A 57,671-nucleotide genomic window follows, 5' to 3' on the forward strand; every position below is an offset into this window, starting at 1 on the left:
TAGGCCTGCGAGTCAGGGAAATTGTCAAAAGTTTTAACGCATTATTGAGGTAAAACTCAGGCAATACGGCGGGTATCGACAATCGCTTCACAGCGGCGAATTGCCACAGGGATAGATTTCGAGGTTGGCGTATGAGTCTGATCGCCAAAGCTCGACAGCGGAACCAGTGGGTTGGTTTCCGGATAATAAGCCGCCAGATTACCGCGTGGAATATCGTAGCTAACCAGCTTGAAACCAGAAACTTTACGTTCGATACCGTCGCTCCACAGCGTTTCTATCTCAACCAAATCGCCGTCTTTCATGCCGAGATCGGCCAGGTCCTGAGGATGGATAAATAACACCTCACGCTGACCATAAACACCGCGATATCGGTCATCAAGGCCGTAAATAGTGGTGTTGTACTGGTCATGTGAGCGCAGCGTTTGCAGAGTAAACGGTGCGTCGTCATTTTCCATCGGGATCACCCGTTCAGGCAATGGGGCCGCGCTGAAATTAGCTTTTCTGCTCGGCGTATTAAAGCTCAGGTCCGCCGCCGCATTGCCAAGATAAAAACCGCCTTTAATATCGCAGCGTTTATTGAAATCGTTAAAGCCAGGGATGGTGGCCTCGATATGATTGCGGATCAGATTGTAATCATCCGCCAGCGCCATAAAGTCCAGGTAACGTTTGCCGAGAACGGCGTCAGCGATACCGCAGACAATAGCAGTTTCAGAACGCTGTTCTTTCGACAGAGGAATGCCTACACCCTCCGAGGCGTGCACCATGCTGAAAGAATCCTCAACGGTAATAAACTGTGAGCCGGTGGCTTGCATATCCAGCTCGGTGCGACCCAGAGTAGGCAATATCAGCGCTTCATGCCCCGGCGTCAAATGACTGCGATTAAGCTTGGTGCTGATTTGTACAGTCAGATCGCAGTTACTCAGAGCTTGCTCGGTACGTGGAGTATCCGGCGCGGCGGCGGCCAGATTACCACCCAGTGCAATCAGTACTTTAACCTCACCGCGCAGCATGGCTTCCAACGCTTCTACGGTGTTATGACCCGGTTCGCGCGGAGGCGTAAATTTGAAATGATGCTCCAGGCTATCGAGTAGCGGCTTTGGCGCTTTCTCATCGATACCCATGGTGCGATTGCCTTGCACGTTGCTGTGGCCACGTACCGGACACAACCCCGCGCCCGGCTTACCCAGTTGCCCAAACAGCAGTTGCAGGTTGGTAATTTCGCGCACGGTTGGCACCGAATGCTTATGCTGCGTAATGCCCATGGCCCAGGTGCAAATAACCCGTTCGGCGTTCATATAAATGGCGGCCGCTTCGCGAATTTCGAACTCACTCAGGCCAGACTGCTGGGTGATTTGTTCCCAGCTGGTCTGATCGACAATCTCCAGATACTCATCCATGCCGTGGCAGTTGGCATCAATAAATTCTTGATCAAACAGGGAAGGCTCGCCGGAAGCAATTCGTTGACGATGAGTCTGCAATAGCACTTTGACCATACCGCGCACTGCGGCCATATCGCCGCCCAGATTCGGCTGGTAATAGGCCGAGCTGATACGACCGGCTTTCGGTGTGACGACTTCCAGCGGTTTTTGCGGATCGGCAAAACGTTCCAGACCGCGCTCACGCAGGGTGTTGAAGCTCACCACTTTTGCGCCGCGATCGGCAGCGTGGCGCAGGCTGTGCAGCATGCGAGGATGGTTAGTGCCTGGATTCTGGCCAAAAACGAAAATGGCGTCGGCCTTTTCGAAATCGTCAAGACGAATGGTGCCTTTACCGATACCGATGCTTTGCTTCAAGCCAACGCCGCTGGCCTCGTGGCACATATTTGAGCAATCGGGAAAATTATTCGTGCCAAACATGCGGCCAAAGACCTGATAAAGATATGAAGCTTCATTACTTGCACGGCCAGAAGTGTAAAAATCGGCCTGATTTGGGCTTTCGAGTCCGTTTAAATGGCTGGCAATCAGTGAGAATGCTGCGTCCCAGGTAATGGGTTCGTAGTGGTCGGTGGTGCGGTTATAACGCATTGGATGCGTCAGGCGGCCTTGATACTCGAGGAAATAGTCGCTTTGCTCGCGCAGGGTAGCAACGCTGTGCCGGGCAAAAAACTCGGGTTCAACGGCTTTGCGAGTGGCTTCCCAACTCACGGCTTTGGCACCGTTTTCGCAGAAACTGAAGGTGCTGTGATTATCGTCACCCCACGCACAGCCAGGGCAGTCGAAGCCGCGACCTTTATTGACACGCAGCAGGTTGCGCAGGTTGCCAAGAACTTTTTTACTGTCGAAAACGTAACGCGTGGTAGCTTCCAATGAACCCCAGCCACCAGCCGCGCCGGTATAAGGTTTAATCTCGGATTTGAATTTCATATTAGGTCTTCGCAGGTGAGTGTCTGACAATCCCATCCAGCACTAAACTTGAGATTGTTAATTTTATGTCACAATTTTATGAGCGATTTGAGAACTCGTCTAATCGAATGTTGTGATAGTGGGATAGAGCGCATCAATGATGGGCTTATTTTTAATGGGGGATTCTGAAATTGTAAGCAAATGGTTTCATTGTGAAACTTTCAGCAAAGGTCTTATTGTTTAGCTTCTCAATTATTTGATGCAACCTATGCCGCGAAAGGTACAATTCGACCTTGCCCGGCTGCCCCAATGATTCGGGTTTGGCTGACATTATAAGTGCGTTTGAGGATGATTAAGTGAAGCGTTTAGTATTGAGTATTTTGTCCGGAGTAATCTGTGTCTCTGCCAGTAATGCGTGGGCTGTTGCACCGATAGATTTTCAGGTAGTGCCACCCAGCATTGATGCTGCTTCTTTTGTTCTTATGGATTATGCTACCGGCGATGTACTGGCTTCCGGAAATCCTGACGAACGCCGCAACCCTGCGAGCCTGACTAAATTGATGACAGGATATGTCATCGACCGTGCTCTGGATCAGCACAAAATCACCATGGATGACGTGGTTACCGTTCCTCAGGAAGCCTGGGTTGCCGGTAATAAAGTCCTCGCGGGTTCTTCACTGATGTTCCTCAAACCTGGCGATCGCGTCACTGTTCGCAACCTGATTCAGGGCATTATCATCGATTCTGGTAACGATGCCTGCGTAGCGATGGCCGACTATGTTGCCGGAAGTCAGGATGCTTTCGTGGGTATCATGAACCAGTACGTGCAAAAACTCGGTTTGACCAACTCGCATTTCGAAACCGTTCACGGTCTTGATGCTCCGGGTCAGTTCACCACGTCATACGATCTAGCCAAGCTCTCGCGCGCCATTATCGGCGGGGAACCTGAGGAATATCATATGTATGACGAAAAATCCCTGACCTATGACAATATCACTCAACAGAACCGTAATGGTCTGCTGTGGGACAAAAGCCTCAACGTCGATGGTTTGAAAACCGGCCATACCGAAACTGCAGGTTTCAACATTATTGCCTCTGCGACCGAAGGCAACCGTCGTTTAATCGCGGTAGTCATGGGTGGCAAAAGCTCGAAAGGGCGTGAAGAGCAGGCGCGCAAACTGCTGACCTGGGGCTTCCGCGAATTCACCAGCATGCAGGTATTTAAAGCCGGTCAGAGCGTGTCCACCGAGAAGGTCTGGTTTGGTGATAAACCACAGATTAAAGTCGGCAGCCTTAGTGATGTTTATCTCAATATCCCTCAGGCAGACAGCGAGAAGGTTAAAGCGCAGTACGTGCTGAACAATCAACAGATTGATGCACCGCTGACCAAGGGGCAAGACGTAGGGACCATTAATATTGTCGATAACGGCAAAATCGTTAAGACAGTGCCATTGGTTGCATTGGAAGATTTGCCAAAAGGCGGCATTGTTAGCCGCGCTATCGACTATATCAAGTTGAAAATCTAACTGATCAAAATGATAAATAACCTGTACTGAAGTGCAGGTTATTTATCTCCCTGTTGATTATCTGGCAATTTTTCTTTTTTACAGCCAAGAACCTGTAATGAGGCTACCAGGAACGGCAGCGCGGGCTTTTTCCACTCATCATTGTTCTCTATTCTAGTATTCACCTCTGCCAGAATTTGTCGGTATGATAACGGAGGGCAAACGCCATTGCCGTTATTTGAAGCTGATTGTGTCGCCGCAGCCATAAATCCAATACACAGTTCTCTTTGCGCATCGGCAGCTTTGGTTCCTACATACTCAGCGCCATTAAAACATTGGCGATAAATATCTCCAATCGTTGGTGTTACGGTTGCGACTTGCTCTCCCTGAGCGGGAACGATGGTTCTGTCTAACGCATCGTCCGCTTGTGCAACCTGAAGAGAGCTAAATGAAATGAGCAATGTGCCTAATATAATATGCTTAATGTTAGTAGTCATATTCCACCACTCTCAAAAGGGGAACTTGAAAGTTAACTCTATAACGTAGTTAAGTAAAGATCGTCCTTACTGTTCAGCGATAAACTTTTCTCATTTTTCATACCTGATATACTTTCATCAATAATTCTTATGGGCCTGACGGTTTTATGGACATAAAGCAACTTCAATATCTATGTAATTTAGAAAGAGAAAAGCATTTTGGACGTGCTGCCGAAGCCAGTTTTGTCAGCCAGCCCACCTTGTCGATGCGATTAAAGAATCTTGAGAAAGAATTAGATCTTAATTTAATCAACCGCGGCAATAATTTCGAAGGTTTTACTGCCGAGGGCGTCAGAGTATTGAGCTGGGCGCGCGAGATTGTTTCTGTCTATGAAGGATTGAAGCTGGAAGTGGCTTCGCTAAAGCAGGGGCTGAGCGGGACCTTGCGCATTGGTGTGATGCCTCAGTGCAGCATTTCCCTTGCTGCGCTGCTTAAAGGTATTGGCCAGCAACATTCCGGGCTTGAATACCGCGTTTCTGAGGTCAGTGCCGACCAGCTGATTGAGGCGTTGAGCAGCCACTCAGTAGATATCGGCATTGGTTTTTTTGAGTTTTCGACGCTCAATGAATTGAAATTTCAGCTTTTCCCATTGCAAGACGGCGGCGTGGATCTGATTTATCATCCTGAACACTTCCCGCAGCTTGAAACGTTTAGCCAGCTGAGTGCGCAGCAGGTCGCCGAGCTGCCGTTGTGTCTTTCGGAACCGAGCCGCTATTTTCGGCGCTATCTCGACAATTTCTTCCGCACTAACGGTCTTGAACTGCATCCAATCCTTGAGAGCAGCTCGATTTTCCAACTGATGCAGGGCGTATTTGTTGGGCTGGGCTGTGCGCTGGTGCCTCGTGGACATTTGATTGATGACATGACCCCGGCGCTAAAACGTTGCGCTCTTGATATAGCCCCGATGAGCCGCCACGCCGCGCTGGTGGTGGCAGAAGCCGGAAGGGCGACGCCGTTGGCCCAGCATTTCTTTGGTGCCGCCAGTCAGTGGCTGGCAACGCAAAGTGTCGATTTCACAGGTCGTTGAATTTGAGCCTCATGATGCGGTCGATTCCTATTGCGCAAGCCCGGCATTCGCGACAAGCTGAATTCGATTAAGTTAAATGTTTCTCAATAAACGCAAAATGGATGGAGCAAAAGATGAAAGCATTTCGTACCAGCATACTCGCCCTGGCAGCAGGTGGACTTCTTATTGCAGGGGGCGCGCAGGCGGCTAGTAATCTTCTTGGGCAGCTGTCTGACGCCGCGACTCAGCAACTCAGCGGTAACAGTGGCAGCAGCACAAGCGGCAGCGGTTATTCGATGGGGCAACTTACTTCACTGCTAAACGGTAGCAGCAGTAATTTGACCTCCAAGAGCAGCACCAATGCGGCTGGCGTACTGCAATATTGCGTACAGAATAATGTCCTGTCAGCAACCAGTGCGACATCAGTCAAAGACAAGCTGGTAAGCAAACTCGGTATCCAGGATAGTTCGACGACACAGAAAGCAGATTATCAGGACGGTATTAACGGTATTTTGCACACCGGCACGGGTCAAAACGTGGATTTAAATAGTTTAGGTGGCGGAACTGCCGGGTTATCGCAAATCAAAGAGAAGGTGAAAACCAAAGCCTGCAACGTGGTGCTTAAACAGGCGAAATCTTTCCTGTAATTTCAATTAGTCGATGTTAAAAGGGCGTACAGTGTGCGCCCTAAATTGTTTGCATTAACCTTCCGGATAAACCTTTTCTTTACTCTCGCACAAATCCTCAATAATGCAGGACCCGCAGCGCGGCTTGCGCGCGACGCAGGTATAGCGGCCGTGCAAGATAAACCAGTGATGACAGTCGAGTTTAAATTCAGTGGGAACCACTTTCAGCAGTCGATCTTCTACTTTCTCGACCGTTTCGCCGGGAGCAAAACGCGTGCGGTTACAGACGCGGAAAATGTGGGTATCGACGGCAATCGTCGGCCAGCCAAATGCCGTGTTCAAAACCACGTTTGCAGTTTTGCGCCCAACGCCAGGCAGCGCTTCAAGCGCCGCGCGGTCTTCGGGAACGATCCCTTGGTGCTGGTCGAGCAGAATACGGCAGGTTTTAATCACATTCTCGGCTTTGGAATTAAACAGGCCGATAGTCTTGATATATTCCTTAACACCGTCGACGCCGAGGTCCCAAAGGGTCTGCGGCGTATTGGCCACCGGATACAGTTTAGCGGTGGCCTTGTTGACACTGACGTCAGTGGCCTGAGCGGATAACAGCACCGCAATCAACAGTTCGAAGGGCGTGGTATAAACCAGCTCGGTTGTCGGATGGGGATTGTTTTCGCGCAAACGTTCAAGAATGCTGATGCGTTTTTCTTTGTTCATCAAGCCTTCTCGGTATTGCCTTGCGGAAGCTGATGCGCAGCACGCGCTTCGGCACGGGCTTTCATGCGCTGGTCGATCAGGTATTTTCCTGCCAATAGCATTCCCAGACCGATAAACGCCCCCGGTGGCAGCATCGCCAGCAAGAAGGGGTTATCGAGATGGATAACCTGAACGCGCAGCACTTTGGCCCACGGGCCAAGCAACAGGTCAGCACCGTTGAACAGCACGCCAGAGCCGAGAATTTCACGCATCGAACCGAGAACAAACATGGCTCCGGTGGCACCAAGGCCGGTCATCATGCCGTCAAGTGCGGCCAAATGTATCGGACTATTGGCCGCCACCGCTTCGGCACGGCCCACCACAATGCAGTTGGTGACAATAAGCGGAATGAAAATCCCCAGCGCTTCGTACAGGGCAAAAGCGTAAGCGTTGATCAGCATCTGCACGGTACTGACTACCGAGGCGATAATCAGCACGTAAATCGGGATGCGGATCTCGTTGGGTACCCAGCGACGGAACGCCGAGATCATCGCGTTGGTGCAGGTCAGCACCATGGTGGTTGCCAGACCCAGACCCAGGGCGTTGGTTGCCGTCGAGGTGACCGCCAGCAAAGGGCAGAGGCCGAGTAATTGAACCAGGGCGGAGTTGTTTTTCCACAGCCCGTTAACGATTAATGTTTTTGCTTCACTCATCACGTGCTCCACAAGGGGTGAGGTGGGAAAGCTGCGCAGGCACAGTTTCGATAAACAGTGCGGTGCGTTTTACAGAGCGGACCACGGCCCGAGGTGTAATAGTCGCACCGGTGAATTGGTCAAACATGCCGCCATCTTTTTTAACCGCCCAGCGAGTATCGTTGGCACCGTTAATGGTTTGATTGGCGAAGCTTTTGATCCAGTCGGAAATTCGCACTTCGATTTTGTCACCGAGGCCCGGCGTTTCATGCTGTTCCAGTACGCGCGTACCGTATACCTTGCCATGAAAATCGGCGGCAACCAATAGCTGAATCGCCCCTGAGTAGCCGTCTGGCGCGGTGGTTTCAACCACTGCCGCCACCGGCTGGCCATTTTTTCGCGCCAGATACATGCGATGCGGTGTCTCGGTGCCCAGCGATTCATTGGTGACGTTGTAACACTCTTGCTGCATGTTGTTGTCATACACGCTAGCGGGAATAACCTGATCAAACAGCGACTTTTGCGAAAGCATTGCCTGATGGGCAATCGTCGGCTTGGTCAACAGATTCACCAAGGCAGTCATACCGGTCATGAGCACGCCAAAAAAAGCCAGCGTCAGTCCATAGCGGCGCATTGTTGCAAACATACTCATTCCTTAACGATGTCCGTAAACGCGTGGCTGGGTGTAATGGTCAATCAATGGGACCGTGATATTCGCCAGCAGTACGGCAAAAGCCACGCCATCAGGATAACCACCGTAAGCGCGGATCAGCCAAACCAGCAGGCCAATAAGTGCGCCAAAGATAAGGCGGCCTTTCGGCGTAGTGGACGCGGTAACCGGGTCAGTGGCAATAAAGAACGCGCCAAGCATTGTTGCACCGGAGAACAGGCCAATCAGCGGTGGCGAGTAACTTCCCGGCGCGAGCCACCATGCCAGCGTGCCGCAGAAGGTCATCATGACCAGCATGCTCACCGGGATGTGCCAGCTGATAATACGACGCCACATCAGATAAAGGCCCCCGACCAGGAAGCTGAGATTAACCCACTGCCAGCCCAAACCTGCAAGCACACCGCTGAACATCGGCCCGTCGAGTACTTGTCTGGCGGTATGACCCGCGCGTAAACCCGTTTTAAAGCCGTCAAGCGGGGTGGCTTGAGTGATGCCGTCCACATTTTGTTGCAGCTGGTAGGCGGTCATATTTTGCGAATCGTGACCGCCAAAAATGGTCATCAGTGTATCGGTAAAGCCGATGTGATGCGCCTGCAAGGCATCCGGCGGAAGCCAGGTAGTCATCTGCACCGGAAAAGAAATCAGCAGCACGACATAACCCACCATGGCTGGGTTGAAAGGGTTCTGACCCAGACCGCCATAAAGCTGTTTGGCAATGATAATGGCAAAAATCATACCGATGACTATCATCCACCACGGAGCCAGCGGTGGCAGGCTGACGCCCAACAGGACTGCCGTGAGCAGGGCAGTATTATCGCCGAGACGTTTGGCAACCGGCATTTTTCGCAGCTGTAACACCGCACCTTCGGCGAGCAAGGCAATGATTATCGCCAAAGCAATCTGCACCAATGTGCCATAACCAAAATACCAGACTTGGGCTGCTATCCCTGGAATACAGGCCAACACAACCATCAGCATAATCGAGCTGGTGCTCTGCCGATTGTGGGTAAAAGGAGAACTCGCGATTCTAAAAGCCATTTATTCCTCGTTCGACATTTCGCTCGACAACGTGTGAGCTTGAGCGGCTTTACGGGCCTTAACGCGGGCAATCGCTGCTGCAACCGCAGCTTTACGTGGATCGCCTTCTGATTGTGATACTTCTTTTTCTTTCGCAGCCTGCGGTGACAGTGTCACTGATTGCGGGTCTTTAACCTCTGGCTCGGGGCTTGCAACGCGGGCTGCTGCTGGCTTGGCAGGAGTTTCACCTTCATCCACAGTTTCGGCCTTAACTTCACCTTCACCCGCGGCTTTCCTGGCTTTTGCGCGGGCAATGGCGGCAGCGACGGCGGCTTTGCGTTTATCTTCAGGCGCTTCCGGTGCAGCTTCTTCGCTGACGACAGGCGTTGCAGTTTTAACGTCTGGCTTGGCATGAGTTTCACCTTCACCCGCAGTTTCGGCCTTAACTTCACCGGCAGCCGCGGCTTTCTTGGCTTTTGCGCGGGCAATGGCGGCAGCGACGGCGGCTTTTCTGCTGTCGCCCTCAATTGGCATGTCGGCTAAGGTGCTAATCGGCTCATTTGATACCGGTACGGCTTCAACATCAGCCACCACGGCAGCTTTTTTAGCTTTGGCGCGCGCAATTGCCGCGGCCAGAGCCGCCTGACGCGGATCGACTGCCGCTTCGGCCTCTTGCGGCTGTTCAGCCTTGGCTGCTGCACTAACGCGAGGATTAAGCGCAGCGGTCTCTTCGTCGCTGAGTTTAACCGCAGATTTACTGTGTTTCTCTTCACGCGCCAGCTTTTCACGTTCCATACGCAACTGTTTAGCTTCGAAACGAGCTTTGGCTTCCGTAGCGCGGGTCGCCTCAAGATCTATCGCGCGGATCTCGGCTTTTTCCTGACGATAATATTGCACCAGCGGAATATTGCTTGGGCAAACATAGGCGCAGGCACCACATTCGATACAGTCGAACAGGTTATGATTACGGGCCTTTTCGTGTTCCTGACCACGACTAAACCAGTATAACTGCTGCGGTAACAGACCCGCCGGGCAAGCGTCGGCACACAGGCTGCAGCGAATGCAGGCTTCTTCCGGCTCGGGTTCGCCCATCTCACTGACCGAAGGTGCCAGCAGGCAGTTGCTGATTTTTACGACAGGGACATCTAGAGACGGCAGGGTAAAGCCCATCAGCGGGCCGCCCATGATCACCATCTTTTGCTGATTCTGCGGCTGAAACTCGCCTTCACGCATCAGGTACGCAACAGGCGTGCCTAATCTTGCCCACACGTTACCTGGCTTTTTAACGGCTTCGCCGGTTAACGTCACCACGCGTTCGATCAGTGGTTCGGCATCGATAATCGCGCGCTTGATGGCAAATATTGTGCCGACGTTTTGCATCAGCACGCCAATAGCCGAAGAGTGTTTACCTTTTGGCACTTCGCGACCGGTGAGGATGCGAGTTAGCTGCTTGGCACCGCCGGAAGGATACTTGGTCGGCACAACGCGCAGCTCAATTTTCACGCCCGGATGATTTTCGTTTTTAATGGCTTTTTTCAGCGCGGCGATGGCTTGCGGTTTGTTGTCTTCAATGCCGATCATGACCTGCTCAGGATGCAGCATGTGGCAGAGAATACGCGTGCCTTGCAAAATTTCAGCCGCGTGCTCTTGCATCAGGCGGTCATCGGCGGTGATGTACGGCTCACACTCGGCGGCGTTGAGGATAAGAATCTTGGTGTGATCCAGGCTACCTTGAATTTTGCTGGCAGTCGGGAAACCTGCACCACCCAAACCGGCAATACCAGCCTGATGAATCAGCTGGTTAAGAGCATCGGCGTCAAGCTGGGTATAATCTTCAACCCACTGGCGTTCACACCAGCGGTCTTCACCGTCGGCGTCAATAATCACACACAGCTCTTTCAAGCCTGAAGGGTGCGCGGTGATGTGCGGCTCTATGGCGCTTATCACGCCCGAAGTCGGCGCGTGCACGGGCACAGTGCGGCCGCGCCCGGTGGTCAGCGGCTGACCTTTAGCAACCCGATCACCGGATTTAACGCACAGCTCGCCTTCAGGGCCAAGATGCTGCTGTAAAGGAATAATAAAGCGCTCAGGAAGCGGCATCCGGCGCAGAGGCACCAGGCTCGACTGAGTCTTCATTTCAGGAGGATGAATGCCTCCGTCGAAGTCCCAAATCTTCTCTTTCTTGAGCGTAGCAAACAGATTGAACATGTTACTCCGCATGAATAATTTGCACAGGAATGGTGTTCATGTCCCATTTCCAGTTCGCGGTGGTGGTTTTAATCGGCAGCATTTCAATGCAGTCGGTTGGGCAGGGCGCGACGCACAGGTCACAGCCGGTACACAGGTCAGTAACCACGGTATGCACCGCGCGCGTTGCGCCAACGATGGCATCGACCGGACAGGCCTGAATACATTTGGTACAACCGATACAGTTGCTCTCATCGATGTAGGCAATGCGACGCACCGGCACGACTTCAACTTCTTCGCCCATCGGCTGCGGCTCGACGTTGAGCAGCGTGGCAAGCTTGAGCATCACTGCTTCACCGCCGGGTACGCATTTGTTGATCTTGTCGCCGTTGGCCACCGCCTCGGCATAAGGTTTACAGCCGGGATAGCCACACTGGGCGCACTGGCTTTGCGGCAGGATATCGTCAATCTGATCAATAACTGGATTCCCCTCGACCGCAAAACGGCGCGAGGCGTAGCCCAGCAGTAAACCGAACACCAGCGCCATCGCGCTGAGTGCAGCAATAGCAACCCACAATTCAAACATTAGAATTTCACCAGCCCGGTAAAGCCCATAAAGGCCAGAGACATCAGACCGGCGGTTACCAACGCAATGGAGGAACCACGGAACGGTGCGGGCACATTGGCGACAACCAGGCGTTCACGAATGGCGGCAAACAACACCATGACCAGTGAAAAGCCGAGCGAGGCCGAAAAGCCATAAAGCGCGGACTGCATAAAGTTCAGCTGTTGGTTAATGTTCAGCAGCGCTACGCCCAATACGGCACAGTTGGTGGTGATAAGCGGCAAAAAGATGCCAAGCAGGCGATAAAGTGACGGGCTGGTTTTACGCACTACCATTTCGGTGAACTGCACCACCACGGCTATCACCAATATAAATGCCATGGTACGCAGATACACCAGACCCAGCGGCATCAGGACAAAGGTGTTCACAATCCACGAGCAAATATTGGACAGCGTAATGACGAAGGTAGTGGCTAACCCCATGCCAATAGCAGATTCCAGTTTTTTGGATACGCCCATAAAGGGGCAAAGCCCAAGAAACTTGACCAAAACAAAATTGTTTACCAGTACGGTACCGATAAACAGTAAGAGGTATGAAGTCATGATGTTGGTGCCTAACTATTGTGTAAAAGTCTCTTTAACTCGGCGAGAACGCTTAAAATAAGGCACCAAAAGTGCCGTTGCCAACAGATGCGATAAAAGATTGCGTACCGCTAAATTGTCGGTAACTGGTGAAAAAGCAAAGGCTTTAACCGCCAGCAACACTGTCACTAATAACCAGACAATATAAAGTTTGGGCAGCATGTTAACTCGACGACAAAATTGCCACAGCACGACCAGGGTAAAAACGCCCATCGCCAAAGTGGTGGCTACCGAAAAATACCACTGCAAGGTGAATGCCTGAGAATTGGTGATGAGGTAATGACGCGATTCCGGTTCAAAAATAGCCATGGAAAACAGCATCAACGTTAGAAATACACTCACCAAATTGACGATCAGGTACGCCAACGGGGCCAGTAGCCAGCCGCCAATTCGCTGATAGCCAGAAGTTACAGACATAAAAAACCTTATTTTAATCAAGTTGATGACAATCCATAAACGCTCAAGCGGGCATAGACCCCGTGATCGTAAACAGATTTAGACATTCAAGGCGCGATAGCTTAACGCGTGAAAGGATTCGTCGCTATCGTGATCATGTGATTGCGGTGCAACAGCGTAAAAAATATCACTTTTTGTAAAAAAATCAGCAAAGGTGCTGGTTAGTTAGTCAATTAGCGGGCAGAAGGTTGTTTAGGCAGAAGATTGTTATGAGCAAAGGGCTTGCTGAATGGAAAACGCGTGAGGATAAATCTCTGGTTGGCATTTCCCCCACTTTTTTTAGCGGGGGAAACGTGTGATAAAAGCAACGATACAGATCAAACAGTTAGCTCGCGCACAGCTTGTAATAAACTTCATTCCAGCGCAGCTGATTTTTGAAGTCAGCAAGCGTGGTCTGGTTATCTATTACCACTAGCTCAATGTTGTGCAGCTCAGCGTAAAGGCGCAGGTAATCGATGTTCAGGGCCTGAGAGAACACGGTGTGGTGCGCGCCGCCGCCGAGGATCCAGGCTTCTGCAGCCGTAGCCAGTGAAGGCTGAGTTTTCCAGATGGCGCGGGCGACCGGCAGTTTCGGCAAGGGTTTCGGCTGCTCGATAGTATCAACAAGATTTACCATCATGCGGAAGCGATCGCCCATATCGATAACCGTAACGTTGACCGCCGGGCCAGCAGGGGTTGAAAAAATCAGCCGCGCCGGGTCGGCCTTGCCGCCTATGCCGAGGAATTGCGCATCGAGAATCGGCTTCTGATCGTTGGCGATACTCGGGCAGACTTCCAGCATGTGAGAGCCAACCACCAGATCGTTGCCTTGCTCAAAGTTATAGGTGTAGTCCTCCATAAAAGAGGTGCCGCCATGAAGTCCGCTGGCCATGACTTTTAAAATGCGCAGCAGTGCCGAGGTTTTCCAGTCGCCTTCACCGCCAAACCCATAGCCTTTTTGCATCAAACGTTGCACTGCCAGACCCGGCAACTGCTTGATGCCATAAAGATTTTCAAAGTTTGTGGTAAAGGCTTTGAAACCGCCTTGCTCCAGGAAGCGGGTCATACCGAGCTCAATGCGCGCGGCGTCGATCAGGTTCTCACGTTTATCGCCGTGCATTTTTACCGCATCGGTCAGTTGATAGCTGGACTCGTATTCTTCTATTAATGTATCGACATCGCCACGGCTGACTTCGTCTATCACACTTGCCAGATCGCCCACGCCAAAGGCGCTGACGGTGTAGCCGAATTTCATTTGTGCCGCGACTTTATCCCCTTCGGTGACCGCTACCTGGCGCATATTATCGCCGAAGCGCGCCACTTTTAGCTGCTGGCTTTCATTTTTGGCCGCCGCCACGCGCATCCACTGGGCAATGCGGCGATGACTTTCTTTATCTTCCCAATGACCGGTAACCACCGAGTGCTGCTGGCGCATGCGAGCGCCGATAAAGCCGAATTCACGGCCACCGTGCGCGGTCTGATTGAGATTCATAAAGTCCATGTCCATGGTATCCCAGGGAATGGTGGCGTTGAACTGGGTATGAAACTGCATCAGCGGTTTATGCAGAATACTCAGTCCGGCAATCCACATTTTGGCCGGTGAGAAGGTGTGTAGCCAAGTAATAATGCCAATACAGTCCTTGTGATAGTTAGCTTCGCGGCACACGGTGGTTATTTCATCGGGCGTGGTGGCCAGCGGTTTCAACACCAGTCTGACCGGCAGTCCGGCAGAATTATTCAGTCCGTTGACGACGTTTTCTGCGTTTTCTTTCACCTGACGCAGCGTTTGCTCGCCATAAAGATGCTGACTGCCGATAACAAACCAGACTTCTAGCGGTTTAAATACGTCCATTTCTCTACTCCTGCACGATTAGCGATAAGCGGCTGGCCAGATGAGACCAGCGCGAAATTCAAGAAACCTCAGCGATGCCAAATAAAGGTTCTGATGCCTGGCACCACTGCTGGTAGCGTTCATAAAGTCGCTGGAACTGTTCGGCGCGCTGCGGGTCCGGCAACAGGGTTTTTTCAATATGGCAGGCCATCGATTGCTGGGCTTGTGGAATGGTGGCAAATTCACCGGCGGCGCAGGCAGCAAAAATTGCCGCGCCCAGCGCACAGCACTGATCCGAGGCAACAATCTGCAGCGGGCGGTTCATCACGTCGGCACAGACCTGCATGATGACCGGCGATTTACGCGCGATACCGCCGAGGGTCAGCACATTTTCGACCGGAATATCTTGCTGCTCAAAACATTCCATAATTGCACGAGCACCAAAGGCGGTAGCCGCGATAAATCCGCCAAACAGCTCCGGCGCACGGGTACCAAGATTGATGTCTGTAATCACGCCTTTCAGTCGCTGGTTGGCAAATGGCGTGCGGCGACCGTTAAACCAGTCAAGCACCAGCGGGAGGCTGTCGATATTGGGTTCCTTGGCCCAGGCGGCGGTAAGGTCTGATAGCAGCGATTTTTTCATCGCGCCGAGTTGCGGTTTTAGCTCGGGATGATTCAGGCTGAGTTGCTCCAATGGCCAGCTCAACAGTTGGCTAAACCAGGCATACATATCGCCAAAAGCCGACTGACCGGCCTCCATGCCCACCATTTCGGGCACTACGCTGCCGTCAACCTGACCGCAAATTCCGGCGATCGCGCGGTCACCGACGCGTTCTTTGTCTGCAATCAGAATGTCGCAGGTCGAGGTACCAATCACCTTAACCAGCGTATACGGCTGGGCTCCAGCGCCGACCGCGCCCATATGACAGTCGAACGCACCGCCAGAAATCACCACTTTGCTGGATAATCCTAGCCGCTCGGCCCATTCCTGACTCAGCAGGCCTACCGGTTTCTCGGCGGTTTGCGTGTCGCGAAACAGCGGGTAAGGCAGATTTTCAACCAGGCACGGGTCCAGTGCCGCGAAGAAATCACGCGGAGGGAAGCCGCCCCAGGAAGGGTGCCAGAGCATTTTATGACCGGTGCTGCAACGCCCGCGCGCGATGGCGTCTGGTGCGGTAGTGCCGGAAAGCAAGGCGGGCACCCAGTCACACAGCTCAACCCATGAAGCCGCCGCGGCTCGCACCGCGCTGTCTTCCCGCGTGACGTGGAGGATCTTGGCCCAGAACCATTCCGAAGAATAAACGCCGCCAATATATTTGCTGTAATCAGGAAAATCCCCACTGCGACACAGGCGGTTAATTTCTTCGGCTTCGTTAATGGCGGTGTGGTCTTTCCATAGAACAAACATCGCGTTGGGGTTGTCGGCAAATTCGGGGCGCAACGCCAGCACCTGACCCTGACTATCAATCGGTGCCGGGGTAGAACCCGTCGAGTCGACACCGATACCGATTATTCTGGCACTCTGTTCTGGCCCTAATCTGTGCACCAAATTTTGGATTGCACTTTCCATTGCTTCTATATAGTCGAGTGGGTGATGGCGAAAGCGATTTTTAGCCGCGTTACAGTACTGGCCCTGTTGCCAGCGCGGGTAATAAACCACATCAGTATCAATCTCTTTGCCGCTATGGCAGTCCACGGCCAGCACTCGGACCGAGTCGCTACCAAAATCCAGACCAAGAGCAATCGCGCCTTGCGCCATGGTTTTCTCCCCTGAAGTTAACTGAATGAGCCAGCGATGCGGCGTGGCTTACTTTTACTGTTGGTAACTCTTGCTGTTGATAACTCAACCATAGGAGCAGTGGCGTTAATTCTGTGAGGAGGCATTTGCTGGAAGTATGTACTTTTCTGCTTCCTGGCGCGGATGTGTGAAGCCGGTCATAAAGTTAAGGGTTGGTTAAATTTGCTGAATATATGCACGAATTGGCTGCAATTTTAAACTGTGATAGCGCTCTACATATTCGGAAACTATTCCAGCTAAAACTTACCTCGTCTTATCTCAATCCATTAATGCATTGCCCATAAAGCTGGGTTTGTTAATGGATTTTTTTGGAAAACCCCTACTGATAACGTTTTTATGCCTTTGGCGAATATTCCCGGTCACGGTGAATTTAGCCGGGTAACAACAATAAAAAGTCGGAGAGCATCATGCATATATTCACTAAGGCGCTAACGGCGGTGGCACTGGCAGCCGTTATGTCACATTCGGCTATGGCGGACACTGAAAAACTGGGGTTCCTGGTCAAGCAGCCGGAAGAACCGTGGTTCCAGACTGAATGGAGATTTGCCGACAAGGCTGGCAAAGATCATGACTTCCAGGTGATCAAGATTGCCGTGCCCGATGGGGAAAAAACCTTGAATGCTATCGATAGTCTGGCGGCCAACGGGGCCAAGGGTTTTGTTATCTGTACGCCAGATCCGCGTTTGGGGCCGGCTATCATGGCGAAAGCCAAAAGCTATGGCCTGAAGGTTATTGCCGTTGACGACCAATTTGTGAACTCCAAGGGTAAACCGATGGAAGAGGTGCCGCTGGTGATGATGGCAGCCAGCAAAATCGGTGAACGTCAGGGGCAGGAACTTTATAAAGAGATGCAAAAACGCGGTTGGAAAGTGGCAGATACCGGCGTGATGGCAATTACTGCCGATGAGCTGGACACTGCCCGTCGCCGCACCACTGGCGCAATGGACGCGCTGAAAGCCGCAGGTTTCCCGGCAGCGCAGATTTATCAGGTGCCGACGAAATCCAATGATATTCCTGGGGCACTCGATGCCGGTAACTCGCTGCTGGTGCAGCATCCCGGCGTTAAAAACTGGCTGATCCTCGGTATGAACGATAACACTGTGCTCGGTGGTGTCCGCGCCACTGAAGGCCAGGGCTTCAAAGCGCCAAACGTCATTGGTATCGGCATTAACGGTGTTGACGCGGTAAACGAATTGTCGAAAAAAGAGCAGACCGGTTTCTACGGTTCGTTGCTGCCAAGCCCGGACGTACACGGCTATAAAAGTATTCAGATGCTCAATGACTGGGTGACCAAAGGCGTTGAGCCGCCGAAGTTTACCGAAGTCACCGACGTGGTGCTGATCACTCGTGACAATTTCAAAGTCGAACTGGATAAAAAAGGGTTGGGGGGTAAATAAGCCCGCCGCTGAACGCCACGCGTTTTTTAATGCATGATTTTGGATAAAGGTACCGCTATGTCTTCGTTAGCTCTTACATCGTCAGCCGTGATCGAGCCTTCGCTGGAGGCGTTCGATCCCAGCCAGCCGTATTTAACTTTTCAGGAGATTGGTAAAACCTTCCCTGGGGTCAAGGCGCTGGATGGTATTAGTTTTGACTGCTATGCCGGTCAAATTCACGCCCTGATGGGGGAAAATGGTGCAGGGAAATCGACCCTGCTCAAAATCCTCAGCGGTAACTACAAACCAACTCAAGGGCAGATTCTGGTGAAAGGTCAGCCGGTGGTGTTCAGTCAAACCACTGATGCGCTGGACGCCGGGATCGCCATTATTTATCAGGAACTGCATTTGGTGCCTGAGATGACGGTGGCCGAAAATATCTATCTGGGCCAGTTGCCCAGCAAGCGTGGCTGGGTCGATCGCAAGCTTTTGCACTATGAAGCCAAACTGCAGCTGGAGCATTTGGGGTTGGATATCGACCCCGACACGCCGCTGAAATATCTGTCGATTGGGCAATGGCAAATGGTGGAAATCGCCAAAGCGCTGGCGCGCAACGCCAAGGTGATCGCCTTTGATGAACCGACCAGTTCGCTGTCGGCCCGTGAAATTGAACAGCTATTTCGGGTGATCCGCGAGCTGCGTGCCGAAGGTCGGGTCATCATTTACGTGTCTCACCGCATGGAGGAAATTTTTGCCCTCAGCGATGCGATCACGGTGTTTAAAGATGGCCGCTATGTGCGCACATTTAATGAGATGCAGCAGGTTGATCACGACATTCTGGTGCAGGCGATGGTGGGGCGTAATCTCGGTGATGTCTACGGTTATCAACCCAGGCCGCTGGGTGACGTGCGCCTGCGGCTGGATGCGGTGCAAGCACCGGGGGTGAAAACGCCTATCAGTCTCACGGTGCGGCAGGGCGAAATCGTCGGCCTGTTCGGGCTGGTAGGAGCCGGGCGCAGTGAGCTGATGAAAGGGCTGTTTGGCGGCACCAAAATTACCGGCGGGCAAGTGTGGCTTGACGGTGAACAGGTAAAAATTACCTCACCTATCGACGCGATAAGCGCGGGGATCATGCTGTGCCCGGAAGACCGTAAAGCCGACGGCATCATTCCAGTGCATTCGGTGCGCGACAACATCAACATCAGCGCCCGTCGCAAGAGTATCAAAGCCGGTTGCTTGATTAATAATCGCTGGGAGGCGCAAAACGCAAGTCATCAGATCAAGGCGTTAAATATTAAAACCCCCGGGCCAGAACAATTAATCATGAATCTGTCGGGGGGCAATCAGCAAAAGGCCATTTTGGGGCGCTGGCTGTCAGAAGAGATGAAAGTCATTTTGCTCGATGAGCCAACCCGTGGAATTGACGTTGGGGCCAAGCATGAAATTTATAATGTGATTTATGCCCTTGCGCATCGGGGGATTGCGGTGCTGTTCGCTTCCAGCGACTTGCCCGAGGTGCTGGGTCTGGCCGACAGGATCCTGGTGATGCGCGAAGGGGAGATAACCGGCGAGATGACACACGAGCAGGCAACAGAAGAAAAAACATTGGCAATGGCGATGCTGCGTACCCCGAAAGTAAGTTGAAAATAACCCCGTATGCCGCCGGTGGGCGGACCAGAGCAGGAGTTTAACGATGTCCAGTATGACCACTAATTCAAGCAAACCCGACCAGCCCAATGTTGCCGCACGCGGTGGGCAAAGTCTGATGCGTATTTGGGACAGCTACGGCATGCTGGTGGTGTTCGCCGCGCTGTTTATCGCCTGTTCTATTTTTGTGCCTAACTTTAGCTCTTTCATTAATATGAAGGGTTTGCTGTTAGCGATTTCCATGTCAGGCATGGTGGCCTGTGGGATGCTGTTTTGCCTGGCCTCCGGCGATTTCGATCTGTCAGTCGCTTCGGTAATTGCCTGTGCCGGTGTTACCACCGCGGTGGTTATCAACATGACCGAAAGCCTGTGGATTGGCGTCGGTGCCGGGCTGTTGCTGGGCGCGCTTTCGGGGCTGGTCAACGGGTTTGTGATCGCTCGTCTGAAAATCAATGCCTTAATCACTACCCTTGCAACCATGCAAATCGTTCGCGGCCTGGCTTACATCATTTCTGATGGTAAAGCGGTGGGCATCGATGACGAGCGCTTCTTTGCGCTGGGCTACGCCAACTGGTTTGGTCTGCCTGCGCCTATCTGGATAACCATCGGCTGTCTGATTGCCTTTGGCCTGTTGCTCAATAAAACCACTTTTGGCCGCAATACGCTGGCAATCGGCGGTAATGAAGAAGCGGCAAGGCTTGCAGGCGTGCCGGTGGTGCGAACCAAAATTATTATTTTTGTACTCTCGGGGCTGGTGTCGGCGGCGGCAGGAATTATTCTCGCTTCCCGTATGACCAGCGGCCAGCCGATGACTTCACTCGGCTATGAGCTCATCGTTATCTCGGCCTGTGTACTGGGCGGTGTTTCACTGAAAGGCGGCATAGGCAAGATTTCCTACGTGGTTGCCGGAGTGCTGATTCTGGGCACCGTGGAGAATGCCATGAACCTGCTGAACATTTCCCCGTTCTCGCAGTACGTAGTGCGTGGGTTAATCCTGCTGGCAGCGGTGATTTTCGATCGCTACAAACAGAAGGCCAAGCGGGCGGTGTAAACGATTCCAACTTTTTAAACGGGCCTCTCACAGCAAAAATTGCCAGAAAAGTGTATTTCCTTCACATTTCTTTAACACAATTCGGCAAGATTTCCATGGCCCGATAGAATGGTAAGACCAGCGTGATGAATTCAGGAGGCCCGATGTATCACCGCATGATTCAGGATCAGCAGTCTAATCCGTTACTTCCCGGATATAGCTTCAATGCCTATCTGGTTGCAGGAATGACCCCCATTTTAGCCGATGGGCCGCTAGACTTTTCAATCGACAGGCCCGGCGGCATGAAGGGCTTTATCCTGAATCTTACTGTCAAAGGGCAGGGCAAAGTTTTCGACGGCGACGATACCTTTTACTGTAATCCCGGCGATCTGCTGCTGTTCCCACCTAAAGCACGCCATCTTTATGCCCGCTCGAGCAACAGTGACTGCTGGTATCACCGCTGGGTCTATTTCCGCCCGCGGGCTTACTGGGCTGATTGGCTGGAATGGCATAGCAAAACGCGTGAAGTAGGCCGTTTGTCGTTACCTAACAATACCTTGCTACTCGAGTTTGACCGTATGTTTGCGAATATCGAACAAACGCAAAAATCGGGACGCCGCTTTGGTGAAGAGCTGGGAATGAACCTGCTGGAAAGACTGCTGTTGCGTGCAATGGAGGAAGATCCGCAGAGCCCGCAAAAAATCATGGATCCGCGAGTCATTGAAGCCTGCCAGTTTATTACCGGCAATCTGGCGGGTGAACTGCGCATTGATGAGGTTGCACGCCACGTTTGTCTGTCTCCGTCTCGCCTTGCGCACCTGTTCCGTGAGCAGGTTGGGATAAATATTTTGCGCTGGCGAGAAGACCAGCGAGTGATCCGCGCCAAGCTTTTGCTGCAAACCACTCAGGAGTCGATTGCGACTATTGGCCGTGTTGTTGGCTATGACGATCAATTGTATTTCTCTAGAGTATTTCGCAAACGTGTCGGGGTAAGTCCAAGCGATTTTCGTCGCCGCAGTCTTGAAATTAACTATCCTGCCAAGCCTTATCGCTCGCATCCCTGGCCGGAAAATGAGGTGACTCCCGCCTACAGCTTCTAATTGCAGCATTGTTCGTCAATCTACTCAAAACCCCGGCAACAGACTCAATCAGTAGCCGGGGATTTTGTGTCGCAGCCTGTAACGCCAGCAGGTGCAACGAGTAAAAAAGCCAGGCTCATCAAGTCATTTTACATCAGTCGTTTATGCTATTTAAGTGCATGATGAGTCTCTTTTTGAGCTAAACTCTTTGCACGTCTTTTTGCAGAGCTTAGGAAAAAATATGACAACCTCCTTACGCGTTGGGCTTATCGGTTATGGTTTCGCCAGCAAGACTTTCCATTCGCCGCTGATTTCCGGGACTTCAGGTCTTGAATTGGCCGTCATATCTAGCAGCGATGCTGCAAAAGTTCAGGCTGACTGGCCATCGGTTAAGGTCGTCGATTCTCCCGAGCAAGTGTTCAACGATCCAACTATTGATCTCGTGGTTATTCCAACGCCTAACACTACGCATTTTCCTCTGGCACAGCAGGCCCTCGAGGCCGGAAAGCACGTCGTTGTCGACAAGCCTTTCACGGTGACTTTGGGTGAAGCACGCTCGCTAAACATCCTTGCAGAAGAACAAGGCAAGCTATTATCGGTGTTTCATAACCGCCGCTGGGACGCCGACTTCCTGACTCTGAAAGCCTTGATCAAAGAAGGTTCGCTGGGCGAAATCGTTTATTTCGAATCCCATTACGATCGTTATCGCCCAGAAGTACAAACTCGCTGGCGTGAATCGGCGGAGTTGGGGAGCGGTATTTGGTATGACCTGGGTTCACACTTGCTGGATCAGGCGCTTGATTTGTTCGGTATGCCCGAGGCGATTCAGTCTGATCAGGCCTTGGTACGTCCTGGAGCCAGGGCGGTAGACTATTTCAATACTGTCTTAACTTATCCGCGTCTGCGCGTAGTGCTGCACAGCACGGTTTATGCCGCTGCGGAAACTGCGCGTTATATCTTGCAGGGTGAAAAGGGCAGCTATGTAAAATACGGGCTTGATCCGCAGGAAGATCGTCTCAAGGCAGGTGAACGCCTGCCACAGCCAGATTGGGGTTACGACATGCGTGATGGGGTCGTCACACTCAGTCATGATGGCGTGCTGGCTGAAAAAAGCCTGCTGACGATCCCGGGTAACTATCCCGCCTATTACGCCGGGGTTCGCGATGCGATTAATGGATTAGGGCCGAATCCGGTGACCGCCGAGCATGCAATCCGCGTTATGGAGCTTATTGAACTGGGAATTGAGTCTGCACAGCAGCAAAAAACGCTGCCGGTTGCCAAAAAATAACGCCCCGTTTTGCAATAAAAAAGGCCAGACAATTTCTGGCCTTTGACGTTTTTAAACCTGAATTACCCTTGAACCTTTACGCGAATACGCTGTTTGTCGGCGTCGCTAATGAAAGCCATCTCAAGGCCGTTTTCCTGTGCCTGACGAATTTCAGCCGGCGTCAAACCTGCTGCCGGAGCGGCGACGTTGTACTCGTGGGCAATCTCGATGCCCTGAACCGCCGGGTCATCGGTATTGATCGATGCCAGCACGCCGTGGCGCAAGAAGGTTGCCAGCGGGTGTTTATCCAACGCAGAAACGGTGCTGGTCTGAATATTTGAGGTCAGGCACGACTCGATACCAATCTGATGCCTGGCCAGGAAATCCATCAGCTCAGGGTCTTCAGCGGCTTTCACGCCGTGACCGATACGTTCGGCTCCCAGCTCACGAATGGCCTGCCAAATGCTTTCCGGACCTGCGGCTTCTCCCGCGTGTACAGTAATGCGCCAGCCCGCGTCACGTCCGCGATTGAAATGATCGAGGAACAGACTCCCCGGGAAGCCAAGCTCGTCGCCGGCCAAGTCCAGCGCCGTGATGCCTTCTTTATGTGCCAGCAGGCCATCAAGTTCTTGCAGACACGCATCCTCACCGAAGGTACGGCTAAGAATGCCGATGAGGTTTACATCAATATCGTGATCGCGACAGCCGCGACGCACGCCATCAATCACCGCCTCTACCACGCCGGCGATGGGCAGCTTATGGTTCATTGCCATGTAATAAGGCGAAAATCGCAGCTCGGCGTAATGAATACCGGCTCTGGCGGCATCGGCGACGTTTTCTTGCGCAATGCGATGACAGGCGTCCAAAGAGCCCAGCACGGCGACGCCCCAGTCAAGTTTCTGCAGGAAACTCACTAAATCAGGCTCGGTTTTGGTTACCTGAACGTGTGGGCGCAAGGCTTCCAGCTCGTTGGCAGGCAGAGTGATATTAAATTGACGACCTAAGTCCAGGATGGTTTGGGCGCGAATGTTGCCGTCGAGATGGCGGTGAATATCAGTAAGAGGAAGTCGAGAGTCAATCATTGGCAGCACCTGTTTTTATTATCAATAAAGTGCAAAGTATTATAGCGTCTTCGGCCCGCGTTGGCACTGAGTGTTGGTTTAACTGCTGATTAAGTAAACCAGATGGTCAAATAAAAAGGGCGCAAAGTCTGCACTTTACGCCCTTGGGCCAACTTACAACTTATGAATTATTAATCATTGCGCAGGCTGGGCAGGGACTACTGGAGGCATTGGCGCATCCGGTTGTGCCTGTGTTTCTGGCTGTGCAGGTGCATTTTCAGCCGGGATCTGCGGTCCACCGAACACGCCAAACAAGCCGGCAAACTGTTGCAGTGTCATTTTCTGGCCATTAAGATCAACCTGATTGTCAGCGTAATGGAAGCTGCTGGTAATCGCGTTGTCTTGCAGGGTGGTGATTTTGAACATCTGGCCCATAGCTGCCAGTCCCTGAACCTGCTGTTTAGCCAGCTTCTCGGCGTCATCGCCGCTGTAACCTTCAACCTTGGCGGTTTGAGTGGTCATTTCAGTGGCCATATCCAAAGGAATGGTCAACTTGGCGTCAACATTGTTGACTAGCCGGGAAATCAACTGGTCTTCAGTCTGCGCTTGCCCGTTGCCTGCCGCCGGGTCTTTCAGGTCAAGCTTAAGCGTGAAGGTGCTCTCGCCTTTGCTGTTTTTCCAGCTCAGCGGATCAATTGTGATGCTCGGACTGCCTTTAAGCAAAATCGGCAGATTAGAAACCAACAGTGCTACGGCCTGCTGCTGGTAAATCTCCGGACTCAGCTTGTCTGCCTGTTGCATCAGTTGCATCGCTTGCTGATTGTAGGTGTCTGAGAACTGCTTCAGCGCCTGCTCGTTAAGCTTATCAAGCTTGACGGTCAGTTTGCCGGAGCCACAATCCGCGCCCTGAATTTTCAAGGCATCGACGCTGTAATCCAGCTGACCTTTCAGGTTTTGCTGCTCTTCGTTAAAGTTGCTGTGAACTTTCATGCCGACAAGTTGCGCTGCGTCTTTACCATCAATATTGACGTTAATGTTATCGGTACTCAGATCACCATCACCGATATAAAGCTGCGACTGTCCGAGATGCGTTTCGCTTTTCACATTAATACCGGAAATAGCCACTTTCTCCAGCTGGCCCAGCTGATTAGGCGAGGTAAACGCCAGATTGCCGATTTTAGTGTCAATATTGACTTTTTTCATCTCGTTGGCGACGTCGAGATTAATGGTGCCGCCAGCAAACTCCAGCTTGCTGTTATTTTTCTCGTAACTCAATGGCAGTACGTTAATCACCGAAGCCGTATCTCCGCTATACCCTACGCGGGTATCGGCGCTAACCGGTGATTTGCCCTGAGTCAGATCGAAGAGATTTTTTACCGTTGGCGTATTTTCCAATTCGGAATGCACTGACGCGGCGCTCGGGATCAGATTGAACTTTTTAAGCTGCGCAAGGGGGAATGGACCATGATCGATTGTCTCAATCAGGGAAATTTCTTCACCCGGTTTCAGTAAATTTTCTGTGGAGTTGCCGGTAGGCTGTACCACAAAGCGCACGTGGCTGCTGAATAACCCGCGCTGATAGTCCTGATAAACAACTTTCGCTCCGCTATTCGGGTAGTGCGCTTGTATCTGCGCATTTGCCGCGTCAATAGCTGCGCCCATGTTGTCTTCAAGCTGTTTCCCGGTGTACCAGGAGGCGCCTGTCCAGGCTGCACCCAGTACCACAATGACGCTTACAGCGACTAAAGATTTTTTCATAGTTCTGTTCATCCTTTTAACAACTATCTTTAAGACAGCTTAACTACAGATACCTAAAGCTATCAAACTTAACGGGTTAGTGCTTCCATTGTGGTGGAAAAAACGGCCAATAGGCAAACATTTAGGAAAATTGGCCGTTTTTAAACATCATTTTGTCGGTTTGTTTACTAATGTTGGCTGAATTGCCGCCGCAGATTACGCCAGCTGGTTATACACCCGAGCAATCCGCCCGTTGCCGCTGACTTCAACCGGTGATTCGCTGGCTGCGATATAACAGGATTCTCCCGGATGCAAAACCACCTGCTGCTGTGCTTTTTCAAGCACCGTCTGGCCTTCAACACAGAAAATAATTGCCGCGCTGTCCTGCGCCAACGTTTGTGGTGCAGATCCCAGGTCGTGCAACGAGAAGGCAAAATCTTCGACGGGAATAGGGAAGCTCAGTTCTCCGCCGCGCTGTTGCCCGGTTGTCAGCAAAGAAGCATGAGGTTTGGCTTCAAACTTGAGATTGGCAAACAGCTCGGGAATATCAATGTATTTCGGGGTCAGCCCTGCACGCAAAACGTTATCTGAGTTAGCCATGACTTCAAGGGCAACGCCTTTGAGATAGGCATGGGGCGTTTCAGCGTAAAGAAACATGGCTTCGCCCGACTTAAGCTCGATGACGTTTAGCAATAGAGGTGAGAACAGCCCGCTGTCATCGGGATAATGCTGCGCAATACTGCTGATTGTGGCCCAAGGCTCACCGTGCTGGGTGTGCAAGGCATTTTTAAGAATATCCAGCGCCAGCGATTTTTCCTCTCCCTTAAGACCAAGCAGGGCGGCAAACAGGTTTTTCAGATGTTCAAAGTCTGGATTAATCAGAAAATGTGCGATATCAGGATGCGCGCCTGAAACCGGCTGTAACAGTGATTGAATCTCGCCCAGCTCGCGAAAACCGTTCATCGCCGCAAAGGGCGTCAAGGCAAAAACCAGTTCTGGCTTGTGGTTGGCGTCTTTATAGTTTCGTTCGGCGGCATCGAGCGGGATCCCGGCCTGATTTTCCTTTTCGAAACCAATAACCGCATTGCTTTTACTTGGATGTACCTGAATCGAAAGCGGCTGATCGGCACACAGCACTTTGAACAGAAACGGCAGCTCACCAAAACGATTGGCGACATTTTCACCCAGATTTGCCGTTAAATCCTGACTGATCAGTTCACGCAGCGAAACGGTATTCCCGCTTTCATCTTCAACAGAAGAACTGCTTTTCGGATGAGCCCCCATCCACAATTCAGCCATGGGTTGATGCTGTGGATTTTCGATTCCGTACAGGTTAGTTAGCGCGTCAACGCTACCCCAGGCATAATTTTGTACATTGTTATGCATCTTTTTCATTGATTAATCCTGAAATGACAGAAAATTTGCTGATAAGTAGACACCGAGTCTCATGTGTTTAGCAACGGGTAATGAATAAAAAGTGCGGTGGGAGACAAATCCAGAAATTCCTACAACAACTCTTTAACCTTATGGTTATAATTGCCTATCCGTCGGCACAGGCATTGGGAGCGTCGTCGGTACCCTGCAACTTATAATTTTATTTAAGAAACCGCGTAAGGAGACAGTAATGGCAGCTCATCGCATTGAAAAAGACTCAATGGGGCCGATAGAAGTACCGGCTGATAAGCTTTGGGGAGCACAGACCGAGCGTTCACTAGAGCATTTTCGTATTTCCAATGAAAAAATGCCCACCGCGCTCATTCATGCCCTCGCTCAGACCAAACGTGCAGCCGCTCGCGTAAATATGGATTTAGGCCTGCTCCCGGCCGACCGTGGTAACGCTATCATTGCCGCCGCAGATGAAGTATTGGCCGACAAGCACACCACCGAATTCCCGCTTTCTATCTGGCAGACCGGTTCCGGTACCCAGACCAACATGAACATGAACGAAGTGCTGGCAAACCGCGGCAGTGAAATCCTCGGCGGCGAGCGTGGCGAAGGTCGTTTGATTCACCCTAACGATGACGTTAACAAGAGCCAGAGCTCCAACGATGTATTCCCTACGGCAATGCACGTTGCAGCGGTGGTTTCTGTTCGCGAACACCTGATCCCTGAATTGAAAGTGTTGCACAAGACGCTGACCTCAAAGGCTGAAGCGTTTAAAGACATCGTCAAGATTGGCCGCACCCATTTGCAGGATGCAACTCCGCTGACTCTGGGACAGGAAATTTCAGGCTGGGCGGCGATGCTGGCTCACAGTCTGGTCCACATTGAAGCGAGCCTGCCTCACATTGCCGAACTGGCATTGGGCGGCACGGCTGTGGGCACCGGCCTGAATACTCATCCGGAATATGCGGTTCGCGTAGCTAAAGAAATTGCCGCGCTGACTGGTCAGCCATTCGTTACTGCGCCAAACAAATTTGAATCTCTGGCTACCTGTGATGCTCTGGTTCATGGGCATGGAGCCTTGAAAGGTCTGGCTGCGTCACTGATGAAAATTGCCAACGACGTGCGCTGGTTGTCTTCTGGCCCACGCAGCGGCATCGGCGAACTTTCTATTCCCGAAAATGAACCGGGCAGCTCGATCATGCCTGGTAAAGTTAACCCAACGCAGTGTGAAGCGATGACGATGCTTTGTGCTCAGGTAATGGGTAATGACGTTGCCGTGAATATCGGCGGTGCATCGGGTAACTTCGAGCTGAACGTGTTCCGTCCGCTGGTTATCCATAACTATCTGCAATCTATTCGCCTGTTGGCCGATGGTATGCAAGGTTTCAACGAGCATTGTGCGGTAGGTATTGAGCCAAATCGTGATCGAATTACACAGTTGCTTAATGATTCCCTGATGCTGGTGACAGCGTTGAACACCCATATTGGCTACGATAAAGCAGCCGAAATTGCTAAAAAAGCCCACAAAGAGGGCCTGACGTTGAAAGCTTCGGCGCTGAAACTGGGTTACCTGACCGAAACTCAGTTCGATGAGTGGGTTCGTCCGGAAGACATGGTTGGCAGCATGAAAAAATAAGTCGTTAATTTTCCATTTTAGAGGAAAAGACTGACTTCAAACTCTGTTCGTTCGCGGGCAGAGTTTTTTTATGCCTTGATTTTGTCTTGCTCGATCAGCTTAATAATTTGACCAGAGCTTGTACTTCGATAATGTAACTGATACGGTGTTGTTTATGACAATGAATACGAAAATGGCCAGCGCCATTCAGATCCTGTGCTTTATCGCTTACGTCGATGAACAAAGTACCCATTCTGAAGCGATTGCTAAAAGTCTGAAAACTAATCCTGTGGTGGTGCGCAAGCTCCTGAAACTCATGGAGCAGCAAGGTCTGGTCTATCTTCGTCAGGGCAGAAACGGCGGGGTAGAGCTGGCTCACGATGTTGAAAATATTACTTTAGCGCAGGTTTATCAGGCTTTAGAAACGGAGCAGGGGCTTTTCTCCCTGCGCGAACAGAATAATGAAAGATGCCCGGTTGCTCGTAGCATGAAGGGGTCGCTGGACCCCATTTTTGATGCTGCAAATAGCGCGGTTATTGCTTCACTAGGCCAAACAACGCTCGCCGATTTGCTTAACAAGGTGCGTTGATTTTTTTTAGATAAAAATGTAACCGACTCAGTTATATTTATAAGGTGTTTTATGACAACCCCAGCCATTGCCTTACCCGCTAGCGGAACACGACAATTGTTGATCCTGCTTTGTGTCTCTGTTCCCTCATTTATGATAAGCCTTGACTCCAATATCATCGCGGTATCGCTTTCCTCTATCGCCTCGAGCTTACATGCCGAATTCGCCGATATTGAGTGGGTGGTTAGCGCCTATACGTTAACTTTTGCGGCGTTACTTATGCCCGCGGGAGCCCTGGCAGACCGATTTGGCAGAAAGCGCATATTAATGATTGGGTTGGCGATATTCACACTGGCCTCTTTGCTGTGCGGATTATCTCACCAGGTACTGCTGCTAAATATCTGTCGTGGGTTTCAAGGCATTGGCGGGGCATTGCAGCTCAGCGCTGCGTTGGCCACGCTTTCGCATACCTTTCGCGGAGCTCAACGAGCTAAGGCATTTGCGTTTTGGGGATCGGTAATCGGTATTGCTATCACTTTAGGGCCCGTGGTTGGCGGATTCATTACCCAGCATTTTGGCTGGCAATGGGCATTTTATATTAATGTGCCAGTGGGGCTGGGAATGATCATGCTGACAGCACGGGTCGCTGAAGAGTCGCGTAATCCTCATGCGGGTCGCCTCGATAAATGGGGATTCATCACTTTTAGCAGCAGCCTGCTTATGCTCACTCTGGCGCTGATATCTGGAAATCACCTTGGCTGGAGCAGTTTTACTATCGTTACAGAATTATCGTCGGCACTCATGTTATTTGTCCTGTTCATTGTTATCGAACTGAACCTCGAACATCCGATGCTTGATTTACGTCTTTTAAACAATAGAACCTATATTGGCGCTAGCATTGCAGGGCTGGCCTATGCTTGCACACTGCTGACTATGCTGGCGTACCTGCCTTTGTATTTTCAAACCGCACTGGGTCTGGACCCGCAATCGGCTGGATTACTGATGTTACCGGTGGCGCTCCCGCTTTTTATCGTCCCTCGAGGGGTCGTCATGTTGCTGGCGCCGCGCTACAGCGGACGCGCGCTGTTGACCGTGGGGTTACTGATCGTGAGCCTCGGATTGTGTTACCTGGCAATCACCGCGACGCGGATAAATTATCTATCGATGCTGGCGGGTTTGCTTTTGATAGGCTGTGGAGCGGGGATACTCAACGGTGAAACGGCTAAATCGGCGATGAGCGTGGTGCCTCCTGAGCGGGCCGGAATGGCGTCGGGTGCCTCGGCAACGATTCGTTTCAGTGGTATGGTGATTGGTTTCGCGGCGCTTGGCGTGATTCTCTATAGCCAGATTTATCATTCTCTCATCAATGATTTACCAGCTTTGAACCTCGACAGCGTGCGTGGAATAGCGAGAAATGTTGCCGCGGGAAATCTGTCTTCGTTCAATCATGACAACTCTTTGCATCGTGTTGCCGTCGCCAGTTTTGCTGCCGGTTATCAACAACTGTTTATTTGGGCTGCTGCCATCAGTGCGATTTGTGCCGTAATAACTTGGCAATTAGTTAGTGCCGAAGATACCGCGCCTTATCCGCGATTGGATAACTAACCGGCACACCCTTATAGTTACAACATACAAGGAAACCAATTAAACTTAGAGGTGCGCACCTAAACAACTCAGATGTCTTTATTATTCTTCAGGAAACTACAAACCAGGCAAGGCAAAGAGTAGTTATTACTCATTGCTCCACATAACCAATACGCTATTTTAATTTATAATACTAAATTACTATAATAGTTAACGGTTAATGTTTGCCTTGCAGTGAGCGGCACAATGAATTTATATGAAAAACAAATGGCAGAAATAAATAATGTTCTGAGTGAATTAATTGGAAGTTTGGAAAGGCTGTCTTTACTGATGTGCGAAGATAAAAAGGAATCAGTACAGCCCTGTGCCAAAAAGCCAGCAACTCTTCAAATATTATCTCATAGAGAGTGTGAAGTTATTTATTGGTCGAGCATAGGGAAAACTTACCAGGAAACTGCCATTATTCTGGGCAATAATTACCCACAGTGAAATTTCATATGGGTAATGTGGTTAGGAACTTAAAAGTATCTAACTCTAGACAGGCAATACGGCGTGCTTTTGAGTTACAAGTCATTTGCAGCTTTGACTAAGCTGATTGACATACCAAACTGACAACTTTATTCCATTATCCCCTCGTCGAAATCTCCTTCGTAACCTATTCTTTTGCTTGATAATAACTTGCCTGGAAGATAACGATGAAGATTGCGTTTTTCGCAAAAGTCCCGAAAGTCATCGAGATGATTGACACCTGCTCTTATATACATAATTGATAATCTATTTTCAATTGTTCTGGGAGAAAGATGTAATACATTACCGATGTCCTTGCTGCTCATACCTTGAAGCTTAAAAAATATAATTTCACACTCTTTCTCGGTAAAAAAATCATCAGGCTTACTTAGCAGCAATGAGCCTGGCAACTTTCCTCTGATGAAATCATTAGGACTGAATACTTCGAGGAATCTTGCGGATACTGCCATGCCTACACACTCATTATCTTCATTATAAAATGGCGTCTTTTTGGTAATGTAAGGATAGTCGACAGATTCAGGATGCACTTCAAGTAAAGTGAATTTTTCCTGAGTGTTTATAACGTGATGGACCTGTTGCTGCCATAATTTCGCGATGTCATCATTCTCTAAGAGGGCAGCAGGAATTTCATTGTCGAGCCGACCTATTATCGAGTCAGGTGATTTTAATCCGGCTAACTTTGCCATGGCCATGTTGGCATAAATATATCGAGTGCTTTTATCGCGAATCCAGAACGGGGTTGGTAACTGATTGAGAGTATGCGTTAACATTTTTGGGAGAATTATAGAATTTGTATCCATACGGAATATCCTCAGTAAGATAATGAGCTATCAAAGAATAGCTTACTCTATTTTAGAGTAATATGGCGAGAGGTGAATCAAACTTTGTTTTTATTAAAGTGTATTTAAAAAGATAAGTAACCCATTGCTGTTTTAGAGATGAAAAAACCGCAGAGAAATATTTCCCACTAAAACTAGAGTATTTGACACCCATAAGTTAAGCGATTAGCACCCTTAAGTCAGCGCATTTATTGGTTGGGGTTATTTCTTGGTGTGATATAATAAAAGCTAATTATATATTTATTATCAATGGGAGGCGGTTAGGATATAAGTAATTAGTTTGTGTTAAATTCCGTTAAAATTTCATGCTTTAAATTGTTGTTTGATGAACTTGCCTGTGACTAATCGATGTGCGGCTACAGGAAAAGCTTGCCATTACTTAGGCAAGTTTTCTCCTGCGATTTAATGCGGGATAAATTACACCGGCTGATCGGTATACAAATGCAGGCGTTTAATCAACAAATTAAGCTGCTGAGATTCTGGTTTGTACTTATGTTTGACTGTACTGGCATCGTAATTACCGAGCTCGCCCAATTTTGGAATTTGTAAAAGGGGTTCTCGCGGGCACAAGGTAATAAATGGTGACGGGCAGGGATGCTGCACTTGCTTTTGGCTATTGCGATACCAAACGCGCGCAATGGGTTGTACCTTTACCGGGCGTTTAATTTTCAGTATCGCGTGCGCAGGAAGTTTTTTCACATCCATGATTTCGCGATTTACGTTATCAATCCACTGTTCACGGCTGAAAGGAGGGACCGCGCGACCGGCAACGAGGCTTTTCTCGAGCTTTTGCAGTAACTCTTCTCGAGTCAGGTTCTTAATAATGTGTTTGTTGGCCCAGCCAAAGCGCACGGAGTCAGGCTGTAAAAGATAATTGATTGAGCGATATGCGTTGAGGGTGATAAGACCTCGCAGCTGGCTGTGCACAAAATCAAAACGCTGCTCAGAGGGCAGGCCCGACTCAACGGTAACAATATGTTCAAGCTCGCTTTTGAGCTTGTTAACCTCTTGAATAAGCAACTGAGCTGCCTGATATTCCGCTTGATCGACGGCATAACAAAGCGCACCTGGAAGCCTGACCGCGGCCTTACTGCTGGCATTTAGCCCGTTGTGATGGATAAAAAGTTTCTGAAAATGTTCCATTGCCAGCTGGTGGGCGGTTTCTCCCTGCTGTGGAGTCACTTCGATGATAGACGCAGGATTGTGCTCGGTGCCTTTTTCGATTTCTGGCAAGCAGAACACTTTTGCTTCAATGAGTTCCAGCTGGTCTAGAAAGCGGGTTAAGTCCGCCGTCGAAAGCTCCAATTCTCTGAAACATTCGCCCATCCGCAATTTTAGATCGTAATGTACCATCATTCCTCCATTTAGTTACAACATACAATATAACTCATTAACCTTGACAGTGCACACATCAGCTGCGGAAGTTTTTAAATTTCAGCAGTGCTTAATGGAATTTAAAATCTCTCATCAGGCCGCAAGGGTAAAATCGTGCACGCATAACGTCCATTTTAATCTGCATGATGCCATGTGATTCTGGTTTATTTGCCAAGAATAGAAGGGTGAAAATAAATTTCCAAAGGTGTCATAAATCAATAAGTGTGTTGTCTTAGATAACTGCTCAACATATTGATTCTTTTATAACATCCTGAACAGGATATTTGAAAAATAATAACTTATAAATAAGGCAATACATATCATGAGAGATAAAAAACACCCGTCCATATTGGCGCAGTATGTTAATGCGCCTAAAAGCTATATTTATTTTTTAGTGTTAATAATTGCGGCTTTTATCATTCTAATGAGCAATTCACCTCGTGATGTTTATCCTCTTGTCACTGCCGCCAGCGCCTATATCTTTTGCTGCGCGATGATGTATTTACTCACGGCGAAGGCTATGTTTGCCATTACTGTTAGCAGTATGCTGGTTATCGTGTTGCAGTTTGTTAATCAGCTCAAGGTACATTTTTATAAAGATAAGCTACTCCTTTCCGACATCTATTTGATGTCAGATTTATCAAATGCGGGCACGCTGATTCATTATCCATCTGCCGGGCTTGCTATCGTCGGATTGATTATATTCGTTGTCTTAACGCTAATTATCGGATGGCGTGCAATACCCCGGCGACCAGGTTTTATTCCTTTGATCATTGCTCTGGGAGTGATGGTGGCCAATGGTGTACTGCTAACTCAATGTATTAATCGCTATCAGCACGCGTGGGCTGGTAGTTTACCGGGAGGGACAGGTGTTTTATCTAACCTGGTGATGTCAGGTAGCAAGGCACGCTACGATTCGCCGTCTTTTTCTGATAGCGCAGAATATTTTACCTTCAGCGCTACTGCTCTTGGCAAGATGACTCAGGTATCCGCGGGAGTGCATCCTGATATTGTTTTGCTACTGCAAGAGTCAACGGTTGATCCGACACTTTACAAGCTGCCTGATCCAACGTTGCTGCCACGTTTCTCGATGTTTGAACAAGGAGACGCGGTGAAAGCGCATACGCTAATGCGAGTTCAAACCTTTGGCGGAGGAACCTGGTTATCGGAGTTTTCGGCACTGACTGGATTGCGCAGCGATGATTTTGGCGCAATGAAAAATGCGGTGTTTTACTCGGTCATAGACCACGTTAATGACAGCCTGTTTAAACAAATGAAAGCCAATGGTTATTATACCGTAATCATCACACCGTTTAATAAGTCAGCTTATAATGCGGGCCATGCCTATAGGATGATGGGGGCCGATAAAATTATCCAGCCTCAGGAGTTAGGTTATCCCGGAAGCCTGCAGGATAACCTTTGGCATATTACTACTGCCGATATGCTGGGTTATGTCAAAGAAGTCTTGGCCACGTACACTGACAAACCGTTATTTATCTACGCGTTGACCATGTATGAGCATGGGCCTTACGACAGCCACCATAACGATGACTATCAGTTAGGCGCGGTAGTGAAAAATGCAGAATCTGCCGGTAAGTTCAGCCATTACTTGGAGAAAATCAAAACATCTGAAACGGCGCTTGAAGATTTTTTCCAGTTTGTCGCCCTGCGCCAAAGACCCACGATGTTTATGCATTTTGGTGACCATCAGCCAAATATCAGCTGGGAGAACGGCTATGCGTCCTCCTCGGCGGATGCCATGCACCTAACGCAGTTCAGTCTGCGTGACAACATGAGCACGCCTTCGGTTTCAGACCTTGGTCCGGTGACGGATATTGCCTTTCTGGGAGGGATGTTACTCGAACATGCGCAGCTGAAAGTGTCCCCATTTTATCAGGCCAATATCGATATGCGCCATCTGTGCCATGGCGCTCTGAGTGAATGTGCGGACAAATCGCTTTATAACAGCTACAGACATTACGTCTATGACGTCCTAAAGGCAGCTTCTCAACCTTGAGGAGTTTTCAATATTAAAGAGGGCTTAACGGCCTTTCTTTTTACGCCCAGCCTGGGCAAAGCGTTTACGAGAGGAAGCGTTATTGTCTGTTTTTTCAGGTTTTTTTACGCCTGAAATCATAGGCTTTTTAACTGCAGAAGTTTTGGCAGGCGCTTTTTTCGCTGGTTTTGCATCTTCCGAACTTGAGTTTTCAATCAGTTTAAATAACTCGATCAGCTCATCATCGGTCAGATCACGCCATTCACCCAGCGGCAATCCTTTCAGATTGACGTTCATAATACGTGTGCGTTCAAGTTTGGTAACTTCAAAGCCAAAATGCTTGGTCATACGACGGATCTGGCGATTTAGCCCTTGCACCAGCGTAATGCGGAACACAAACGGTGCTTCTTTCTTCACTTTGCATTTTTTAGTCACTGTGCCAAGCATCGGAACACCGGCCCCCATACCGTGAATAAACTCATCGGTGATAGGCTTATTTACAGTCACTAAGTATTCTTTTTCGTGATTATTTCCGGCGCGAAGAATTTTATTAACCAGATCGCCGTGATTAGTGAGGAAAATAAGTCCTTGAGAGTCTTTATCCAGGCGGCCAATGGGAAAAACACGCTTGCTATGGTTGACGAAATCGCTGATGTTGTCTTTTTCGCCTTCTTCCATCGTGGTAATAATGCCTACCGGCTTATTTAGCGCGATAAGCACCAAATCTTCTTCGTCACGCGGCTCAATAAGCTGACCATTAACTTTGACCACATCACCGGCAAATACCTGATCGCCAACGGCGGCGCGCTTACCGTTAATAAAAACGTTGCCCTGTTCAACATAACGGTCGGCATCACGGCGAGAGCAGATACCGCTCTCGCTAATGTATTTGTTCAGACGAATGGAGGATGGAGTCAGCATGATCTTTTCCGCAAAAGGCGGAACTATACCTCAACACAGTTCCATTGCGAAGCCTAAGAGCAACGAATCTTGCCGGTAAATCTCACCGCGATTTAATTGCGTACAACGCGCGATTCAGCCAGACGCATGAGTCGATAACCAATCCCAATCGCTATAGCCAGCATCACACAAATGTAAGCGGTGATCCCACCCCAGGCAAACTTGTTCCAGAAAAAGCCGCCTAGTGTCCCGGCAACGCTGGAACCGGCATAATAGCTAAATAAATAGAGTGAAGAAGCCTGTCCTTTAGCGCGTCTTGCGCGTTTGCCGATCCAGCCGCTGGCGACCGAGTGGGCAGCAAAGAAGCCACCGGTCACCATCGCCATACCGATAAACACCAGCCAAACCGGCGAAAGCGCAGTGATCAAAATCCCAACCAGCATCAGCAGCAGTGAGCCAATCAGCACCGGTCCACGTCCATAAACCGCGGTGAGGGCACCGGCCTTCGGAGAGCTATAAGTTCCCATCAAGTAGGCTATCGACAAAATACCGACAATCGCCTGACTAAGATGGTAAGGAGCACCGAGCAGACGATAACCAATGTAGTTAAACATGGTCACAAAGCTCCCCATAATCAGGAAACCTTCGGCAAACAGCAGCGGCAAACCGCTGTCACGCCAGTGAAGTTTGAAATTAATCAATAGCTTGCGTGGACTCAAGGAGCTGGCGCGAAAATGGGCAGAAGCGGGCAGGATTTTCCAGAACATCGCCGCAGAAAGCAGCGCAAAAACGCCAATCACCGCTACCGCAGTACGCCATGACACAAAATCGGTTAACACACCGGTTAATAGACGCCCACTCATGCCGCCAATCGAGTTGCCGCTGATATACAGCCCCATCGAGAACGCCACGACACTTGGGTGAATTTCTTCGCTGAGATAGGTCATCGCCACGGCTGCAACGCCGCTCAAAGACAGGCCCACCAAGGCACGCATCACCAGAATTGCGTGCCAACTGGTCATCACCGAGCAAATCAGGGTGCAAATAGCCGCCAGCATCAGGCCAACTACCATCACGTTTTTACGCCCCACGGCATCGGAAATGGGTCCGGTAAACAGCAATCCAATGGCTAACAGACCGGTCGCTGCCGAAAGTGACAAACTGCTTGCCGCCGGAGAAACGCCGAAATCTTGCGACAGCACCGGCATGATCGGTTGAACGCAATAAAGCAGGGCGAAAGTCGCCAGACCGGCAGAAAACAGCGCCAGCGTGACGCGAATAAACTGCGGCGTGCCGCGCTTGATATAGATACCTTTAACCTGCGGTGAGACTTGCGATGTGGAAGCGTGCAGTTCGTCATCGTTTACCGATTGGCCTGCCGAGTGGGAAGCTGGCTGCCGACGCGTGGTATTCACGTGAAATCCTTAATTAAATTAATATGACAAATACGGGAATGTTTAAAAATTTTACTCAGGTTTACAGACTTTTTCTAATATATTAATTCCTATGGTTTGATACTTTAAACATATCAATGGAGGTTTAATGCTCAATGTAGAGCTAAGACATTTGCGCTATTTTATTGCCGTTGCCGAAGAGCTGCATTTTGGCCGTGCTGCGGAGAGGCTCAATATTTCACAGCCCCCTTTAAGCCAACAAATTCAGTCGCTTGAAGCTCAAATTGGCGCAGTTTTATTGTATCGGAACAACCGTACTGTGCGCCTGACTCAGGCGGGGGAAATGTTTCTTAAAGAAGCCAAAAGTATTATCGGCAAAGTTGAGGATATTTCACAGCAAGCCGCGCGAATTCATCGGGGAGAAGAGGGCAAATTGACCATCGGTTTAACCTCGTCAGCCCCTTTTCTTAAAAAAGTTTCTCGCGTATTACGGCGTTTTCGCACCGCGCATCCTCTGGTAAATATCCGTATTGAAGAACTAAACAGCCAGCAGCAGATGAACCCTTTGGTTGAGGGAAAGCTTGATTTAGGGGTTATGCGTAATGGCGTGTTGCCAGATGCTTTACAGCATCATCTATTGCGATCCGAACCGCTGATTGCCGTGGTCCCCTCTAATCATCCACTTACCCACTTGCCTGCCGGCGAGCTTACTTACCGTCATCTGGCCGATCAGCCCTTCGTATTTTTTTCCAAAGATGTCGGCACCTCGCTTTATGACGATATTCTTAATCGTCTGGCCGAGGCTGGAATTACACCGTTTATTACCCAGGAAGTCGGAGAGGCATTGACCATCATCGGGCTTATCTCGGCAGGCCTGGGGGTTTCCATTTTACCGTCTTCCTATCAGCGGATTCAGGTAGACGGCGTGAAGTACCTTTCATTTAAAGATCAGCAGGTCAATACCGAGGTCTGGCTGGTTAGCCATCGACATCGACCGCTGTCGGCACCTGCTTTGGCGCTGGCAAAAATGATGATGGAAGAAGATGATTAATCGGTGAAAACCGCTAACTTGATTCGGTATTAACTGCAATATGTGCACTAAATCACATATCGAATCAAATAGTTGATGATATCTGACAAAAGTAGGCAGATAAGATTTACTATTTATTTTGAGGCGTGAAAAAATAGCGAGGCAAGTTGAGTGATAGTGGAAGGACAGCCGGGACATATCGATCAAATCAAGCAAATTAATGCCGGTGCGGTCTACCGTCTGATAGATCAGTTTGGTCCAATTTCCCGCATCGAATTGTCTAAAAAAGCACAGTTGGCTCCGGCAAGTATCACCAAGATTGTCCGTGAACTCGTGCAGGCACATTTGGTTCAGGAAACCGAGTATCAGGAACCGGGCATGCGCGGTCGTCCTGCAATCGGACTGCTCCTCGATACCCAGGCCTGGCACTATCTTTCTGCGCGCATCAGCCTTGGGACCTTGACTCTGAGCCTGCGCGACCTCAGCAGCAAACTGGTCGCCGAAGACGTGGTGCCGCTGCCTGCAGAAGACGCCGTGCCATTCCTTGAGCGCGTTATCGCGCATATTGATCAATTCTTCATTAGGCACCAGCAAAAACTTGAACGCCTAACAGCGATGGCCATTACATTGCCGGGCATGATCGACGCCACCCGTGGCGTGATTCAAAAAATGCCGTTTTATCCGGTAGAAGATGTTCCACTGGGCACTGCGCTGGCAGAACGCAGCGGTTTGCCGGTTTTCGTACAGCACGATATCGCCGCCTGGACTAAAGCCGAATCGCTGTACGGCGCTTCACGTGGTTTTCGCAATGTAATTCAAGTGGTGATTGATGACAATGTCGGCGCCGGGGTCATCACCAGCGGGCAGGTTCTCCACGGCAGCAGCAGCAGTGTTGTTGAAATTGGTCATACTCAGGTTGATCCCTACGGAAAACGTTGTTATTGCGGCAATCATGGATGCCTGGAAACACTGGCCAGCATCGAGAATATTCTTGAGCTGGTGAGGCAGCGTTTATGCGTGACGAATAATTCGTTGCTCAGCGGTCAGCAGATTACCGTTGAGAATCTCTGTGACGCCGCCAATCGTGGTGACGCGCTGGCAAAAGATGTGATTGTTGGCGTTGGACAAAACGTCGGGCGAATTTTGGCTATTATGGTTAATTTGTTTAATCCAGAGAAAATCTTGATTGGCTCGCCGTTGAATCAGGCTCAGGCTATCTTGCATCCGGCCATTATGTCTTGCATCCAGCAGCAATCCCTTCCGGCTTACAGTGAGCATATCCAGCTCGAATCCACGCTATTTTCCAATCACGGCACCATGCCGGGTGCCGCACTGGTTAAAGATGCACTTTATAATGGCTCTTTGCTGGTCAAACTGTTGCAGGGTTAATTAAGCTGGCAGTAGGCCTGCGGCCCGATAATTTTCAATTAGCTCATCAAATAAGGCGAGATCAGAACGACTTCTTGCCAAGAGCTGGGCGCCTGCCACTGCGGCGTAAATTGCCCGGGCACGCTTTTCGCTTTGCTCTGCACTGACTATCCCCGCAGCGAGTAATACCTTGCTGAGCCATGCAACATGCACATCGGCATAGGCCTGAACCTCTATTTTCACTGCTTCGGGAAGCTCATTGTATTCTGCCGCCATATAGCTGCCGAGACACAGCCGATTATCGTTTTCCAACGATCGGCGAAATATCTCCGGGTACTGACGAAGCCCGTTCAATGGGTCTTGCGATTCTGACCACATGGCCTGGAGATCAGCCGCCGAACCTTCCCAATAGCGCCTCGCCACCGCGGCACCCAGGTCAGCCTTACTGGGAAAATGATGATACATACTGGCTGATTTTATACCGACCAGCTCGGCAAGATCGCGAAAGTTCAAACCACCGTAACCACGCGCCTGCGCCACACCTCGTGCGGCCTCAAGGATATTTTCCCGAGAATTGGTCTTGCTCTGATTTCCCATCATTCTGTCCATAACACTAATAATCTGCACATTATATCTGCAAAGTTAAAACCTACCAAGTGGAAGGTAGATTTTTTGATTGACACTCTAAACAATTGCCTCTAACTTAAACCTACCAAGTGATAGGTAGTCTAGTGCTTTTGCATTCACCATGGATTACCTGACTCTTTAAGCGGAAGCTTTCAACAAGGCATGCCGAAAAATCACTCAATTTTAGGAACCTATACGATGAACACTAAATTACGCCTATTTACTTCGCCATCAGCTTTTCCCAACCCACAGCGCCTGCGTATTTTCCTGCACGAGAAGGGGATAGCCGATCAGTTTGAGGAGCACGTTTATGATATGTCACCCGTTGGCGAACAGCGTCAATGGCCGCATCTGAAAATGAATCCGTGGGGTGAAACCCCGACATTGCAATTAGAAGATGGCAGCTTTATTTCGGAAACGGCGGCGATCGTTCGTTACCTCGATCAGGCTTATCCAGGACGCAAAATCATGGGAGAAACGCCTTTGCAGCAGGGGCTGGATAATATGTGGGACAACCGCATCTGGGTGCATATTCTTTACCGCATTGTGACTGCGTTTCACGTTCTTTACCAAGGGCTGGGGCCTAAACTGGAACTTACCACCAACCCTGGTTGGGGTGAACACTGTCGCAAGGAAGCATTGGCTCATGCCGGGCTGGTAAACATTTGTCCGACGGCCGGCAGTGGTTACTGGGTGGCGACCAGCCAACGTTTTCAGACATCACGCTGGCAACCGCCATTGCCTTCTCTAAGTTTCCTGTTAATGCTTTGCCATTGGATGAGCGTTTTGAGCATCTTGATGCCTTCTGGCAGCGCTGGCAGTTACGTCCGGCTTTCCAAAATGCGTATGCCGATAGTAACAGCGGTGTTAAAGAGTTGGACGAAAAATTGCGCTAACGCAAGTTACTGACCATTTCATTCCCCTACACTTATTGCGTATTTGACCCGTTTTAGTGGTCAACTCTCCGTGTTTATTACAGAGAGTTGAATTAAATGGAATTTTTCGGGAGTGAACTGCATATGTTGACGCACATTTTTGTAACGGGATCGGATTCCCGTGTAGGTAAGACCATTGTTTCTCGCGCATTATTACAGGCCATGGCGGCGCAGGGAAAAATTGTGTTGGGATATAAACCTATCGCAACCGGCAATCAGGATTTAGCCGATGGCGTCCAAAATAAAGATGCTGAAACTCTGCAAAAGTCATCCTCGCTGGCTTATCCACTGGCTAAAATAACCCCTTTTGCTTTATCTGATGAGGATATTTTCACCTGCGATCTGCCAGTTGATATTTTTGAGCAAATGAGCGAAGGGCTGTATTTCCTGCAACAGGAGGCTGACATTGTTGTGGTCGAAGGCTGTGACGGATGGCGAACGTTGGTAACTTCACAACGGCCGTATGCCGATTGGGTCATTGAGAGCGATATGCCGGTTATTTTGGTAGTCGGGATACAGCAAGGGTGCGTCAGTCAGGCGCTAATGACCGCGCAATCAATTATCAATGATGGTGTGCCATTATTGGGCTGGATAGCGAATCGAATTAACCCCTGTCTGGCGCATTATGCTGAAACCATTGAAGTGATTAAATTGAATATTACAGCTCCTTTGTTAGGCGAGATTCCTTATTTACCCCGCGCAGAATCGCGTGAAATGGCGCAGTTTCTTGACCTCGATTTACTTGAAGCCATTTCTATGGCTTAAGGTTAAAAGTTACAGCAGACTCCCCGTGGCCGTGGTTTCAATAATAACGCTAAACCGCACGAGATAGTGAAAACCATAATTGACGGCGTCATATGTTGATGGTTTGTTAAAATGAAACGCTGATAATTTTGCCTGGATACGCCTCGCAAATTGTTACGATAAGCAGAATGCGTTGGTAAAGTGGCTGATATACTGGGCAACTGCCAGTAGAGGAGAATCGATATCGCTACCAATACTTTACCCGACGTCCACGTCGACAGCCGCCATCGCCCACTGGTGTTGACGGCCTGCATGCTTTCAATGTTTATGGCCGCCGTTGAAGTGACCATTGTTGCTACCGCCATGCCAACAATCATTGCCGATTTAGGAGGCTTCAGTCTTTTAGGTTGGGTGTTTGCGATTTATTTGCTGACTCAGGCGATTACTGTACCTATTTATGGGCGTTTGGCCGATTTGTATGGCTGTCGACGAATGTTTTTCATCGGCACCCTGTTATTTCTGACCGGGTCGGTGCTGTGCGGCTTTGCACCTTCACTGGTGTGGATGATCGCTTTTCGTGCACTGCAAGGTCTGGGGGCAGGAGCGATTACGCCGGTCGCCACGACTTTAATCGCCAATATTTACGGACCTCACGAACGGGCCAAAGCTCAGGGGTATCTGGCCAGCGTGTGGGGCGTTTCGGCAATTATTGGGCCATTACTTGGTGCATTTATCGTTAAGCATTTCCACTGGTCAATCGTGTTCTGGATAAACCTGCCAATTGGCGTGGTTGCAATGATTATTCTGGCGCGATATTTACCGCCAGACGCGGCGAAGAAAAACCACGCGCTTGACCTGGCCGGAACGGCATTGTTGTCTTTTGGCGTCGCGGCGCTGTTGCTGGCATTATTGCAGGCAGAAGAGCTGGGCTATTATTCATTTCTGCTGCTTGGCGCGGCGATTATCGCAATTTTGCTGTTGGTTTATCAGGAGCGCAGGGCGCCAGAGCCTTTATTCCCGCTGTCGCTGTGGCAAAATAACGTGGTTATTGCCGCCAATATAGGGGGATTGGTGCTGGGTGCCAGCATGATGGGCATCAGCGCTTTTTTACCCACTTATATTCAGGGCGTTCTCGGCGGTTCCCCGCTGCAGGCGGGGGCAACATTAGCTTTAATGTCACTCGGTTGGCCGTTGGCGAGTACCCTCAGCGGTAATTTAATGCAGGCCACGTCTTATCGATTTACCGTTTTGCTGGGCACGCTTTCACTGATTTTGGGCAGTCTGGTCTTGCTGTTGTTAACTCCGGGATCGGGCCTGTGGTGGGCGCGCGTGGCAGCATTTATGATTGGGGTTGGGATGGGATTGTGTAACACCACCTTCATCGTATCGGTACAAAACTGGTTGCGGTGTCGATTCGCGGGATTGCCACCGCGTCAACGCTTTTTACACGCATGCTCGGCTCGGCGTTGGGAACTGCGGTTCTTGGCGCAACGCTGAATCTCAATCTGCAAAGTCGCCTGCCGGGGATGAACGATCCGGTGCAAACGTTGATGGACAAACCCTTAAGACAACATTTATCTGATGACAGGCTAAGCCAGGTGATTGCACAGGTTTCAGCTTCGCTGCATTGGGTGTTTATCCTCGCAGCGGTAATTTCATTTCTGGCGTTAGCGGCGGTGTTTTTGATTCCCAAAGGCCAACGGCCTGCTAAGAAGGAAAGTCCTTAAATAACATTATTATAAGATCTCGCAGGTCTAAAGGTGATTTTCGGCGTGATATTTTACGCGTAATTTTACTTTTGACCTGTGAGTGCAGTAATGAATAAAAATCAACAAGAGATCATCCTGACAGTAGGTCTATTTTTCGACGGCACCGGAAATAATGCCATTAATGTCGGGAACATGCTTGATGACTGTAAAAACGATAATTTTAATGTGTATTCCGTCGAGGCAAAAACCCTTCTCGGGCAGCATGCCGTAACACATAAAAAACTGATTGGTAACCATGCTTTAAGTTATACGAATTATTACTCGAATGTGTACTGGTTAAGTTATCTCTATAAGCAAACTTATTCGGCGCCGAGCAATTATTTTCAAAAATCTCTATATATTCAGGGGATTGGAACTGAATCGGAGAAGCCTGACAGCTTGTTAGGCTCAGCGTTGGGGGTTGCAGGAACGGGTATTATTGCCAAGACAGATGTAGCTATAAACATGATTTCATTAGCTATACAGCAAGAAATAGTTGCGATCAAAAAAGTGTTGGCCACAGATAATTTTATTATTAAATCCCTTCAGTTCGATATATTTGGTTTTAGTCGCGGTGCGGCTTCGGCTCGCCATTTTTCCAACCGAGTATTTAATAAAGATCCCGCCCTTATACAAGCAGTAAAACGCGGAGTGGGCTGTCTGGAATATCATGGCGAGCCGTGCGGAAAAACACGATTTATTGGCATTTTCGATACAGTAACTGCAATAGGTGAGGTGGCAAATGGTTTGAATCCTCACAGCTCCAATACTGGCAGTGTAGATATTAGACTTCGGCCTGGAGTCGCGGAAAAGGTATTCCACATCACGGCTCAGCACGAATGTCGTTTTAACTTTGCCCTTAACAGTGTTCAACCGGCCTGGCCCGAACTCATGCTGCCTGGCAGTCACTCTGACATCGGCGGTGGCTATTTACCGTTGGAAAAAGAAAATGTCTTTCTGACCAGGCCCTATAGCCAGCCTGTCAATAAGCAACAACTTGATTCAGAAACACGGGTATATCGCCAAACTTTAGCTCAACGCAAGACGATAGAGTCTGCGCCAACACTTACGCCAATATTACGCAATCAAAAAGTGCAGGTCGAAAGCTGGTCTAAAATCTCTTATCAGCGGGATCGGTATAATAACGAGCAAAAATTTAGTTTCTCGGCGTTGGCTTTGCCTGAACGAATCATTAAAAATGATTGGTCAAGAGTGGTCTTGAGAGTCATGGTTGATGCAGCAAAAAAGGCGGGGGTTTTATTTGATCCTATCAGCGATACCCAGCAAGAATTACTGTTACCTCCTGAATTGACGCCCTTACTCAGCAAAGCGCTGGCGATGGGCGATGACGTCTGGCATGGACAAAAAAATGCCGAATTTAGCAACGACGAGCTAACATTACTCGGCAAAGATTACCTGCACTGCTCGGCAAACTGGAATGAGGTCATGGTTGATGCGCAGGGGGCACATTATGGCGAGTCGGCGGTAACGGAAATTATCGGCTTTACCAATCGTCCAGATGAACACTGGAAAAGAACTTGTTACGGTATGGACGGCATCCGGCAACAATCCGCCGAGAAAACAAAAAAGGCTTAAACAGTTGCCCGCTTAAGCCTTAACTCATTGGATTAACAACACCTTACTGTGCTGTGGCATCCTGACTGGTTCCAGTTTTCGGACTTGCAGTCGTGTCATCGCCACCGCCAGAAGTCTTGCTGTAAACAATTTTCTGTGTGTCGTTATCACAGTGACCCACCACCTGACCACCGGCCTGATCTGCCTGATCGTTCGCGACGATATCCAGTTTGAAGCCTGACTCAGGTAAGCCATTAGCCACGATTTTCTTGGAAATATCCGCTTTTACGCTGTCGCAAGAGGCCATTGCAGCCAGTGGAGACAGGGTCATTAGAGCCAGGCAAACCATCAGAGTCTTTTTCATATTTTCGTCCTTTAATGAATAGCTTGTATGCCAAGTTTAGCAGCTAACTACAATCTATCGAGCTGGGTTTGTAGGTCTGTTCTGAGTTATCAATAACAACGAGCAAAAATTTTGTTTACGCTAACCGGTCGATTAAGACCTGATGATTAAGGTGCCAGCAGCTGATTGCCAGTGCGACGGTCAAGGCAGCGCGAGGTGGTCGGTTCCCAATAGGCATTGAGATTGCGGCTGGCGTTGCATCTGTCGCGCAGCTGTTCCGCGTTGGCGTACTTGGCGTTGTCTCTTTCTTGAATTTCGATTCTCTGTTGGCGCAGTGTTCGAGTCGCGTTCCATTGCTCTTTACTTTGCTGAGCCTGTTCGTTGCTCAGGGAGTTATTGCCGCTACCGCCAAATACGCAAGTTCCGCCAGCGCAGTTGGTTTCAGCATGGGCAGCGATCTGCCAGGTGCCTGAAAGAACCAGCAGGGCGACTGGTAGCATCCGGCGGAGCAGTCGAGACTTCACTATTGTATTCATTAGCTCTTCCTTATAGGTTTACACATCGCAAACGCGATTAGTAAAATTATACCACCCTGACCGCATACGTCACCTAATGACAGGCTGATGGTTTAGATTTGATTCAACTAGATAGTAAAACTTTAGGGAGTTTCTCCGCCTCAATGTTAAAAACAACGCTGCTATTCTTTGTCACCGCGCTGGCCGAAATTATCGGCTGTTTCCTGCCTTACCTTTGGCTGCGCAAGGGTGGAAGCATCCTGTTGTTGGTTCCTGCGGCTGCAAGTCTGGCGCTGTTTGTCTGGCTGCTTACCCTGCATCCTGCGGCAAGCGGGCGCGTTTATGCAGCTTATGGCGGGGTTTACGTCCTGACTGCGCTACTGTGGCTGCATTTTGTAGACGGCGCAAAACTGGCGATTACCGACTGGATTGGTGCGCTGGTCGCACTGGCCGGCATGCTGATTATTATTTCTGGCTGGAAATCTTACTGATACGCCTCGGGCATGAAAAAGGGCGTCGTTTTCGCGATGCCCTGAGTAAATTTTTGTCACTTGTTTGCTTAACGATTACTCGTCGCGGTTAACGCGCAAACCGGCGAAGGACTGATTAACCGGCATCATCTCAATAGAGTTGATATTGACGTGCGCAGGCAAAGTTGCCGCCCAGAACACGGATTCAGCGACGTCTTCAGCAGTGAGCGGATCAGTTTTATCATAGGTCTGGTTAACTTTCTGATCGTCTCCTTTGAAGCGCACGTTAGAGAACTCAGTGCCGCCGCACAGGCCCGGCTCGATGTTGGTTACGCGCACTTTCGTACCAAACAGGTCGGTTCGCAGATTAAGACTGAACTGGCGTACAAACGCCTTGGTCGCGCCATAAACGTTACCGCCCTGATAAGGCCAGTTACCGGCGATAGAGCCGATATTGATGACGTGCCCGGTATTGCGCTCAACCAGCCCCGGCAGAACGGCGCGGGTCACATACACCAACCCTTTGGTATTGGTATCGATCATGGTTTCCCAGTCGTCCAAAGAAGCTTTGTCAGCCGTTTCAATACCCAGTGCCAGACCAGCGTTGTTCACCAGAACGTCAATTTTTTTCCATTCAGCAGGCAGTGAAGCCATCGCTTGCTCGATAGAGGCGCGATCGGTGACATCCAGCTGAGCAACATGCAGTGCGTCACCGAGTTCGGCTTTCAAATCATCCAGACGTTCTTTACGACGACCGGTGGCAATAACCTGGTGTCCGGCGCTAACGAATTTACGGGCAATAGCGGCGCCAAATCCGGCTGTAGCGCCGGTTACGAAAATGATCATCTTTGCGTTCCTTAAAATAATAAGCCCTGAGAGCAGGGAAAAGTTTAGGCCATAAAAATTGCTGGGTTTACTAATAACACATTGTTAACTAAGGCGGCTAGAGCGATCGTGCGCGAGCTTATTTGTGGTGCTTCAAATAAGGCGCAATCAGTGACAAATCGGCATCCGACAGGCGATCGGAAGCAGTCTGCGCCTGATGCCAGTAAGGATAAAGCAGCGGAGGCTGGCTGACCTGATTCAGTCGCTCAAGCTCTTCGGTGCTCAATTCCAGATGCGCCGCTTTCAGGTTATCTTCCAGCTGTTGCTCACTGCGCGCTCCGACAATCACCGAACTCACCAGCGGTTTTGAAAGCAGCCAGGCCAGTGAAATCTGCGCTGCCGAAACACCTCGCGCCTCGGCCATTTCAACTAATACATCAACAATATCATAGAGTTTATCTTCATCACGCACGGGTGGTTCACCCCATTCAGCCAGATGACGAGTCCCCTCCGGCTGCGGCTGATTGCGGCGATATTTCCCTGACAGCAAACCGCCCGCCAGTGGGCTCCATACCAGCACGCCCAGCCCCTGATCGTGACTCACCGGCAGCAGCTCATACTCGGCTTCACGCGCCTGCAGGGTGTAGTGAATTTGCTGGCTAATCGGGCGCACCCAATGATTGGCTTCACTCACACCCAGCGTTTTCATCAGATGCCAGGCCGAAAAGTTGGACAGGCCGACATAGCGCACTTTGCCACTGCTCACCAAGTCTTCCAGCGCGCGTAGCGTTTCTTCCAACGGCGTCAGGCCATCCCATTGATGTAATTGGTAAAGATCAATATGATCGCTATTCAGGCGCTTAAGGCTGGCCTCGCATGCGCGCAAAATATGATGGCGTGATGAACCGGCGTTATTCACACCTTCACCCATCGGGAACCGCGCCTTGGTCGCGATCAGCACGTCGTTTCGCTGCTTGCCCAAGGCCTCGCCAAGAATTTCTTCGGACATACCGCCCGAATAAACATCAGCAGTATCAAACAGGTTAATACCGGCGTCGCGACAGAGCGTAATCTGGCGTCGCGCATTCGCGACATCGGTCTGACCGGTTTTAGCAAATTTACCCTGACCACCGAAGGTCATGGTCCCGAGACTCAGCTTTGAAACTTTGAGTCCTGAACGGCCAAGTTGACGATATTCCATCTTGTGTCTCCTTACCTGTGATTTGCATTGATAGGTAGTTTGTAGCGAATGTTAATCTTCTAAATTTGTGGCGTTTTTTCTGTTGGCTTTGCGGATTCGACTGAGTTTGCCGCCGCTTTCTTTTTCTTCTGGCGGATCTCGTCGCCGTCGGTGATGCTCAGGGTCATACTATCGAACATGCCAAAAATAGCGATGCAGCCGACAATAATAAATGCCAGTCGGAAACTGCCCAGCGAGATGCCGTTGCTGCTTAGCGGTGCAAAATGTTCGGCAACACGCAGCGCCAGCGCGCCAATGGCAATACCGAGTCCGGAAGAGAGCTGCTGGGCGGTGTTAAATAATGTGTTGGCACCCCCCATCATCGGACTCGGCACCTGCGAAAACGCCAGAGTATTCACGGCGGTAAACTGCATCGAGCGCGTCATACCGCTGACAAACAGCAATATAAAGGTTAACGGCGTCGGCACGGCCGGAGTGAGAAAGGCACAGGCAAAAATAGTCAGTGCATTCAGAAAGCCGTTAACCACCAGAATGGATCGAAAAGGAAAACGGAATAAAATTGCCGAGGTAAAAGGTTTCATCGCCAGATTACCGGCAAACACCGACAGCACAAGCAAACCGGCATCAAAGGCGTTCATGCCGTAGCCAAGCTGGAACAGCAGCGGCAGTAAAAAGGGTAACGCACCGATTGCGATACGAAACAGCGACCCGCCAATAACCGTGACATTGTAACTTTTTATCTTCATTGCAATCATTGGCAGCAGGGGATGAGGCGTTTTTAACGAATGAGTCACTGCCAACGCGCCGACCAATAAACTGCCGATCACACACAGTGTCGGCTGCCACAAAGAGGCTCCCCCTTTATTAAACCAGTCTAGACCAAACATCAGCCCCAGACAGGCGACCCCGGTCAGCACAAATCCTAAAATGTCGAAAGGCACGCCCTTTGGACCTGTTTCGTTGGGAATAAGCTTTATACTCAGCAACAGCGCGATCACTCCCAATGGGACATTCAGGATGAAAATCCAGTGCCACGAGGCATAGGTCGTAATGAAACCGCCGAGCGGAGGTCCGAGTATCGGGGCAACCAGCGCGGGCCAGGTAATGGTTGCAATGGCTTTTATCAGATCGGCCTTGGCGGTATTGCGGAGCACCACCAGCCTGCCAACGGGGACCATTAATGCACCAGCAAACCCTTGCAGCATGCGGGCTGCGGTAAATGCAGGCAAGCTGACACTCATTGCGCACAGGATTGACGCCAGGGTAAACAGCACAATAGCGGAAGAGAAAATAGTTCGCGTGCCGAAGCGGTTGGCTATCCAGCCACTGGCCGGGATAAACACCGTTAAAGTCAAAATATAGGCAGAAACGCCAATGTTGAGGTCGATAGGGTGAACCCCAAACGCTTGCGCCATTTTTGGCAAGGCAGTGACGATAACCGTGGCATCGAGGTTTTCCATAAACATCGCGCCAGCCACCAGCAGTGGGAGCGCAGAACCTGATGGAAGTGTAAGTTTTTTCATTGGCATAGTGCCTGAATATAAAGGAAGTTCCTTGTGCTGAACATCAATAAGTCCCTGAATAAAAGCAATAAATTAGCTTAGTTTATGCCTGTTTTTGCAAAGCGGAAAGTGCCGTAAAATGCAGGCATATAGATTAGCAAGCTCATATTTGGCCTGGCAATTAACAGCCAGTCTGCCTCTGAGCATAGCCGATTCGGGTGGGCGATCAACTGCAAAAGTGTGTGTAAATTTTGTTACTTAATTGCGCCATTAAAGTTAAGGCTGATATTGGGAGTTCACAACGCCAGCCCGATCAATCGATCAATTAATTAATCAATTTGTTTAGCCAGCGGGCCATAGGTTTGGCTCATTAATTTGTATGCCGAAGGAAAAAATAACCTTTATTTGCTTGTCGGTAGCCAAAAGATGAAATCCAAAATTGAGTCGTTGCAGGTGCTGCGTGCTTTCGCTGCTGTCTTTGTGGTGGTAAACCATTTGTGGGGAGAATACGACACAACAATTACCCAGAGTTTAGGGCTTAATATTATAGGTAATTTCGGCGTAGATGCCTTCTTCATTCTTAGCGGGTTTATCATGTGTTATAAAACACGTGAAGATTCACGGCTGGGATTGAGCACGGGGATTGATTTTATAAAAAAGAGAATCGAAAGGATCTATCCAATTTTTTTAATCATATTAATCCCTTTTATGCTGCTTTATCTTAAGCAAACGCACCCTGCAAGAATATATGAAATTATAGGCAACATTTTCCTGCTACCGTCTTTTACCAGTAATCCTAGCTATCATATGCTTATTGGACCTTCGTGGTCGCTGGTTTACGAAATGTTTTTTTATATTATCTATGCGGTTGTCATGATGCTGGTAAGAAATAAAAAACAGCTAGTCATTTTTTCAGTAGGATTCTTGGTATTGATGGTCGTCACCATAGACGCCTTCTCGCTGCGAGGCCCGGAATTGGGGGCGTCGAACTTCTCCTACATGATAGGCGATCCGCTGATGATCAACTTTGCAATGGGCTGTCTTTATGCCCAATGCTTCAATAAACTGCATCAGGTTAAAATATCAATACCATTAGCCACTATTATGATTCTGGCCTTTTTCATACTTGGGATGTGGTTAAATGAGAAGGGGATTGCCAGATTTGTCTCTTTTGGACTTCCGGCGATGGCAATAGTGATTATATTTAGTCTTATGGATGCATCAGGCTCTCGGTCTTACCGTTTGCTGGTTTATTTAGGCAATGCTTCGTACAGCATTTATATTACGCATTTCTTCACTCAAGTTTGCGCGCTGATTTTATTCTCCCATATGAATATCAATCATGATTTATATGGCATTATATTTTCAATGGTTTCAGTGATTGCCGCCTGTCTATTCTATTCATTGATTGAGAAAAGGATTATTTTGGCCTTTCAAAAAAGGTCATTGCATCAGCGAGTGCCCAAGGATGTGATTCAATAAAATGCCGCTCAGGCAATACCCGGCAGAGTATTGCCTGTTGTTAAGTATAATAACCAACCCAACACATTTATTAATCTATTAACTGTCGCTTTCTGCTAATCGCTGCCCGCTTTGAGCATCAAACAGATGAATACCATCACTGCGTGCCTGGAGATAAACTGGCGTATCGACGTGCGCACTCACGCGGCCTGCGCACTGTACGTGCAGTGGGAATCCACACCAGTCAATATGCATCAGACTGCTTTCACCGGTCACTTCCAGCAGGCGCAAAGTTGCGGCAGGCTGCGTGCCGGGGTCAGTTAGCGAAATATCGTGCGGTCGCAAACCCAGGGTTACAGGTTTTCCGGCGCAATTTTGCGCGCCTGGATGCCATTTTTTCGGCAACGGAAACCACAGCTCATCACACTGTACGCCTGGCTGGCCCGCTCTCTCACTGAACACACCGTTAAAGAGATTCATCGGCGGTGAGCCAATAAAACGCGCCACAAAAGTGTTGACCGGCCGGTCATAAATCTCCAGCGGCTCGCCTTGCTGCACGATAAACCCGTCTTTCATTACCACAATACAGTCCGCTAGCGTCATCGCTTCAATCTGGTCGTGAGTAACGTACACCGTGGTGGTTCGAAACTGCTGGTGTACCGACTTTATCTCGGCGCGAAGCTCCATACGCAACTGGGCGTCAAGGTTAGACAGCGGTTCATCAAACAGAAAAACTTTCGGACTGCGGACCAGCGCACGGCCCATGGCAACGCGCTGACGTTGGCCGCCGGACAGGTCTTTCGGCAAACGTTTCAGCAGGTGATCAATACCCAGCACTTTGGCGGCCTGCAATACTTTGCTTTGCTGCTCTGCTTTCGGAACACGTTTTACCTGCATGTGAAAGGCCATATTTTCGGCCACTGTAAGGTGCGGATAAAGCGCATAGCTTTGAAATACCATGGCAATATCGCGATCGGCCGGATCGTGATTGTTGATTTGTTTCTGGTCGAGCAGAATTTCTCCCTCCGACACCGACTCAAGACCGGCCAACAGGCGAAGCAAGGTGGATTTACCGCAGCCGGAAGGGCCAACGAGTACGGTAAAACTGCCGTCCTGAATAGTCAGGTCCAGAGGTTTGAGCACCTGCTGTTTGCCATAGCTTTTGGCCACTTTTACCAATTCAACGCGTGCCATTTATTGAGTCTCCTGATTATTTGCCAACGTAGGATCGGCGACAAGGGCTTGCCAGGTAGGATATACCCGCGGCGAACTGCCAATGGCGGCGCTGGCGACGCGAACTCCCCAACGCAGCGCAGTTTGCTCGTCTTGCCCATAGAGCAGCGCCGATAAATATCCGGCGTTAAAACTGTCACCGGCCCCGATGGTATCGACCACCTCGATGTCCTGTGCTGCACTATGTCGATGCTGGGACGTGCTCCAGCAGTGAGCGCCGTTAGGCCCGCATTTCACGATGCAGCGAGCCTCGGCAGGCATCAGAGCCAATAAAGTTTGCGCCGCAGCCTGTAAATCTTCGCCATCGCCGAGGCCCTGAGTTTCGACCTCGTTCAGCAGCAAAGCATCACAGTATTGCAGCCACTGGGGGATCTTTTCGCGCAACTCGAGACTCCACCCCTGAGGTGGCCAGCCGCTGTCAACCGCAACCTGATACCCGCGATGTTTCAACGTTTGCAGCAGCGCGGGATAATCGGCATACAGCGCAGTACACAGGAAAGTACCGCACAGCAATACCCAGTCACCGGGCGTTGCCAGCTTCGGCAATTGGTTCAGTACATCAGCCATTGTCAGGCGAACAATATGTCCCTGATTGCTGAAAAAGGTGCGCTCGTGGTCAGGATGCGTCACGCCAAAAGTCAGCGAGGTTTCGCAGGCATACTGCGGCCAGTGCGCCGCGCTGCCAGTAAATAGCCCGGCGAGCCAGGGAGTGAACTGATCGTTGCCCTGATTTGCCACCAGTCGGTAAGGCGTATCGAGGGCCTGCAACGCCAGCGCGCAATTGCCCGCCGAGCCGCCAGGGCGCAGCGAACTGGTTTCGAGCATGGCCTCGGTGCCTTTCTCTGGCCACTGGTCAAGGGTGCTCATAATTAAATCCACGTTCAGGTTTCCCACCACGTAAAGTCGGGCCTGAGTTTCAGGTTTTTTCATTTTATTTTCTATTCCTGTACGGATGATCTTAGCCTTTGCTTCCTCCGCTGGTTAAACCACTCACCAGCGTTTTCTGAAGCCACAGAGCAATAAAGAGCGGCGGGACGGCGGCCAGGATCCCCACGGCGGCAATCAACCCGTCGTCGGTGGCGCGACCTGCGGTAAATCCGGCGATGGTCACCGGCAAGGTTTGGGCATCAATATTGTTGGTAAATAACAAGGCATAAAAAAACTCGTCCCACGCCAGCAGCCAGCCAAACATCGCCGATGCACCCAGCGCCGGTTTGGCCAGCGGCAGAGTAATGCGCAATAACACCTGCCAGTAACGCAATCCATCAAGTCGCGCAGCTTGCTCGATATCCAGCGGCAGGGCATCGAATTGATTTTTTAGCATCCAGGTCAGGAATGGCAGGATCATCGAACAGTAGACCAGGATTAGCCCTAGATGGGTGTTAAGTAGGCTGACTTGCTCGAGGATAAAATACAGCGGCAGTACGAAGGCGACCGGCGGCACCATGTAAATTGCCAGACTGCCATACAGCCAGCCTTCACGGCCTGGGTAGCGCGAGAAGCTGTAAGCCGCCGGAATTGCCAGCAAGAGCGAGATAATCGTCGCACCACAGGCCACCAAAAGGCTGTTCGCCAGCGCGTGCAAGAACAGCGCGCCCGGCTGCCCGGCCTGTAAAGTCAGCAGACTGGCATAGCGGCTAAAGTCCCAGTGCCGTGGCAACCAGCGCAGCGGAATTTGCGCCAGATCGCCAGCCGAACTGACGCTCATCAAAAACAGCCACAGCATGGGTGCCAAAATTGATACCACAACCAGCAGCGCGGCAAAATAGCGTAATAGCAGTCGAATTCGCTGTTTCATTCGCTGACTCCCTGTTTGCGCTGACGCAGCAACAGCAGCATATAAATGCCAATCAGCAGCGCGCAGATTATGGTCATCAACACCGCGTAGGCTGCGCCGCTGCCGGCACGCAGGTAACTAAAGGATTCTTGATAGACAAAAAAGCTCACGGTTTTGGTGCTGTCCAGCGGGCCACCGCGGGTCATCACGTAGATGATATCAAACACTTTGAAGGCATCGATGGTGCGAAGAATAAGCGCCACCGCCAGGGGGGCGGCTATGGCCGGAAAGGTAATCGCGCGAAAACGTCGCCATGCCGAAGCGCCATCCAGACGCGCCGCCTCGAACAAATCCTCCGGAATGGTTTGTAACGCCGCCAGCGTCAGCAAGGTCACCAGTGGATAATTTTTCCAGATATCGGCGAACATCACCACGTTAATAGCCGAATCGGGCGAGCCGAGCCAGCTGCGATAGTGGTCGATCAGGCCAATTTGGGTGAGCAGGGCGTTGATGCTGCCATAATCAGGATTAAAATTCAGACGCCACATCGTGGCATTCACAATGGTCGGCAGCGCCCAGGGCAGGATCACCAGCACGCGTAACACGGTGCGCCCCCAGAATTGCTGGTTAAGCAACAGGGCGACCAGCACGCCGATAATTCCCTCGCTGATCACCGACACAAAGGTGAAATATAAAGTTCGCCACAGCGCGGCACGAAAATCAGGATCGGTGAGGGCGTAAAGAAAATTATCTGCTCCGACCCACGCTGGCGCGGTACCGTCGCCAATCAAACCGGCATCGGTAAAGCTGAGCCAAAAAGTGCGTACCAGTGGCCAGGCGGTCAGAACAAACATCATCACCAGCATGGGTGCCAGCAGCACCCATGCCTGACGACGCTCACGTTGCGGCAAACTGAGCATAGTCATTCCTTAACGTAAACGATCGGCGCTTTGGGTTGCAGCAGCCATCGCATCTTTGGCTGAAGCTTTACCCTGTAAAACGCTCTGCACGTTTTGCTGCAAAATAGTGGAAAGCTGGGAATATGAAGGCGTTACCGGACGTGACAGCATCACGTTTAACGATGTTTTCGCCGCAGCAATCAGCGCTTCCTGGCCTTTTTGCACTGCCGGATCGTCGTAAGATGACTTCCAGATTGGCAGGCTCAGTTTGGCGTATTTATCCTGAACCGGCTGTGAAGTCATGTAAGTAATGTATTCCCACGCCTGGTCTGGGTGAGCGCTGGCCTTGGCGATACCAAGCCCCATCGAGCCGTTAACGCCAGAAGCCTGACCTGCAGCATCACCCGGAGCTGGCACCACGCCCACGTCGCCAGCCACTTTGCTCTGCTTGGGATCGTTGGCCATGTTGTACATGTAGGTCCAGTTAAGAGCAAAAGCCGCGTCGCCGTTGGAGAATGACTTACGCACGTCTTCTTCGAGGTATTCACGGGAATTTGGGTTGGTCAGGCCTTTATCCAGCGTGTCTTTCATATAATCCATGGCTTTCATCGCCCCAGAATTAGTGAAATTAAGCTTGCCGCCCTGATAAAAATCCCCTTTGAAAGCCGAAACCAGCGTGGTGTAGTCACAAATTAGCGCCTCTGACTGCGACCAACTCCACACCAGAGGATATTTAACAATGTTCTTCTGTTTGAGGATCTCAGCCTGTTTCTCAAGCTCCTGCCAGGTCGTTGGCGGGGCGGTGATCCCGGCTTTGGCCAGCATTGCTTTGTTGTAATACAGGTATTTGGTATCGAGGATCCACGGCATACCCCAACGTTTGTCTTTATAAGTCACGGTTGAAATTGCGCCATTGAATATTTTGCCTGCTTCGTCGCTGCTGATACGTGAGGTTACGTCTTGCAGTAAGCCAAACTTGGTAAATTCGGCGGGCCAGATGGCGTCGAACAGCACCACGTCATAGCCTTTGTCACCGGCACCGCGCGCCGCAACAATCTTGTCATGCAAAGCTTCGTAGGGCACAAACTCGAGATTCACTTTGATATCCGGATGCGCCTTGGTGAAGTCGGCGGTCATGGCGCGGATATCACTTTCACTGTATGCGGCCTGAGTCATAAACAGCGCGCTCAGCGTGGTTTCGGCCAGGGCATTGGCGGAATAGCCAAAGGCGAGGGCAGACAACACACATAAGGTGGTAGCGGGGCGTAATCTTTTGCTCATCATCTTTCTCCGGTAAAAGGCTCGGTAGTGATTAAGTGATTAAATCAATTTGATTGCTTTAATAGCGGATAAAAAAATAGTCCGCTATCTCCTCGAGCGTCCCTGCGCTGCCTGCTTTACAAATTCTGGGTCAATCGGGTAGAGCTGCTTAGTTAACATGCTTTTAACATCAAGTGTTGTGATACAAGCGCCATTAATAAAATCAATT

50 protein-coding genes and 2 pseudogenes are annotated in these 57,671 nt (G+C 50.2%); 22 read left to right on the forward strand and 30 right to left on the reverse strand.

Annotation, left to right across the window (positions count from 1 at the left end):
* Nucleotides 1-56: 56 nt before the first annotated feature.
* Nucleotides 57-2,363, reverse strand: coding sequence for an FdhF/YdeP family oxidoreductase (locus tag SPM24T3_RS12625; protein WP_009637149.1), 2,307 nt, complete (start codon nt 2,361-2,363; stop codon nt 57-59).
* 335 nt (nt 2,364-2,698) lie between these two features.
* Here SPM24T3_RS12625 and dacD point away from each other — a divergent pair, with 335 nt between their 5' ends.
* Nucleotides 2,699-3,868, forward strand: coding sequence for a serine-type D-Ala-D-Ala carboxypeptidase DacD (dacD, locus tag SPM24T3_RS12630; protein WP_009637150.1), 1,170 nt, complete (start codon nt 2,699-2,701; stop codon nt 3,866-3,868).
* A 38-nt stretch (nt 3,869-3,906) separates the two neighbouring features.
* Here the strand turns inward: dacD and SPM24T3_RS12635 are convergent, their stop codons facing one another.
* Nucleotides 3,907-4,344, reverse strand: coding sequence for a hypothetical protein (locus SPM24T3_RS12635; protein WP_009637151.1), 438 nt, complete (start codon nt 4,342-4,344; stop codon nt 3,907-3,909).
* Nucleotides 4,345-4,490: 146 nt separating this feature from the next.
* Here SPM24T3_RS12635 and SPM24T3_RS12640 point away from each other — a divergent pair, with 146 nt between their 5' ends.
* Both SPM24T3_RS12640 and SPM24T3_RS12645 read left to right on the forward strand, forming a co-directional pair.
* Nucleotides 4,491-5,411, forward strand: a complete 921-nt coding sequence (locus tag SPM24T3_RS12640; protein ID WP_009637152.1) for a LysR family transcriptional regulator — start codon at nt 4,491-4,493, stop codon at nt 5,409-5,411.
* A gap of 113 nt (nt 5,412-5,524) precedes the next feature.
* On the forward strand, nt 5,525-6,037 hold the full coding sequence (locus SPM24T3_RS12645; protein ID WP_009637153.1) for a DUF2501 domain-containing protein: 513 nt from the start codon (nt 5,525-5,527) through the stop codon (nt 6,035-6,037).
* 54 nt (nt 6,038-6,091) lie between these two features.
* Here SPM24T3_RS12645 and nth read toward each other — a convergent pair whose 3' ends face one another.
* The 10 genes from nth to SPM24T3_RS12695 form a co-directional block, all read right to left on the reverse strand.
* The gene (gene nth, locus SPM24T3_RS12650) at nt 6,092-6,733 is read right to left on the reverse strand and encodes an endonuclease III (protein WP_009637154.1); all 642 of its coding nucleotides are present in this window, start codon (nt 6,731-6,733) and stop codon (nt 6,092-6,094) included.
* On the reverse strand, nt 6,733-7,425 hold the full coding sequence (locus SPM24T3_RS12655) for an electron transport complex subunit E (RefSeq protein WP_009637155.1): 693 nt from the start codon (nt 7,423-7,425) through the stop codon (nt 6,733-6,735). Before SPM24T3_RS12655 ends, nth begins: the two co-directional genes overlap by 1 nt.
* Nucleotides 7,418-8,050, reverse strand: coding sequence for an electron transport complex subunit RsxG (gene rsxG / locus SPM24T3_RS12660; RefSeq protein ID WP_009637156.1), 633 nt, complete (start codon nt 8,048-8,050; stop codon nt 7,418-7,420). Before rsxG ends, SPM24T3_RS12655 begins: the two co-directional genes overlap by 8 nt.
* 9 nt (nt 8,051-8,059) lie before the next feature.
* Entirely contained in the window at nt 8,060-9,112 is a 1,053-nt protein-coding gene (gene rsxD, locus SPM24T3_RS12665; protein WP_009637157.1) for an electron transport complex subunit RsxD, read from the reverse strand.
* Nucleotides 9,113-11,299, reverse strand: coding sequence for an electron transport complex subunit RsxC (gene rsxC, locus SPM24T3_RS12670; protein ID WP_009637158.1), 2,187 nt, complete (start codon nt 11,297-11,299; stop codon nt 9,113-9,115).
* A 1-nt stretch (nt 11,300) separates the two neighbouring features.
* Nucleotides 11,301-11,864: an electron transport complex subunit RsxB gene (gene rsxB, locus SPM24T3_RS12675; RefSeq protein WP_009637159.1), complete on the reverse strand. Its 564-nt coding sequence runs from the start codon at nt 11,862-11,864 to the stop codon at nt 11,301-11,303.
* Complete coding sequence (gene rsxA, locus SPM24T3_RS12680; protein ID WP_009637161.1) at nt 11,864-12,445, reverse strand: electron transport complex subunit RsxA; 582 nt, start codon at nt 12,443-12,445, stop codon at nt 11,864-11,866. The genes rsxB and rsxA overlap by 1 nt, the downstream gene beginning before the upstream one ends.
* Nucleotides 12,446-12,460: 15 nt before the next feature.
* Complete coding sequence (locus tag SPM24T3_RS12685; protein ID WP_009637162.1) at nt 12,461-12,901, reverse strand: DUF2569 domain-containing protein; 441 nt, start codon at nt 12,899-12,901, stop codon at nt 12,461-12,463.
* 364 nt (nt 12,902-13,265) lie between these two features.
* Nucleotides 13,266-14,771 carry an L-arabinose isomerase gene (araA, locus tag SPM24T3_RS12690; RefSeq protein WP_009637163.1) on the reverse strand — a complete coding sequence of 502 codons (1,506 nt, stop codon included), beginning with the start codon at nt 14,769-14,771 and terminating at the stop codon, nt 13,266-13,268.
* 58 nt (nt 14,772-14,829) lie between these two features.
* Nucleotides 14,830-16,509, reverse strand: a complete 1,680-nt coding sequence (locus tag SPM24T3_RS12695) for a ribulokinase (RefSeq protein ID WP_009637164.1) — start codon at nt 16,507-16,509, stop codon at nt 14,830-14,832.
* Nucleotides 16,510-16,955: 446 nt separating this feature from the next.
* Between SPM24T3_RS12695 and SPM24T3_RS12700 the strand changes: the two genes are divergently transcribed.
* From SPM24T3_RS12700 to SPM24T3_RS12720, 5 genes are all read left to right on the forward strand, one after another.
* Nucleotides 16,956-17,945, forward strand: coding sequence for an arabinose ABC transporter substrate-binding protein (locus SPM24T3_RS12700; RefSeq protein WP_009637165.1), 990 nt, complete (start codon nt 16,956-16,958; stop codon nt 17,943-17,945).
* 57 nt (nt 17,946-18,002) lie between these two features.
* Nucleotides 18,003-19,568: an L-arabinose ABC transporter ATP-binding protein AraG gene (gene araG, locus SPM24T3_RS12705; protein ID WP_009637166.1), complete on the forward strand. Its 1,566-nt coding sequence runs from the start codon at nt 18,003-18,005 to the stop codon at nt 19,566-19,568.
* Between the two features lie 49 nt (nt 19,569-19,617).
* On the forward strand, nt 19,618-20,622 hold the full coding sequence (araH, locus tag SPM24T3_RS12710; RefSeq protein WP_009637167.1) for an L-arabinose ABC transporter permease AraH: 1,005 nt from the start codon (nt 19,618-19,620) through the stop codon (nt 20,620-20,622).
* A gap of 143 nt (nt 20,623-20,765) precedes the next feature.
* Entirely contained in the window at nt 20,766-21,701 is a 936-nt protein-coding gene (araC, locus tag SPM24T3_RS12715; protein WP_009637168.1) for an arabinose operon transcriptional regulator AraC, read from the forward strand.
* A 220-nt stretch (nt 21,702-21,921) separates the two neighbouring features.
* Nucleotides 21,922-22,968: an oxidoreductase gene (locus SPM24T3_RS12720; RefSeq protein ID WP_009637169.1), complete on the forward strand. Its 1,047-nt coding sequence runs from the start codon at nt 21,922-21,924 to the stop codon at nt 22,966-22,968.
* Between the two features lie 62 nt (nt 22,969-23,030).
* Here SPM24T3_RS12720 and add read toward each other — a convergent pair whose 3' ends face one another.
* The 3 genes from add to manA all read right to left on the reverse strand — a co-directional run bounded on the left by add (nt 23,031) and on the right by manA (nt 27,140).
* Nucleotides 23,031-24,029 (reverse strand): adenosine deaminase, encoded by a 999-nt coding sequence (gene add / locus SPM24T3_RS12725; RefSeq protein ID WP_009637170.1) that lies wholly within the window; start codon nt 24,027-24,029, stop codon nt 23,031-23,033.
* A gap of 174 nt (nt 24,030-24,203) precedes the next feature.
* On the reverse strand, nt 24,204-25,766 hold the full coding sequence (locus tag SPM24T3_RS12730; RefSeq protein ID WP_009637171.1) for a YdgA family protein: 1,563 nt from the start codon (nt 25,764-25,766) through the stop codon (nt 24,204-24,206).
* A gap of 195 nt (nt 25,767-25,961) precedes the next feature.
* On the reverse strand, nt 25,962-27,140 hold the full coding sequence (gene manA, locus SPM24T3_RS12735) for a mannose-6-phosphate isomerase (protein ID WP_009637172.1): 1,179 nt from the start codon (nt 27,138-27,140) through the stop codon (nt 25,962-25,964).
* 229 nt (nt 27,141-27,369) lie between these two features.
* Here manA and fumC point away from each other — a divergent pair, with 229 nt between their 5' ends.
* From fumC to SPM24T3_RS12755, 4 genes are all read left to right on the forward strand, one after another.
* Complete coding sequence (gene fumC, locus SPM24T3_RS12740) at nt 27,370-28,767, forward strand: class II fumarate hydratase (protein ID WP_009637173.1); 1,398 nt, start codon at nt 27,370-27,372, stop codon at nt 28,765-28,767.
* A 154-nt stretch (nt 28,768-28,921) separates the two neighbouring features.
* Nucleotides 28,922-29,335, forward strand: a complete 414-nt coding sequence (locus SPM24T3_RS12745; protein WP_037378442.1) for an Rrf2 family transcriptional regulator — start codon at nt 28,922-28,924, stop codon at nt 29,333-29,335.
* Between the two features lie 51 nt (nt 29,336-29,386).
* A complete protein-coding gene (locus tag SPM24T3_RS12750) occupies nt 29,387-30,919 on the forward strand; it encodes an MFS transporter (RefSeq protein ID WP_071988428.1) in 1,533 nt (510 codons plus the stop codon).
* Nucleotides 30,920-31,144: 225 nt separating this feature from the next.
* Complete coding sequence (locus tag SPM24T3_RS12755) at nt 31,145-31,387, forward strand: AHL-dependent transcriptional regulator (protein WP_009637176.1); 243 nt, start codon at nt 31,145-31,147, stop codon at nt 31,385-31,387.
* Between the two features lie 128 nt (nt 31,388-31,515).
* On the opposite strand, the gene SPM24T3_RS12760 is transcribed toward SPM24T3_RS12755, so the two are convergent.
* Both SPM24T3_RS12760 and tus read right to left on the reverse strand, forming a co-directional pair.
* Nucleotides 31,516-32,226 carry a PAS domain-containing protein gene (locus tag SPM24T3_RS12760; RefSeq protein WP_009637177.1) on the reverse strand — a complete coding sequence of 237 codons (711 nt, stop codon included), beginning with the start codon at nt 32,224-32,226 and terminating at the stop codon, nt 31,516-31,518.
* 456 nt (nt 32,227-32,682) lie between these two features.
* Nucleotides 32,683-33,618, reverse strand: coding sequence for a DNA replication terminus site-binding protein (gene tus, locus SPM24T3_RS12765; RefSeq protein ID WP_009637178.1), 936 nt, complete (start codon nt 33,616-33,618; stop codon nt 32,683-32,685).
* A 343-nt stretch (nt 33,619-33,961) separates the two neighbouring features.
* Between tus and SPM24T3_RS12770 the strand changes: the two genes are divergently transcribed.
* A complete protein-coding gene (locus SPM24T3_RS12770) occupies nt 33,962-35,656 on the forward strand; it encodes an LTA synthase family protein (protein WP_009637179.1) in 1,695 nt (564 codons plus the stop codon).
* A gap of 24 nt (nt 35,657-35,680) precedes the next feature.
* Here the strand turns inward: SPM24T3_RS12770 and rluF are convergent, their stop codons facing one another.
* The gene (gene rluF, locus SPM24T3_RS12775) at nt 35,681-36,556 is read right to left on the reverse strand and encodes a 23S rRNA pseudouridine(2604) synthase RluF (protein ID WP_009637180.1); all 876 of its coding nucleotides are present in this window, start codon (nt 36,554-36,556) and stop codon (nt 35,681-35,683) included.
* Between the two features lie 92 nt (nt 36,557-36,648).
* A complete protein-coding gene (locus tag SPM24T3_RS12780) occupies nt 36,649-37,950 on the reverse strand; it encodes an MFS transporter (protein ID WP_009637181.1) in 1,302 nt (433 codons plus the stop codon).
* A gap of 127 nt (nt 37,951-38,077) precedes the next feature.
* On the opposite strand from SPM24T3_RS12780, the gene SPM24T3_RS12785 reads away from it, so the two are divergent.
* Together SPM24T3_RS12785 and SPM24T3_RS12790 are read left to right on the forward strand one after the other, a co-directional pair.
* Complete coding sequence (locus SPM24T3_RS12785) at nt 38,078-38,980, forward strand: LysR family transcriptional regulator (RefSeq protein WP_009637182.1); 903 nt, start codon at nt 38,078-38,080, stop codon at nt 38,978-38,980.
* A gap of 150 nt (nt 38,981-39,130) precedes the next feature.
* Nucleotides 39,131-40,348: an ROK family transcriptional regulator gene (locus SPM24T3_RS12790; protein WP_009637183.1), complete on the forward strand. Its 1,218-nt coding sequence runs from the start codon at nt 39,131-39,133 to the stop codon at nt 40,346-40,348.
* Here SPM24T3_RS12790 and SPM24T3_RS12795 read toward each other — a convergent pair whose 3' ends face one another.
* Nucleotides 40,349-40,924 (reverse strand): TetR/AcrR family transcriptional regulator, encoded by a 576-nt coding sequence (locus SPM24T3_RS12795; protein ID WP_009637185.1) that lies wholly within the window; start codon nt 40,922-40,924, stop codon nt 40,349-40,351.
* A gap of 228 nt (nt 40,925-41,152) precedes the next feature.
* Here SPM24T3_RS12795 and SPM24T3_RS25905 point away from each other — a divergent pair.
* From SPM24T3_RS25905 to SPM24T3_RS12815, 5 genes and pseudogenes are all read left to right on the forward strand, one after another.
* A pseudogene (locus SPM24T3_RS25905) lies at nt 41,153-41,356 on the forward strand (glutathione S-transferase); the annotation flags it as partial.
* A gap of 263 nt (nt 41,357-41,619) precedes the next feature.
* A complete protein-coding gene (locus SPM24T3_RS25910) occupies nt 41,620-41,850 on the forward strand; it encodes a glutathione S-transferase domain-containing protein (RefSeq protein ID WP_237713050.1) in 231 nt (76 codons plus the stop codon).
* Nucleotides 41,851-41,973: 123 nt separating this feature from the next.
* Nucleotides 41,974-42,654, forward strand: a complete 681-nt coding sequence (gene bioD, locus SPM24T3_RS12805; RefSeq protein WP_037378461.1) for a dethiobiotin synthase — start codon at nt 41,974-41,976, stop codon at nt 42,652-42,654.
* Nucleotides 42,655-42,945: 291 nt separating this feature from the next.
* A pseudogene (locus SPM24T3_RS12810) lies at nt 42,946-44,360 on the forward strand (MDR family MFS transporter).
* A gap of 90 nt (nt 44,361-44,450) precedes the next feature.
* Nucleotides 44,451-45,977, forward strand: coding sequence for a DUF2235 domain-containing protein (locus SPM24T3_RS12815; RefSeq protein WP_009637188.1), 1,527 nt, complete (start codon nt 44,451-44,453; stop codon nt 45,975-45,977).
* Nucleotides 45,978-46,020: 43 nt separating this feature from the next.
* Here SPM24T3_RS12815 and SPM24T3_RS12820 read toward each other — a convergent pair whose 3' ends face one another.
* On the reverse strand, nt 46,021-46,320 hold the full coding sequence (locus SPM24T3_RS12820) for a DUF1161 domain-containing protein (protein WP_009637189.1): 300 nt from the start codon (nt 46,318-46,320) through the stop codon (nt 46,021-46,023).
* 146 nt (nt 46,321-46,466) lie between these two features.
* Complete coding sequence (locus SPM24T3_RS12825) at nt 46,467-46,835, reverse strand: DUF1283 domain-containing protein (RefSeq protein ID WP_009637190.1); 369 nt, start codon at nt 46,833-46,835, stop codon at nt 46,467-46,469.
* A gap of 143 nt (nt 46,836-46,978) precedes the next feature.
* On the opposite strand from SPM24T3_RS12825, the gene SPM24T3_RS12830 reads away from it, so the two are divergent.
* Nucleotides 46,979-47,305, forward strand: a complete 327-nt coding sequence (locus tag SPM24T3_RS12830; RefSeq protein ID WP_009637191.1) for a YnfA family protein — start codon at nt 46,979-46,981, stop codon at nt 47,303-47,305.
* A gap of 75 nt (nt 47,306-47,380) precedes the next feature.
* Here SPM24T3_RS12830 and ydfG read toward each other — a convergent pair whose 3' ends face one another.
* The 3 genes from ydfG to SPM24T3_RS12845 all read right to left on the reverse strand — a co-directional run bounded on the left by ydfG (nt 47,381) and on the right by SPM24T3_RS12845 (nt 50,839).
* A complete protein-coding gene (gene ydfG, locus SPM24T3_RS12835; RefSeq protein WP_009637192.1) occupies nt 47,381-48,130 on the reverse strand; it encodes a bifunctional NADP-dependent 3-hydroxy acid dehydrogenase/3-hydroxypropionate dehydrogenase YdfG in 750 nt (249 codons plus the stop codon).
* Nucleotides 48,131-48,248: 118 nt separating this feature from the next.
* Entirely contained in the window at nt 48,249-49,310 is a 1,062-nt protein-coding gene (locus SPM24T3_RS12840; protein ID WP_009637193.1) for an aldo/keto reductase, read from the reverse strand.
* A 59-nt stretch (nt 49,311-49,369) separates the two neighbouring features.
* Nucleotides 49,370-50,839: an MFS transporter gene (locus tag SPM24T3_RS12845; protein WP_009637195.1), complete on the reverse strand. Its 1,470-nt coding sequence runs from the start codon at nt 50,837-50,839 to the stop codon at nt 49,370-49,372.
* A gap of 399 nt (nt 50,840-51,238) precedes the next feature.
* Between SPM24T3_RS12845 and SPM24T3_RS12850 the strand changes: the two genes are divergently transcribed.
* Complete coding sequence (locus SPM24T3_RS12850; RefSeq protein WP_037378466.1) at nt 51,239-52,294, forward strand: acyltransferase; 1,056 nt, start codon at nt 51,239-51,241, stop codon at nt 52,292-52,294.
* A gap of 78 nt (nt 52,295-52,372) precedes the next feature.
* Here the strand turns inward: SPM24T3_RS12850 and SPM24T3_RS12855 are convergent, their stop codons facing one another.
* Genes SPM24T3_RS12855 through SPM24T3_RS12875 form a run of 5 tightly spaced genes read right to left on the reverse strand, consistent with a single transcriptional unit; the run spans nt 52,373 to nt 57,463 of the window.
* A complete protein-coding gene (locus SPM24T3_RS12855; protein WP_009637197.1) occupies nt 52,373-53,467 on the reverse strand; it encodes an ABC transporter ATP-binding protein in 1,095 nt (364 codons plus the stop codon).
* Nucleotides 53,468-54,436 carry a carbohydrate kinase family protein gene (locus tag SPM24T3_RS12860; RefSeq protein WP_009637198.1) on the reverse strand — a complete coding sequence of 323 codons (969 nt, stop codon included), beginning with the start codon at nt 54,434-54,436 and terminating at the stop codon, nt 53,468-53,470.
* A 28-nt stretch (nt 54,437-54,464) separates the two neighbouring features.
* Nucleotides 54,465-55,304 carry a carbohydrate ABC transporter permease gene (locus SPM24T3_RS12865; protein WP_009637199.1) on the reverse strand — a complete coding sequence of 280 codons (840 nt, stop codon included), beginning with the start codon at nt 55,302-55,304 and terminating at the stop codon, nt 54,465-54,467.
* Nucleotides 55,301-56,203, reverse strand: coding sequence for a carbohydrate ABC transporter permease (locus tag SPM24T3_RS12870; RefSeq protein WP_009637200.1), 903 nt, complete (start codon nt 56,201-56,203; stop codon nt 55,301-55,303). Before SPM24T3_RS12870 ends, SPM24T3_RS12865 begins: the two co-directional genes overlap by 4 nt.
* Before the next feature lie 9 nt (nt 56,204-56,212).
* Entirely contained in the window at nt 56,213-57,463 is a 1,251-nt protein-coding gene (locus SPM24T3_RS12875; protein ID WP_009637201.1) for an extracellular solute-binding protein, read from the reverse strand.
* Nucleotides 57,464-57,671 lie beyond the last annotated feature (208 nt).

Origin of the sequence: Serratia sp. M24T3 (assembly GCF_000257645.1) — a bacterium.
Classification (GTDB): Bacteria; Pseudomonadota; Gammaproteobacteria; order Enterobacterales; family Enterobacteriaceae; genus Rouxiella.

What these genes read in the sequence shown, in the direction of transcription:
- rluF (WP_009637180.1), bottom strand. Translation starts at nt 36,556, where the DNA reads ATGCTGACTCCATCCTCCATTCGTCTGAACAAATACATTAGCGAGAGC.
- SPM24T3_RS12655 (WP_009637155.1), bottom strand. Translation starts at nt 7,425, where the DNA reads ATGAGTGAAGCAAAAACATTAATCGTTAACGGGCTGTGGAAAAACAAC.
- araA (WP_009637163.1), bottom strand. Translation starts at nt 14,771, where the DNA reads ATGGACGTATTTAAACCGCTAGAAGTCTGGTTTGTTATCGGCAGTCAG.
- ydfG (WP_009637192.1), bottom strand. Translation starts at nt 48,130, where the DNA reads ATGATCATTTTCGTAACCGGCGCTACAGCCGGATTTGGCGCCGCTATT.
- SPM24T3_RS12840 (WP_009637193.1), bottom strand. Translation starts at nt 49,310, where the DNA reads ATGGAATATCGTCAACTTGGCCGTTCAGGACTCAAAGTTTCAAAGCTG.
- SPM24T3_RS12850 (WP_037378466.1), top strand. Translation starts at nt 51,239, where the DNA reads ATGAAATCCAAAATTGAGTCGTTGCAGGTGCTGCGTGCTTTCGCTGCT.
- SPM24T3_RS12625 (WP_009637149.1), bottom strand. Translation starts at nt 2,363, where the DNA reads ATGAAATTCAAATCCGAGATTAAACCTTATACCGGCGCGGCTGGTGGC.
- SPM24T3_RS12875 (WP_009637201.1), bottom strand. Translation starts at nt 57,463, where the DNA reads ATGAGCAAAAGATTACGCCCCGCTACCACCTTATGTGTGTTGTCTGCC.
- SPM24T3_RS12845 (WP_009637195.1), bottom strand. Translation starts at nt 50,839, where the DNA reads ATGCCAATGAAAAAACTTACACTTCCATCAGGTTCTGCGCTCCCACTG.
- SPM24T3_RS12750 (WP_071988428.1), top strand. Translation starts at nt 29,387, where the DNA reads ATGACAACCCCAGCCATTGCCTTACCCGCTAGCGGAACACGACAATTG.
- rsxB (WP_009637159.1), bottom strand. Translation starts at nt 11,864, where the DNA reads ATGTTTGAATTGTGGGTTGCTATTGCTGCACTCAGCGCGATGGCGCTG.
- SPM24T3_RS12730 (WP_009637171.1), bottom strand. Translation starts at nt 25,766, where the DNA reads ATGAAAAAATCTTTAGTCGCTGTAAGCGTCATTGTGGTACTGGGTGCA.
- SPM24T3_RS12635 (WP_009637151.1), bottom strand. Translation starts at nt 4,344, where the DNA reads ATGACTACTAACATTAAGCATATTATATTAGGCACATTGCTCATTTCA.
- SPM24T3_RS12820 (WP_009637189.1), bottom strand. Translation starts at nt 46,320, where the DNA reads ATGAAAAAGACTCTGATGGTTTGCCTGGCTCTAATGACCCTGTCTCCA.
- SPM24T3_RS12770 (WP_009637179.1), top strand. Translation starts at nt 33,962, where the DNA reads ATGAGAGATAAAAAACACCCGTCCATATTGGCGCAGTATGTTAATGCG.
- SPM24T3_RS12870 (WP_009637200.1), bottom strand. Translation starts at nt 56,203, where the DNA reads ATGCTCAGTTTGCCGCAACGTGAGCGTCGTCAGGCATGGGTGCTGCTG.
- SPM24T3_RS12855 (WP_009637197.1), bottom strand. Translation starts at nt 53,467, where the DNA reads ATGGCACGCGTTGAATTGGTAAAAGTGGCCAAAAGCTATGGCAAACAG.
- SPM24T3_RS12795 (WP_009637185.1), bottom strand. Translation starts at nt 40,924, where the DNA reads ATGGGAAATCAGAGCAAGACCAATTCTCGGGAAAATATCCTTGAGGCC.
- rsxC (WP_009637158.1), bottom strand. Translation starts at nt 11,299, where the DNA reads ATGTTCAATCTGTTTGCTACGCTCAAGAAAGAGAAGATTTGGGACTTC.
- manA (WP_009637172.1), bottom strand. Translation starts at nt 27,140, where the DNA reads ATGAAAAAGATGCATAACAATGTACAAAATTATGCCTGGGGTAGCGTT.
- SPM24T3_RS12645 (WP_009637153.1), top strand. Translation starts at nt 5,525, where the DNA reads ATGAAAGCATTTCGTACCAGCATACTCGCCCTGGCAGCAGGTGGACTT.
- rsxA (WP_009637161.1), bottom strand. Translation starts at nt 12,445, where the DNA reads ATGACTTCATACCTCTTACTGTTTATCGGTACCGTACTGGTAAACAAT.
- araC (WP_009637168.1), top strand. Translation starts at nt 20,766, where the DNA reads ATGTATCACCGCATGATTCAGGATCAGCAGTCTAATCCGTTACTTCCC.
- add (WP_009637170.1), bottom strand. Translation starts at nt 24,029, where the DNA reads ATGATTGACTCTCGACTTCCTCTTACTGATATTCACCGCCATCTCGAC.
- tus (WP_009637178.1), bottom strand. Translation starts at nt 33,618, where the DNA reads ATGGTACATTACGATCTAAAATTGCGGATGGGCGAATGTTTCAGAGAA.
- nth (WP_009637154.1), bottom strand. Translation starts at nt 6,733, where the DNA reads ATGAACAAAGAAAAACGCATCAGCATTCTTGAACGTTTGCGCGAAAAC.
- SPM24T3_RS12685 (WP_009637162.1), bottom strand. Translation starts at nt 12,901, where the DNA reads ATGTCTGTAACTTCTGGCTATCAGCGAATTGGCGGCTGGCTACTGGCC.
- araG (WP_009637166.1), top strand. Translation starts at nt 18,003, where the DNA reads ATGTCTTCGTTAGCTCTTACATCGTCAGCCGTGATCGAGCCTTCGCTG.
- SPM24T3_RS12720 (WP_009637169.1), top strand. Translation starts at nt 21,922, where the DNA reads ATGACAACCTCCTTACGCGTTGGGCTTATCGGTTATGGTTTCGCCAGC.
- SPM24T3_RS12785 (WP_009637182.1), top strand. Translation starts at nt 38,078, where the DNA reads ATGCTCAATGTAGAGCTAAGACATTTGCGCTATTTTATTGCCGTTGCC.
- SPM24T3_RS12860 (WP_009637198.1), bottom strand. Translation starts at nt 54,436, where the DNA reads ATGAAAAAACCTGAAACTCAGGCCCGACTTTACGTGGTGGGAAACCTG.
- rsxD (WP_009637157.1), bottom strand. Translation starts at nt 9,112, where the DNA reads ATGGCTTTTAGAATCGCGAGTTCTCCTTTTACCCACAATCGGCAGAGC.
- SPM24T3_RS12700 (WP_009637165.1), top strand. Translation starts at nt 16,956, where the DNA reads ATGCATATATTCACTAAGGCGCTAACGGCGGTGGCACTGGCAGCCGTT.
- SPM24T3_RS12755 (WP_009637176.1), top strand. Translation starts at nt 31,145, where the DNA reads ATGAATTTATATGAAAAACAAATGGCAGAAATAAATAATGTTCTGAGT.
- SPM24T3_RS12760 (WP_009637177.1), bottom strand. Translation starts at nt 32,226, where the DNA reads ATGGATACAAATTCTATAATTCTCCCAAAAATGTTAACGCATACTCTC.
- SPM24T3_RS12825 (WP_009637190.1), bottom strand. Translation starts at nt 46,835, where the DNA reads ATGAATACAATAGTGAAGTCTCGACTGCTCCGCCGGATGCTACCAGTC.
- SPM24T3_RS12640 (WP_009637152.1), top strand. Translation starts at nt 4,491, where the DNA reads ATGGACATAAAGCAACTTCAATATCTATGTAATTTAGAAAGAGAAAAG.
- SPM24T3_RS12745 (WP_037378442.1), top strand. Translation starts at nt 28,922, where the DNA reads ATGACAATGAATACGAAAATGGCCAGCGCCATTCAGATCCTGTGCTTT.
- fumC (WP_009637173.1), top strand. Translation starts at nt 27,370, where the DNA reads ATGGCAGCTCATCGCATTGAAAAAGACTCAATGGGGCCGATAGAAGTA.
- bioD (WP_037378461.1), top strand. Translation starts at nt 41,974, where the DNA reads ATGTTGACGCACATTTTTGTAACGGGATCGGATTCCCGTGTAGGTAAG.
- SPM24T3_RS12695 (WP_009637164.1), bottom strand. Translation starts at nt 16,509, where the DNA reads ATGGCGCAAGGCGCGATTGCTCTTGGTCTGGATTTTGGTAGCGACTCG.
- araH (WP_009637167.1), top strand. Translation starts at nt 19,618, where the DNA reads ATGTCCAGTATGACCACTAATTCAAGCAAACCCGACCAGCCCAATGTT.
- rsxG (WP_009637156.1), bottom strand. Translation starts at nt 8,050, where the DNA reads ATGTTTGCAACAATGCGCCGCTATGGACTGACGCTGGCTTTTTTTGGC.
- SPM24T3_RS12815 (WP_009637188.1), top strand. Translation starts at nt 44,451, where the DNA reads ATGAATAAAAATCAACAAGAGATCATCCTGACAGTAGGTCTATTTTTC.
- SPM24T3_RS12830 (WP_009637191.1), top strand. Translation starts at nt 46,979, where the DNA reads ATGTTAAAAACAACGCTGCTATTCTTTGTCACCGCGCTGGCCGAAATT.
- SPM24T3_RS12865 (WP_009637199.1), bottom strand. Translation starts at nt 55,304, where the DNA reads ATGAAACAGCGAATTCGACTGCTATTACGCTATTTTGCCGCGCTGCTG.